27 protein-coding genes, 1 pseudogene and 1 riboswitch (1 of these 29 running past the window's edge) are annotated in these 57,671 nt (G+C 71.8%); of the genes and pseudogenes, 16 read left to right on the top strand and 12 right to left on the bottom strand.

The features are described 5' to 3' along the window. The 4 genes from ACZ6AA_RS35810 to ACZ6AA_RS35795 all read left to right on the top strand — a co-directional run. Positions 1 to 13,723: the 3' portion of a non-ribosomal peptide synthetase gene (locus tag ACZ6AA_RS35810; protein ID WP_471462635.1), read on the top strand. The gene continues 5,072 nt to the left of window position 1, outside the view; the window shows 13,723 of its 18,795 coding nt (coding positions 5,073-18,795); the start codon falls outside the window, past its left edge; it ends in the stop codon at positions 13,721 to 13,723. 14 nt (positions 13,724 to 13,737) lie between these two features. Then, complete coding sequence (locus tag ACZ6AA_RS35805) at positions 13,738 to 33,987, top strand: non-ribosomal peptide synthase/polyketide synthase (RefSeq protein ID WP_471462633.1); 20,250 nt, start codon at positions 13,738 to 13,740, stop codon at positions 33,985 to 33,987. A gap of 134 nt (positions 33,988 to 34,121) precedes the next feature. After that, positions 34,122 to 34,325, top strand: coding sequence for an MbtH family protein (locus tag ACZ6AA_RS35800; protein ID WP_468461459.1), 204 nt, complete (start codon positions 34,122 to 34,124; stop codon positions 34,323 to 34,325). A gap of 42 nt (positions 34,326 to 34,367) precedes the next feature. Next, positions 34,368 to 34,874 carry a GNAT family N-acetyltransferase gene (locus tag ACZ6AA_RS35795; protein ID WP_468461461.1) on the top strand — a complete coding sequence of 169 codons (507 nt, stop codon included), beginning with the start codon at positions 34,368 to 34,370 and terminating at the stop codon, positions 34,872 to 34,874. 558 nt (positions 34,875 to 35,432) lie between these two features. Here ACZ6AA_RS35795 and ACZ6AA_RS35790 read toward each other — a convergent pair. Next, positions 35,433 to 35,582, bottom strand: a complete 150-nt coding sequence (locus ACZ6AA_RS35790; RefSeq protein WP_471462630.1) for a hypothetical protein — start codon at positions 35,580 to 35,582, stop codon at positions 35,433 to 35,435. A 51-nt stretch (positions 35,583 to 35,633) separates the two neighbouring features. On the opposite strand from ACZ6AA_RS35790, the pseudogene ACZ6AA_RS35785 reads away from it, so the two are divergent. Next, a pseudogene (locus ACZ6AA_RS35785) lies at positions 35,634 to 36,078 on the top strand (transposase); the annotation flags it as partial. A gap of 24 nt (positions 36,079 to 36,102) precedes the next feature. On the opposite strand, the gene ACZ6AA_RS35780 reads toward ACZ6AA_RS35785, so the two are convergent. Further along, the gene (locus ACZ6AA_RS35780) at positions 36,103 to 36,432 is read right to left on the bottom strand and encodes a hypothetical protein (protein WP_468461465.1); all 330 of its coding nucleotides are present in this window, start codon (positions 36,430 to 36,432) and stop codon (positions 36,103 to 36,105) included. Positions 36,433 to 38,676: 2,244 nt separating this feature from the next. On the opposite strand from ACZ6AA_RS35780, the gene ACZ6AA_RS35775 reads away from it, so the two are divergent. Continuing rightward, the gene (locus tag ACZ6AA_RS35775; RefSeq protein WP_468462687.1) at positions 38,677 to 39,015 is read left to right on the top strand and encodes a MerR family transcriptional regulator; all 339 of its coding nucleotides are present in this window, start codon (positions 38,677 to 38,679) and stop codon (positions 39,013 to 39,015) included. Positions 39,016 to 39,235: 220 nt separating this feature from the next. Here ACZ6AA_RS35775 and ACZ6AA_RS35770 read toward each other — a convergent pair whose 3' ends face one another. The 3 genes from ACZ6AA_RS35770 to ACZ6AA_RS35760 form a co-directional block, all read right to left on the bottom strand. Continuing rightward, positions 39,236 to 39,679, bottom strand: coding sequence for a DUF2267 domain-containing protein (locus ACZ6AA_RS35770; RefSeq protein WP_468483916.1), 444 nt, complete (start codon positions 39,677 to 39,679; stop codon positions 39,236 to 39,238). 57 nt (positions 39,680 to 39,736) lie between these two features. Then, entirely contained in the window at positions 39,737 to 40,132 is a 396-nt protein-coding gene (locus tag ACZ6AA_RS35765) for a DUF2267 domain-containing protein (protein ID WP_468483915.1), read from the bottom strand. A 101-nt stretch (positions 40,133 to 40,233) separates the two neighbouring features. Beyond that, positions 40,234 to 40,665, bottom strand: a complete 432-nt coding sequence (locus ACZ6AA_RS35760; RefSeq protein WP_468462690.1) for an Hsp20/alpha crystallin family protein — start codon at positions 40,663 to 40,665, stop codon at positions 40,234 to 40,236. Between the two features lie 129 nt (positions 40,666 to 40,794). On the opposite strand from ACZ6AA_RS35760, the gene ACZ6AA_RS35755 reads away from it, so the two are divergent. The 6 genes from ACZ6AA_RS35755 to ACZ6AA_RS35730 all read left to right on the top strand — a co-directional run bounded on the left by ACZ6AA_RS35755 (position 40,795) and on the right by ACZ6AA_RS35730 (position 45,384). Next, on the top strand, positions 40,795 to 41,418 hold the full coding sequence (locus ACZ6AA_RS35755; protein WP_468483914.1) for a type III effector protein: 624 nt from the start codon (positions 40,795 to 40,797) through the stop codon (positions 41,416 to 41,418). Positions 41,419 to 41,781: 363 nt separating this feature from the next. Further along, positions 41,782 to 42,336, top strand: a complete 555-nt coding sequence (locus ACZ6AA_RS35750) for a hypothetical protein (protein ID WP_471462626.1) — start codon at positions 41,782 to 41,784, stop codon at positions 42,334 to 42,336. 167 nt (positions 42,337 to 42,503) lie between these two features. Next, the gene (locus ACZ6AA_RS35745) at positions 42,504 to 42,770 is read left to right on the top strand and encodes a hypothetical protein (RefSeq protein WP_471462625.1); all 267 of its coding nucleotides are present in this window, start codon (positions 42,504 to 42,506) and stop codon (positions 42,768 to 42,770) included. A gap of 479 nt (positions 42,771 to 43,249) precedes the next feature. Then, positions 43,250 to 43,522, top strand: coding sequence for a hypothetical protein (locus tag ACZ6AA_RS35740; RefSeq protein WP_468462694.1), 273 nt, complete (start codon positions 43,250 to 43,252; stop codon positions 43,520 to 43,522). Between the two features lie 256 nt (positions 43,523 to 43,778). Next, positions 43,779 to 44,414: an RNA polymerase sigma factor gene (locus ACZ6AA_RS35735; protein WP_471462623.1), complete on the top strand. Its 636-nt coding sequence runs from the start codon at positions 43,779 to 43,781 to the stop codon at positions 44,412 to 44,414. Beyond that, on the top strand, positions 44,407 to 45,384 hold the full coding sequence (locus tag ACZ6AA_RS35730; RefSeq protein ID WP_471462621.1) for a CU044_5270 family protein: 978 nt from the start codon (positions 44,407 to 44,409) through the stop codon (positions 45,382 to 45,384). Before ACZ6AA_RS35735 ends, ACZ6AA_RS35730 begins: the two co-directional genes overlap by 8 nt. Before the next feature lie 4 nt (positions 45,385 to 45,388). Here the strand turns inward: ACZ6AA_RS35730 and ACZ6AA_RS35725 are convergent, their stop codons facing one another. Together ACZ6AA_RS35725 and ACZ6AA_RS35720 are read right to left on the bottom strand one after the other, a co-directional pair. Continuing rightward, positions 45,389 to 45,526: a hypothetical protein gene (locus ACZ6AA_RS35725; protein ID WP_468462697.1), complete on the bottom strand. Its 138-nt coding sequence runs from the start codon at positions 45,524 to 45,526 to the stop codon at positions 45,389 to 45,391. Positions 45,527 to 46,119: 593 nt separating this feature from the next. Continuing rightward, the gene (locus ACZ6AA_RS35720) at positions 46,120 to 46,584 is read right to left on the bottom strand and encodes a hypothetical protein (protein ID WP_471462619.1); all 465 of its coding nucleotides are present in this window, start codon (positions 46,582 to 46,584) and stop codon (positions 46,120 to 46,122) included. Between the two features lie 947 nt (positions 46,585 to 47,531). On the opposite strand from ACZ6AA_RS35720, the gene ACZ6AA_RS35715 reads away from it, so the two are divergent. Then, the gene (locus tag ACZ6AA_RS35715) at positions 47,532 to 48,368 is read left to right on the top strand and encodes a hypothetical protein (RefSeq protein ID WP_471462617.1); all 837 of its coding nucleotides are present in this window, start codon (positions 47,532 to 47,534) and stop codon (positions 48,366 to 48,368) included. A gap of 431 nt (positions 48,369 to 48,799) precedes the next feature. Here the strand turns inward: ACZ6AA_RS35715 and ACZ6AA_RS35710 are convergent, their stop codons facing one another. Beyond that, positions 48,800 to 49,444, bottom strand: coding sequence for a dihydrofolate reductase family protein (locus ACZ6AA_RS35710; RefSeq protein WP_468462559.1), 645 nt, complete (start codon positions 49,442 to 49,444; stop codon positions 48,800 to 48,802). A gap of 117 nt (positions 49,445 to 49,561) precedes the next feature. Here ACZ6AA_RS35710 and ACZ6AA_RS35705 point away from each other — a divergent pair, with 117 nt between their 5' ends. Together ACZ6AA_RS35705 and ACZ6AA_RS35700 are read left to right on the top strand one after the other, a co-directional pair. After that, entirely contained in the window at positions 49,562 to 50,959 is a 1,398-nt protein-coding gene (locus ACZ6AA_RS35705) for a serine hydrolase domain-containing protein (protein ID WP_471462615.1), read from the top strand. Between the two features lie 327 nt (positions 50,960 to 51,286). After that, positions 51,287 to 51,760 (top strand): GNAT family N-acetyltransferase, encoded by a 474-nt coding sequence (locus tag ACZ6AA_RS35700; protein WP_471462613.1) that lies wholly within the window; start codon positions 51,287 to 51,289, stop codon positions 51,758 to 51,760. 7 nt (positions 51,761 to 51,767) lie between these two features. On the opposite strand, the gene ACZ6AA_RS35695 is transcribed toward ACZ6AA_RS35700, so the two are convergent. From ACZ6AA_RS35695 to ACZ6AA_RS35685, 3 genes are all read right to left on the bottom strand, one after another. Beyond that, positions 51,768 to 52,883: a TolB family protein gene (locus ACZ6AA_RS35695; protein WP_471462611.1), complete on the bottom strand. Its 1,116-nt coding sequence runs from the start codon at positions 52,881 to 52,883 to the stop codon at positions 51,768 to 51,770. Between the two features lie 497 nt (positions 52,884 to 53,380). Further along, positions 53,381 to 54,106: a transglycosylase SLT domain-containing protein gene (locus ACZ6AA_RS35690; protein WP_468484151.1), complete on the bottom strand. Its 726-nt coding sequence runs from the start codon at positions 54,104 to 54,106 to the stop codon at positions 53,381 to 53,383. Between the two features lie 2 nt (positions 54,107 to 54,108). Beyond that, a riboswitch (cyclic di-AMP (ydaO/yuaA leader) is annotated at positions 54,109 to 54,267 on the bottom strand. 815 nt (positions 54,268 to 55,082) lie between these two features. Beyond that, positions 55,083 to 55,679 (bottom strand): HutD/Ves family protein, encoded by a 597-nt coding sequence (locus tag ACZ6AA_RS35685; protein WP_471462609.1) that lies wholly within the window; start codon positions 55,677 to 55,679, stop codon positions 55,083 to 55,085. A gap of 658 nt (positions 55,680 to 56,337) precedes the next feature. On the opposite strand from ACZ6AA_RS35685, the gene ACZ6AA_RS35680 reads away from it, so the two are divergent. Next, a complete protein-coding gene (locus ACZ6AA_RS35680) occupies positions 56,338 to 56,679 on the top strand; it encodes a hypothetical protein (protein ID WP_468462564.1) in 342 nt (113 codons plus the stop codon). 113 nt (positions 56,680 to 56,792) lie between these two features. Here the strand turns inward: ACZ6AA_RS35680 and ACZ6AA_RS35675 are convergent, their stop codons facing one another. Further along, complete coding sequence (locus ACZ6AA_RS35675) at positions 56,793 to 56,924, bottom strand: hypothetical protein (RefSeq protein WP_471462607.1); 132 nt, start codon at positions 56,922 to 56,924, stop codon at positions 56,793 to 56,795. Between the last annotated feature and the right edge of the window lie 747 nt (positions 56,925 to 57,671).

Here is a 57,671-nt window from a genome sequence, read left to right as displayed (position 1 = left end):
GGACGCCTCCGGACCTCGCAGAACCGCGGCCCCGGCCGTCGTGGCCGCCACCGGCACGGCACCGCTGACCCCCATCCAGCGCTGGCTGTTCGACAGCGAGGGCGAACGTGCCGGGTACCTCGCAACCGCGGGCGAGCGGGCGGGCCGCTTCGCGCAGACCCTGTCCACGGAGCTGACCGGCACCGTCGACGCGGCGGCCCTGGAGCACGCACTCAACGACGTCGTCGCCCACCATGACGCGCTGCGCTCCCGCTTCCCGGGCGTCGCCGGAGGGCCGGGCGGCGCCCGGTGGCACATCGACGCAACCATGCCCCGGCTGCGCCTGACCCACCACACCGGCCCCGGCACCGACACACCGCACCTCGGCCCCTTCGACCTCGACCACGGCCCCCTGGTGCGCGCCGTCCTGCACGACCGGGGCGATGGCCTGCCCACCGTCCTGCACCTGGCCGTCCACCACCTCGTGGTCGACGGCGTCTCCTGGCGCGTCCTGCTTGAGGACCTCGACCGGGCCTACCGCGCCCGCCGCGAGGGCCGCGACGGGATCGCGGCGCTGCCCGCCAAGACCTCGCCGCTGCGACACTGGGCCCGACGCCTGGCCGCCCACGCCGCCGAGGGCGGCTTCGACGACGAGGCGGCGTACTGGACCCGGGCCACCGCGGGCGCCGTGGCCGATCTGCCGCGGGACCTGACGGGCGCCGACACCTACGCCTCGGTGCGCTCGGTGACCGTACGCCTGACCGCCGAGGACACCGCCGCGCTGCTGCGTACGCTGCCGGACACCTATCGCACCCGGGTGAACGACGTGCTGCTGAGCGCGCTTGGCAGGGTGCTGTGCGCGTGGACCGGACACGAGCGCGTGCTCGTGGACGTCGAGGGGCACGGCCGCGAGGAGCTCTTCTCCGACGTCGACACCAGCCGTACGGTCGGCTGGTTCACCACCCGCCACCCCGTCGCCCTCGCCGTCGCGCCGGACGCGAGCTGGGACGCCGTGCTCAAGCAGGTGAAGGAACAGCTGCGCGCGGTGCCCCGGCACGGTCTGGGGCACGACGTCCTGCGGTACCTGGACAGGACCGGAGTGCTGCCGCCCGCGCCCGCCGCGCAGGTCAGCTTCAACTACCTCGGGCGGTTCGGTGTCGGTGACGAGTCGGACGGCCTCTACGGCGGTGTGTTCCGTCCGCTGGAGCTGGACGCCGACCCGCTCGCCGCCCGCCCCCACCCGCTGGAGGTCGTGGGCCAACTGGACGGCGAGGAGCTGGAGTTCACCTGGTTCTACTCCGCCGCACTGCTCCAGGAGTCCACTGTCACCGGCCTCGCCGGGCGGTTCGCCGACGCGCTGGCCGACATCGCCCTGCACGCGGCCACCCCCGGCACCGGCGGGCGCACCCCGTCGGACTTCCCGTTGGTGGAGCTCGACCAGGCGGCCGTGGACCGGATCACGGGCGTCGACCCCCGCGCCGTGGAGGACGTCCACCCGCTCACACCCACCCAGGCGGGCATGCTCTTCCACGGTCTGTCGCAGGACGACCGGCGCGTCTACTTCCAGCAGTTGTCGTTCGTCCTGGACGGCGTGTCCGACCCCGAGGCGTTCGCGGCGGCCTGGCAGCAGGTCACGGACCGCACGCCCGTGCTCCGCGGCGACGTCGTGTGGCAGGACGTCCCCGAGCCGCTCTTCGTGGTGCGGCGGCACGCGACCGTCCCCGTCACCCACCTCGACTGGCGCGAGCTGAGCGAGGACGACCGGGAGACAAGGCTCCGGGAGTTCCTCGCCCAGGACCGCGAGCGTGGCGTCGACCTCACCCCGGCCCCGCTCCAGCGCCTGGCCCTCGCCCGGCTCTCCGACACCTCCGTGCGGGTGGTGTGGTCCTTCCACCACCTGATCCTCGACGGCTGGAGCCTCTTTCACGTCCTGTCCGACGTGTTCGCCGGCCACGCCAGGATCACCGGTGCGCCGGGCGCCGACGACTCCCTCACGGCGAGGCCCGACCGGCGTCCGTACCGCGACTACGTGGCCTGGCTGCGCGAGCGCGACACGGCGGAGGCCGAACAGCACTGGCGGGACCGCCTCCTGGGCCTGAGTGAGACCACCCCCCTGCCCTACGACCGCGAGCCGAGCGAGAGCCACCGCGCCGAGTCCACGGACGCGGTCCGCGTCACCGTGCCCGAGGCCACGAGCCGGGCGCTCGAAGACCTCGCGAGGGCGGAAGGGCTGACCGTCAACACCCTTGTCCAGGGCGCGTGGGCGGTGCTCCTGAGTCGGCAGGCGGGCCGGGCCGACGTGGTGTTCGGCACCACCGTCTCCGGGCGGCCGCCCGAGCTGCCCGGCGCCGAGGACATGGCCGGCCTCTTCATATCGACCCTGCCCACCCGGGTCGCCGTGGCGGGCGAGGGCACCCTCCTCGACTGGCTGCGCGACCTCCAGCGCGGCCAGAGCGAGGACCGCCGCTTCGACCACGTCCCGCTCACGCGGATGAAGGCGCTCACCGAACTGCCCGAACGGGCCGCGCTGTTCGACAGCATCGTGGTCTTCGAGAACTATCCGGTCGACGACGACCTCGCCGCCGCCCACGGGCTGCGGCTGAGCGGGCTCGACGGCATCGAGACCACCAACTACCCGCTCAGCCTCGTGGCGTACCCCGGGACGGAACTGGCCTTGAGGGTCGGCTACGACCCCGAGCTGTTCGACGCCGCCACCGTCGCGCGGATGGCCGAGTACCTGACCGTCCTCCTGGACGGCATGACGGCCGGGCCACAGTGCGCGCCCGCGCGGCTGCCCCTGCTGACGCCCGCCCGCCACCACCAGGTGCTCGAGACGTGGAACGACACCGCCGCGCACGCCCCGGACGTCACCGCGGCGGACCTGTTCGCCGCACAGGTGCGCCGCACGCCCGACGCCGTCGCCCTGGAAGCCGGGGACGAACGGCTCACCTACGGAGAGCTGGACGGCCGGGCCGCGGCGCTCGCCACCCGGCTCATCGCGCTCGGCGTCACGCCGGAAGTCCCGGTGGGCGTCCTGATGGACCGTTCGGTCACCCTCGTCGTCGCGCAGCTCGCCCTCGCACGCACCGGCGGCGTGTACGTCCCGCTGGACGGCAGGGCACCGTACGAGCGGCTGAGGCGCATGCTCACCGACGTGGGTGCGGCGCTGCTGCTCACCGACGGCTCGTGGCAGGAGCGCGCGCGGGACGTGCTGCCGGACGGCACGGTGCTGCGTGTCGACGGCGACCTCGACGCGGCCATCGACGGAACTTTCGACGCAGGCTTCGACGGACCGTCCGGCGGTCCGGACATCCCCCTCGTGCACCCTGACAACGTCCAGTACGTGATGTTCACATCGGGCTCCACCGGCCTCCCCAAGGGCGTCGCCGTACGCCACCGGGACGTCGCCGCGCTCGCCCTCGACCGTGCCTTCGCCGGGCACGAGCGGGTCCTCGTGCACTCCCCGCACGCCTTCGACGCCTCGACGTACGAGCTGTGGGTGCCGCTGCTGCACGGCGGAACGGCGGTGCTCGCGCCGCCGGACGACCTGGACGCCGCCGCCGTACGCCACGCGATCACCGAGCAGAGTGTGCGGTGCCTGTGGCTCACCGCCGGACTCTTCCGTCTGCTCGCCCAGGAGGACCCGACCTGTCTGCGCGGTGCCACCGAGGTGTGGACCGGCGGTGAGGCCGTGCCCGGCGCGGTGGTCGCGCGGGTCCTGGAGGCCTGCCCCGGCCTGACCGTCGTCGACGGCTATGGCCCCACCGAGACCACCACGTTCGCCACCCGGCGCCCCTTCCGCGCGGGCGACCCGCTGCCCGCGGTGCTGCCCATCGGACGGCCCTTGGACAACACCCGGGTGTACGTCCTCGACGACGCGCTGCAGCCCCAACCGCCGGGCATTCCAGGTGAGTTGTACGTCGCGGGTGCCGGTCTGGCCCGAGGCTACGCCGGGCTGCCCGGGGACACCGCCGCCCGCTATCTCGCCGACCCGTTCGGCCGGCCCGGCACCCGCATGTACCGCACCGGCGACATCGTGCGCTGGAGCGGGGACGGCGAACTGCACTTCGTGGGGCGCGCGGACGACCAGATCAAGATCCGTGGCTTCCGGGTCGAGCCCGCCGAGATCGAGGCCCGGCTTACGGCACACGCGGCCGTCGCCGAAGCGGTCGTGTCCCTGTACGAGCAGGCCGGACGCAAGCGCCTGGCCGCCCACCTCGTCCTTGCCCCGGGCGCGCCGGATCCGGCCGCGGCCGAACTGCGCGCCCGGTTGGCTGCGGACCTGCCGGACTACATGGTGCCCGCCGCCTTCGTCACCGTGCCGGAACTGCCCCTGACGGCCAACGGCAAGGTGGACCGGCGCAGGCTGCCCGAGCCCGACTGGACCGCGACGGGCGACGCGGCCTACCGGGCGCCGCGTGCCGGTGCTGAGCGGATACTCAGCGAGATCTGGGCGGAACTGCTCGGCGTGGCACGTGTAGGCGCCGACGACAACTTCTTCATGCTGGGCGGCGATTCGATCCTCAGCATCCAGGTCGTCTCGCGTGCCCGCGCCGCCGGTCTCGCCCTCACCCCGCGCGACCTGTTCCGGCACCCCAGCATCGCCGCTCTCGCAGCCGCCGGCGGTACCGCCGCACCCGTCGCCGGTACCGACCCGGTGGCCGGGCAGGTCGCGCTCACGCCCATCCAGCACTGGTTCCTGGACGCGGGGCCACACCGCCCGGAGTTCTTCAACCAGTCCGTCGTCGTGGAGACCGCCGAGGACGTCGACGTCGACGCCCTGCGCCGCGCGCTCGCCGCCCTTTGGACGCACCACGACGCCCTGCGCGCCAGCTTCGGCAGGCAGGACGACGGCGCGTGGCGGCAGACCTGCGCCGACGCCGAAGCCGCAGCACCCGAACTGCTCGAAGTCCATGACTTGAGCGGCCTGGACGCGGCGGCGGCCGAGGACACCGAGTCCCGCCTCACGGCCGAGGCGCACGCCTCCTTCTGCCTCGACACCGGCCCGCTCCTCACCGCCCGCCTGTTCACCGGAGCCCGCCCACGGCTTCTCCTGACGGTGCATCACCTGGTGGTCGACGGCGTCTCCTGGCGCGTACTCCTGGAGGACCTGGACACCGCCTACCGGCAGGCGCGCGCCGGGGAAGGGGTACGACTCGCCGAGCGCACCACCTCCGTCCAGGAGTGGGCGCGCCGCCTGCGCGCGCACACCGCATCCGGAGGCTTCGCCGCACAGCGCGCACACTGGCAGGACGTGTCCCGGCACTGCGCCGCACCGCTGCCCGTCGACCACCCGGACACCGGGGGCCAGGGCAACACCATGGCCGACGTCCGCGAGGTCACCGTACGACTCGACAGGCAGCGCACCGACGCGCTGCTGCGCGAAGTCCCCGGCACCTACCGCACGCGGATCGACGACGCCCTGCTGGCCGCCCTCGGCCGGGTCCTCGCCGGGTGGACCGGACGGGGGACCGTCGCCGTCGGCCTGGAGGGGCACGGCCGTGAGGACCAACTGTTCGACGACGTCGACCTGTCGCGCACGGTCGGCTGGTTCACCTCCCTGTATCCGGTCGCGCTCGACGTGCCGGACGGGGACTGGGGCACCACCCTGAAGGCCGTGAAGGAACAGCTGCGTTCGGTCCCCGACCGGGGCATCGGCTACGGCGCGCTGCGCCACCTGGACACGGACGGGGGGCTCACCGGCGCGCCCGAGGCCGCCGTCAGCTTCAACTACCTGGGTCGGTTCGGCTGGAACGGCGGGGCCCGGGGCGTTGACGACGGCGCGCTCGTGCGCTCCGTGCCCGGCGGGCTCGACGGCGCCGAGGCCCCCGAGTCGGTGCGCCCGCACCTGCTCGACGTGGTTGCCCGCGTCGAGGACGACCGCTTGGAGATCACCTGGTACTACAACCACCGGACGCACCGCGAGGAGACCGTCGCGGGCCTCGCGTCCGGCATGCTCCACGCCCTGGAAGGCATCGTCGCCCACTGCGCCGAGCCCGGCGCCGGAGGCCGCACCCCGTCGGACTATCCCCTGGCACGCCTGGACCAGGCGGCCCTCGACCGGATCGTGGGGGACGGCCGCGCCGTCGCGGACCTCTACCCGCTGACGCCGATGCAGGCGGGCATGCTGTTCCACAGCCTCCTGGACCCGGACGGCCGCACCTATGTCAACCAGGTCCAGCTGGTGCTGCGCGGCGTCACCGACCCGCACGCCCTGGCCGAGGCCTGGCAGCACACGGCGGATGCCAACCCGGTCCTCCGTACCCGCCTGGAGTGGCAGGAGACCGCCGAACCCCTCCAGGTCGTGCAGCGGCACGCCACCGTGCCCGTCACCCACCACGACTGGACGGCATGGTCCGCCGAGCGCCGCGAGCAGGAGATGGACCGGCTGCTCGCCGCGGACCGTGCGGCCGGCGTCGACCTGGGGGCGGCACCGCTGATGCGGCTCACCCTCATCCGGCTGTCGCCGGACCGGGTGCGGATGGTGTGGACGTTCCACCACGTGCTGCTCGACGGGTGGAGCGCGGCCCAGGTCTTCGACGAGGTCTGCGAGCGCTACGCCGCGCTGACCACCGGACGCCGCCCCGAGGTTCCCGACCGGACGGCCTTCGCCGACTACCTGGGCTGGCTGGACGACCAGGACCACGAGCAGGCCGAACAGTACTGGCGCACCGTCCTCGCCGGGTTCACCGCGCCCACGGAGCTGCCCCGTGACCACAGGACCGCCGAGGCGCACCGCGCCTCCTCGTCCGGTTCGGCCCGCGTGACGCTCGACGCCGACGTGTCGGCGCGGCTGCGGGACACCGCCCAGCAGGCCGGTCTTACCGTCAACACCATGCTCCAGGGCGCCTGGTCGCTGCTGCTTTCCCGCTACAGCGGCGGTGACGACGTGGTGTTCGGCACGACTGTCTCCGGGCGCCCGGGCGACCTGCGGGGCGTGACCTCGATGGTCGGCCTGTTCATCAACACGCTGCCGACCCGGGTACGCGTCGACGGACAGCGGCGCCTCCTCGACTGGCTCGGCGACCTCCAGGCCGCCCAGTCGGAGTCCCGGCGCCACGACTTCGTCTCCCTCGCCCAGCTCCAGACCTGGAGCGACATTCCCGGCGGCACCAGCCTGTTCGACAGCATCGTGGTCTTCGAGAACTACCCGTTCGACGCGGACGCCCTGGCCCGGCACGGCCTGGCCATCGACCAGGAACGCGACGTACAGCCGACCAACTATCCGCTCACGGTGGTGATTTCGCCCGGGGAGCGGCTCTCCGTCGAACTCGGTTATGACCCGCGGTACTTCGAGGAGTCGACGGCTCGCTCCCTGGAGGAACAGCTGCTGCACACGTTGCACGCGCTGGCGGATGCGACGGACTCCACGCGTCTGGACGCTGTCGATGTGCTGCCGCCCGCGGAGCGGTCGCGGTTGCTGGCGGGTGCGGCCCGTCCGGAGATCGAGTCGGTCGTGCCGGTGACTCTGCCTGCTCTGGTGGAGGCGGCGGTGGATCGTGCTCCGGACGGTCTGGCGTTGGAGGCGCCGGGTTTGTCGCTGTCGTTCGCGGAGTTGGAGGCGCGGGCGAACGTGCTGGCGCATCGGCTGATCGGGCGGAGTGTGGGGCCCGGTGATCTCGTGGCTCTCACGCTGCCGCGTTCGGCGGAGATGGTCCTGGCCCAGGTGGCGGTCACCAAGGCGGGCGCGGCGTTCGTGCCGGTCGATCCCGGATATCCGGAGGAGCGGATCGCGCTGATGCTGCGGGACGCGGCGCCTGCACTGACCCTCGGCGTTGAAGACCTCAGCGGCCTGCTCACCGGCGATCAGGATCGGGAAGTGCAGCTCCGGCCTACTGACGCCGACCGTGTCCGTCCGTTGAGGCTCGATGATCCTGCGTACGTCATCTACACCTCGGGTTCGACGGGCACGCCCAAGGGCGTGGTCGTGACCCACCGGGGCCTAGCGGGCTTTGCCGCTGCCGAGGCCGCGCACTACCAGGTGAGTCCTGGCGACCGCGTCCTCGTGTTCGCGACGCCGAGCTTCGACGCTTCGGTGCTCGAACTGTGCATGTCCTTGCCGCAGGGGGCGAGCCTCGTAGTTCCGCCGCCGGGTCCGCTGCTGGGTGCCGAGTTGGCGCAGGTGCTGCGCGACGGGCGGATCACACACACGCTGCTGCCGCCTGCCGCGCTGGCCACGCTTCCGTCGGACACGCCCGGCACGCTGCCCGACCTGAAGACCCTGACCGTCGGCGCCGATGCGTGTGGGGCCGAACTGGTCGAGCGATGGGCGCCCCACCACCGCCTCGTCAACTCCTACGGGCCGACCGAGGCCACCGTGGTCGCCACGTGGTCGGCTCCGCTGGAGGCGGACGGCACGGCCCCGCCGATCGGCATGCGGCTGCCGGACACCGGCACCTACGTGCTGGACGCGCGGCTTCGGCCTGTCCCCGATGGCGTGCCGGGTGAACTGTGGCTCAGCGGGCCGTCGTTGGCCCGCGGCTACCTCAACCGGCCCGGTCTGACCGCCTCCCGCTTCACCGCCGACCCGTTCGGTGCGCCCGGTACCCGCATGTACCGCACCGGCGACCTCGTACGCCGCGACGCACACGGCGAACTGCACTACCTCGGCCGCACCGACCACCAGGTGAAGCTGCGCGGCTTCCGCATCGAACTGGGTGAGGTGGAGTCCGCCGTCGCCCGGCACCCACAGGTGTCCGCGGCCGCCGCCCAGGTGGTCGAGCACGACGGCCATCAGCGCCTCGTGGCCTACGCGGTCCCCGACGGCGCCGACGTCCCGGACTCCGCCGAACTGCGCGCCTTCCTCGCACGGACGCTGCCCGACCACCTGGTCCCGTCCGTGGTGGTGCCGCTGGAGCGGCTGCCGCTCGGCGCCACCGGCAAGCTGGACCGCCGGGCGCTGCCCGAACCGGTGTGGCCGGCCGGCGGCAACGACAACGGGGACCACGCGCCGCGCACCGACGCCGAGAAGACGCTCGCCACCATCTGGTCCGAGGTGCTCCGTGTGCCCGATGTGGGCGTGCGCGACAACTACTTCACCCTCGGCGGCGACTCCATCCTCGGCATCCAGATCGTCTCCGCCGCCCGCCGGGCCGGCCTGGCCCTCACTCCCCGGCACCTGTTCCAGCACCAGACGGTCGCGGACCTGGCCGCGGCGGCCGAGGACCTGCCGACCACGGCGATCCGGGCCGAACAGGGCCCGGTCGTGGGCGAGACGCCACTGACCCCCGTACAGCACTATCTGTTCGACACCCTCACCGGCGACCCGGCGCGGCTCACCCAGACGGCCTGCCACCACCTGGCCGCCGACACCGACGCGACACTGCTGCGTGGCGCGCTCACCGCGGTCATCGAACACCACGACGCCCTGCGGCTGCGCTGCGAGAGGGACGGCGGCGGGCAGTGGCACCAGCACATCGCCGCCCCAGGCGCCGCGGCCCACCTGGAGGTGCACGATCTGCCGCGGCGCACCCCCGAAGGCACCGACGCGGTGCTGCACCAGCTGGCCGACCGCCTCAACGGCGGGTTCGACCTGACCGCAGGACCGCTGCTGAAGGCCGCGCTGTGCCGCGCCGACGGCGACAAGCGGCCCGTACTGCTGCTTGCCGCCCACCACCTGGTGGTCGACGCCGTGTCCTGGCACGTGATCCTGGAGGACCTGGACATCGCCTACCGCGCCCTGCGCGACGGGCATCCCGTGGACCTCGGGCCGAAGACCACGTCGTTCCGCGCGTGGGCGCACCGCCTCGTCGACCACACCACCGAGGGCGGCTTCGACGACGAACTCGCCCACTGGGAGCGGGTGTCGGGGAGCGCCCCGCTGCCCGTCGACCTCTCCGGCGCCAACACCGCCGCCTGTGAGGAGACGGTGACGGTCCGGCTGGACCGAGAGGACACCCGCAGGCTGCTCCAGGACGTGCCCGACGCCTACCGCACCCGCGTCAACGACGTCCTGCTGTGCGCCCTGGGCCGGGTCGTGGCGCGCTGGACCGGACGGGACCGGGTGGAGGTCACGCTGGAGGGCCACGGCCGCGAGGAACTGTTCGACGGCGTCGACCTGTCGCGTACGGTCGGCTGGTTCACGAGCGTGTACCCCGTCGCCCTCGACGTGCCCCGTCATGCCGACACCGGCTCCGCCCTGAAGTCCGTCAAGGAATGCCTGCGCGCCGTGCCGCGCGGCGGACTGGGATACGGTGCCCTGCGCCATCTGCACGCCACGGCGGGGGACCGGCTTCCCGGACTGCCGCAGCTCGGCTTCAACTACCTCGGGCAGCAGGACGGCAACACCCCGACGGGCGGTCTGCTGCACGCACCCCACGGCGGACTCATCGGGGGCATGGACCGTGCCGCCGAACGCCCGCACCTCATCGATGTCCTCGGTCATGTCACCGACAAGCGCCTGGAGTTCACCTGGTCGTACTCGCGCGAGGTGTACCGGCGCGACACCGTCGACCGCCTCGCCGCCGAACTGGCCGAGGAGCTGCGTGCCATCGTGCGGCACTGCGCCGAGCCCGGCGCCGGGGGCCGCACCCCGTCGGACTTCCCCCTCGCCCCGCTGGACCAGGAGACCGTGGATCGCCTGGTGGGCACCGGCCACGACATCGTGGACGTCTACCCGCTCACCCCCACCCAGTCCGGCATGGTCGTCCACGGCATGGACGACCCCGGCGGGGGCGTGTACACCGAACAGGTCACATTCGTCATGGACGGCGTGTGCGACACCGGCCGGCTGGCCGCCGCCTGGCAGCACGTCGTCGACCGCACCCCGATGCTGCGCACCGCCGTGGTCCTCAGCGGCGTGCCCGTCCCGCTCCAAGCCGTGCACCGCGCGGCGACCCTGCCCGTCAGCGAGTACGACTGGAGCGCCCTGACGCCCGAGCGGCGCACGGCGGAACTGGAGCGGTTCCTCGCCGAGGACAAGGCCCGCGGCCTGGCCCTCGACGGCGTGCCGCTGCTGCGCGTCGCCCTGATCCGGCTCGCCCCGGACGAGGTACGCGTGGTGTGGACGTTCCACCACGTCCTGCTCGACGGCTGGAGCGTCTTCCACGTCCTGTCGGACGTCGTGGCCTGCCACTCCGCGCTCGCCGCGGGCGACGAGCCGCGCCTGCCGGACCGCCGCCCGTTCGCGGACTACGCGGCCTGGTTCGCCGGCCGCGACGCCGCCCGCGCCGAGGAGCACTGGCGCACCGCCCTCGCCGGACTCACCGCCCCCACCGCCCTGCCCTACGACCGCAGGCCCGCCCTGGGTGCCACGGTCTCCTCCGGCACCTGGCTGTCGCAGCGGCTCGGCGAGGACTCCACCCGACGGCTCCAGGAGTACGCCCGCCTGCACCGGCTGACCCTCAACACCGTGGTCGAGGGCGCCTGGGCGCTGCTCCTCTCCCGATGGAGCGGCGAGCCAGAGGTCTGCTACGGGACCACCGTCTCCGGGCGGCCCTCGGACCTGCCCGGCGCCGACACCATCACCGGCCTGTTCATCACCACGCTGCCCGCTCGGGTCACTGTGGACGGGGGAGAGACGTGCGATGCGTGGCTGCGCCGCACGCAGGCCGCGCGGGCCGAGGACCGCCGCTTCGGCCACGTGGCGCTCACCCGTCTGCACGGCTTCAGTGAAGTGCCCGCAGGGACACCCCTGTTCGACAGTCTGCTCGTCTTCGAGAACTACCCGGTCGACGACAGCACCGCGGGTGCCCACGGAGTGCGGATGCGGGACCTGGAGGCCCGCGAGTCCACCAACTATCCGCTCACGGTGGTGATTTCGCCTGGGGAGCGGCTTTCCGTCGAACTCGGTTACGACCCCCACTATTTCGAGGAGTCGACGGCTCGTTCCCTGGCCGATCAGCTGCTGCATACGTTGCACGCGCTGGCGGATGCGACGGACAGCACCTGCCTGGATGCTGTCGATGTGCTGCCGCCCGCGGAGCGGTCGCGGTTGCTGGCCGGGCCTGCCCGCCCGCAGATCGATTCCGTGGCACCGGCGACCTTGCCTGCCCTGGTCGAGGCGGCGGTGGACCGTGCTCCGGGCGCTGTGGCGTTGGAGGCGCCGGGTTTGTCGTTGTCGTTCGCGGAGTTGGAGGCGCGGGCGAATGTGCTGGCGCATCGGCTGATCGGGCGGAGTGTGGGGCCCGGTGATCTCGTGGCTCTGACACTGCCGCGTTCGGCGGAGATGGTCCTGGCCCAGGTGGCGGTCACCAAGGCGGGCGCGGCGTTCGTGCCGGTCGATCCCGGATATCCGGAGGAACGCGTTGCGTTGATGCTGCGGGACGCTGCTCCCGCACTGACCGTGGGTGCCCAGGAGGTCGCGGACCTGCTCGGCGTGGTACCGGACGGCGAGCTCGGGCATCGGCCCACGGATGCCGACCGGGTCCGTCCGTTGCGGCTCGATGATCCGGCGTACGTCATCTACACGTCGGGGTCGACCGGCACGCCCAAGGGTGTGGTGGTGACGCATCGGGGCCTCGCGGGCTTCGCTGCCGCCGAGGCCGCGCACTACCAGGTGAGCCCCGGGGATCGGGTCCTGGCGTTTGCCACGCCGAGCTTTGACGCTTCGGTGCTCGAACTGTGCATGTCGCTGCCGCAGGGGGCGAGTCTGGTGGTGCCTTCGCCGGGTCCGTTGCTGGGTGTGGAGTTGGCGCAGGTGCTGCGCGACGGGCGGATCACGCACGCGCTGCTGCCGCCTGCCGCGCTGGCCACGCTTCCGTCGGACACGCCCGGCACGCTGCCCGACCTGAAGACCCTGACCGTCGGTGCGGATGCGTGTGGGGCGGAGTTGGTGGCGCGGTGGGCGCCCCACCACCGCCTCGTGAATTCCTATGGGCCGACCGAGGCCACCGTGGTGGCTACGTGGTCGGCTCCGTTGGAGGCGGATGGCACGGCTCCGCCGATCGGCAGGCGGTTGCCGGACACCGGTACGTATGTCTTGGACGCGCGGCTGAGGCCGGTCCCGGACGGGGTTGCCGGTGAACTGTGGCTCAGCGGACCGTCGTTGGCGCGTGGCTACCTGAACCGGGCGGGCCTGACCGCGTCCCGCTTCACCGCCGACCCCTTCGGTGCGCCCGGTACCCGCATGTACCGCACCGGCGACCTGGTACGCCGCGACGCCGACGGCGAACTGCACTACCTCGGCCGCACCGACCACCAGCTCAAGCTGCGCGGCCATCGCATCGAAGCCGGCGAGGTCGAGACGGTTCTCATGCGGCACCCCGCCGTCCTGGACGCCGTGGTGACCGTGCGGGAGGACGAACCGGACCTGCCGCGTCTGGTCGCCCATCTCCTGGTCCCGCCGGGCGCCGAGCCCCCCGCCGCGGCCGAACTGCGCGCCCTCGCCGCGGGCGCCCTGCCAGGGCCGATGGTGCCCTCCGCGTACGTCGTCATGGAGTGCTTCCCGCTCACCGACAACGGCAAGACCGACCGGGCCGCGCTGCCCGCGCCCGCCGCGGACCTGGCGGAGACGGCCGGGCATGTCGCACCCCGTACTCCCACGGAAGAGGTCCTGGCCGACATCTGGGAGGAGGTCATGCAGGTGGCGGTGGGCGTGGAGGACGACTACCTCCTGCTCGGCGGTGACTCCCTGCGCGCCCTGCGCATCGTCTCGCGGGCCAACGACGCCTTCGGCGTGAGCCTCACCCCCCGCGACGTCCTGGTCCACCGCACGGTCGCCGCCCTGGCCGACCTGGTGGAGGAACAGGTGCTGAGCGAACTCGAAGACGCCGCGCGCGGCGACAGCGACCACGACGAACTGTAAGGACCCCCACGACCATGACGTCTTCGAAGCGAGACCGCGCCGAGGCCCTGCCCCAGGACCTTCAGGAGGCGCTGCGCCGCCGCCTTGCGGGACGCGCCGGGGGAGCGGGCGCGGCGGCACGGGCCGGGGCGCCGGACACGGGCGCCCGGCGGGGCATCCCGCGCGCCGACCGCTCCCGGCCGCTGCCGCTGTCCTTCGCGCAGCAGCGGCTGTGGTTCCTCGACCGGCTGAGCCCCGGCGACGCCGGTTACAACAGCGCGGTCGCCCTGCGGCTCACCGGCCGGCTGGACCGCGCCGCCCTCTCCCGCGCCGTCGACACCCTGGTGGCCCGGCACGAGGCGCTGCGCACCGTGTTCGAGGAGAGCGACGGGCGGCCGGCCCAGACCGTGCGCCCGGCGGGCCCGGTGCCCCTGCCGGTCCGGGACCTCACCGCGCCGGACGGGCACGCCCCCACCGCATCGGGCGCCGTTGACAGCGCCGTGCTGGACGCCGCGCTCCTCACGGAGTACGACCGCCCCTTCGACCTCGACGCCGACGCCCTGCTGCGCGCACTCCTGCTGCGGGAGTCGGACACCTCGCACGTCCTCATGCTGACGGCCCATCACATCATCACCGACGGCTGGTCGATGGGCGTACTCCTGGAAGAGCTGTGCATCGCCTACGACGCCTTCGCCAGGGGCGCGGAGCCGGACCTGCCGCCGGTGGCGACGCAGTACCCGGACTTCGCGGTGTGGCAGCGCGAACAGCTGTCCGGGGCGCGCCTCGAACGTCAAATCGCTTACTGGAAGCAGCAGTTGACCGGCTCCGTCACGCCCGCGCTGCCGCTGGACCGGCCGCGCGGCGGGCAGGAGCCCGGGGCGGGCGCGATCCACCAGTTCACCGTGCCCGCCGACATCACGGCCAAGCTGCGTACCCTCGCGACCGAGCAGCACGCCACCCTCTTCACTTCCCTGGTCGCCGGTTGCCAGGCGCTGCTCGCCCGCTGGTCCGGGCAGGACGACATCATCGTGGGCTCCCTGACACCGGGACGCCCCCGCACCGACCTGGAACGCGCCGTCGGCTTCTTCGCCCACACCGTCGTCCTGCGCACCCTCGTGGCGTCCGGCGGCTCCTTCCGCGACCTGCTCACGGCCGCGGCCGACACCGTCAACGAAGCCTTCGCGCACGGCGACACACCCTTCGAGCGCCTGGTGGAGGCCGTCGGCGCGCCCCGTGAGCCCGGCCGCAACCCGCTGTTCGACGCCATGGTCCTGCTGCACCCGGACCCGCCCACGGCGCCCGCCCTGCACGGCCTGTCCGTCGCCCCGGTGACCGTGCCCCGCCAGGCAGCCGCGTTCGACCTGAGCGTGGAGTTCGTACCGGACGGCGAACAGCTCACCGGACTGCTCGAATACCGCACCGACCTGTTCGACACGGCCACCGCCGAGCGGATGGCGGACCAGTTGCTGCGGCTCCTGGACGGCGCCACCACGGAACCGGACCGGCCGCTGGACGCGCTGCCCCTGCTCTCCCCGGACGAGGCACGGCGCGTCACGGACGAGTGGAACGCGACCGCACGCCCCGTCCCCACCACTACCTGCCCCGAATTGTTCGCACGCCAGGCCGCGCGCACCCCGCACGCCACCGCCCTGGTGGCTGGGGGCGAGCGCCTCGACTACGCGACACTCGACGCCCGCGCCACCCGCCTCGCCCACCACCTCGTCGCCCGGGGCGCGGGCCCCGAACGGCTCGTCGCGCTGCGCCTGCCCCGCACCGCCGACATGGTCGTGGCGATCCTCGCCGTGTGGAAGTCCGGCGCCGGCTATCTGCCGCTCGACCTCGCGCTGCCCGAGGAGCGCGTACGGTTCCTGCTCGACGACGCGCGACCGGCCCTCGTCCTCGACGAGGAGATGCTGCGGTCCCTGCCCGACGCGGCCACCCCCGTCCCCCTCACCGCACCCGACCCCGACACCACCGCCTACGTCATCTACACCTCCGGCTCCACCGGCCGCCCCAAGGGCGTCGCCGTGTCCCACCGCTCCGCGGCGAACCTCCTTGCGGGCCACCGCGGGGGATTCGTCGCCGACGCGGGCGGCGGGCCGCTGCGCGTGGCGCTGACCGCGTCGTTCTCCTTCGACACCTCGCTGGAGGGCGTGCTGCTGATGGCCGACGGCCACCCGCTGCACCTGGTCGACGAGACGACCCGGCTCGACGCCGACGCCCTCGTCGAGTACGTCGTCGAACACCGCGTCGACTTTCTCGATCTGACGCCCTCCTACCTGCGCCAGCTGCTGCCCGCCGGGCTGCTCACCGACCCGCGGCACCGCCCCCGGGTGCTAATGCTCGGCGGCGAGGCCATCGGCCCCGGCCTGTGGCGCGAGCTGGCCGCACACCGGGACGTGGCCGCGTACAACTTCTACGGCCCCACCGAGTGCACAGTCGACGCCCTGGCCTGCCGCATCGAGGGCGACGACCGGCCACTGGTGGGCCGGCCGCTGCCCAACGTGCGCGCCTACGTGCTCGACGCGGGCCTGCGGCCCGTGCCGCCCGGTGTCGGCGGTGAGCTGTACCTCGCGGGCGGGCAACTGGCCCGCGGCTACGCGGGACGGCCCGGCCTGACCGCCGCGCGCTTCCTCGCCGACCCCTACGGCGCGCCCGGCACCCGCATGTACCGCACGGGGGACCTGGCCCGCTGGACCGCCGACGGGCGCCTGGACTACCTCGGGCGTGCCGACGACCAGGTGAAGGTGCGCGGCCACCGCATCGAGCCGGGCGAAATCGAGGCGGCGCTGCTCGACCTGCCGGAGATCACCGGCGCCGCGGTCGTCGCGGTGCCCGACACCCACGGCCAGCTGCGCCTCGCCGCCTACTTGGTGCCTGCCGCGGACGCGGTCCGGCCCCAGGCGTCCCAGCTGCGGGCCGCCTGCCGCCTGGTTCTGCCCGACCACATGGTGCCGTCGTCCTTCACCCCGCTCGACGCGCTGCCCCTGACCACCAGCGGCAAGCTCGACCGCCGCGCCCTGCCGGCCCCCGACCTCGACGCCGCCCCACGCGAGCGGGAGTTCGTCGCCCCGCGCACCGCGGACGAGCAGACGCTCGCCGACATCTGGGCCGACGTCCTCGGCATCGCGCAAGTCGGCGTCACGGACAACTTCTTCGAGCTGGGCGGCGACTCCATCCTCAGCATCCAGGCCGTCTCGCGTGCCCGCGCGACCGGACTCCAGCTGACCTCGCAGGACGTCTTCCGCCACCAGACCGTCGCCGACCTGACGGCCGCCGCGTCCCGCAGGACCGCCGCCGCGCCCTCGCCCCGGCCGGCGCGCACCGACGGACCCGCCCCGCTGACCCCCGTACAGGAGTGGTTCTTCGCCACGCACGGCGCGCTGCGGCACTTCAGCATGTCGATGCTCCTCGACCTGCCGCGCGACCTCGACGAGCGGGCCCTGGAGCGGGCACTGACCGCGCTCGCCGCGCACCACCCGGCGCTGCGCGCCCGGTTCGCCCGGAACGGCGACGTCTGGGAACAGCACCCCGGCGCCGTCCCGGCCGCCGGCCTGCTCACCCGCCACGACCTCTCTGCCGCCCCCGATCCCGCGGCGGCCCGCACCGCGGCCGCGGACGCCGCCCGAGCCGCCCTCGACCCGGCCACCGGCACCCTGCTCCGCGCCGCCCTGCTGCTGCCCTCGTCCGGCGAGCGCCCTCAGCTCTTCCTGACCGCCCATCACCTGGCTGTCGACAGCGTCTCCTGGCGCATCCTCCTGCCCGACCTCGAACAGGCCTACCGGCAGGCGGCCGCCGGTGAAGCCATCCAACTGGAGCCCACTGCCGCCGAGTTCACCGACTGGGCCGCCCACCTGTCGGACCGGGTGCGCGCGGGCGACTTCGACGACGACCTGCCGTACTGGACGGCCGAGGCCGCCGAACCCCGTACCCCGCTGCCCGTCGACCGGACCGACACGCCGCTCGCCGGATCCGTGCGCACCGTCCGCACCCGCGTGGACCGCGCCACCACCGAGGCACTCCTGCGCCGGGTGCCCGGCGTCTACCGCACCCAGGTCAACGACGTGCTGCTCAGCGCCCTCGGGCGCGTGCTCTCCGACTGGACGGGTGCCGAGCGGGTGACCGTGGCCCTAGAGGGGCACGGCCGGGAGGACGACACGGTCGACGTGTCCCGCACGGTGGGCTGGTTCACCACCCAGTACCCCGTCACCCTCATCCCCGCGGGACCGGCCGCCGCACCCGATTGGGGCGCGACCCTCAAGGCCGTCAAGGAGCGCCTGCGCGCCGTGCCCCGGCGCGGCCTGAGCCACGAGGCACTGGCCCGCCTCGGTTCACCCGACCCCTCCGCGCGGGCGCTGCGCGAACTGCCCCTGCCTCAGGTGTGCTTCAACTACCACGGCCAGTGGGACACCTCCGGCGGGAGTGAGTTCGCACCCGCCGCCGACGTGCCCGGCCGCGACATGGCGTCCGACGAACCCCTGGACCACCTCCTGGACGTCTCGGCCGTGGTCGCCGACGGCGAACTGGAGATCATCTGGCACTACAGCGAGCGGACGCACGACGCGGACACCGTCCGGAGCCTGGCCGACGGCATGGTCCGGGCGCTCGGCGCGATCACCGAGCACTGCGCGCGGCCCGACGCGGGCGGCCGCACCCCCTCCGACTTCCCCCTCGCCCGCCTGGACCAGGCGGGCGTGGACCGCCTGGCCGGTGACGGGCGCGGCGTGGAGGACCTGCTGCCGCTGACGCCGCTTCAGGAAGGCATGCTCTTCCACCGCCTGGTCGGCGGCCCCGACGACGTGTACGTCGACCAGGCCGACCTGCTCCTGGAGGGAGTCGGCGACCCCGACGCCTTCGCCGCGGCCTGGCAGCGCGTGACCGACCGGACGCCCGCGCTGCGGACCTCGGTGGTCTGGGAGGACGTACCCCTGCCGCTCCAGGTCGTGCACCGCGACGTACGCGTGCCCGTCACCCACCTGGACTGGCGTGAGCTCGACGACGACGAGCAGTCCGCACGCCTCGACCGGTTCCGCACCGACGACCTCGCGCGCGGCATCGACCTCGCCGCCGCCCCGCTGACGCGCCTCGCCCTGATCCGCCTGCCCGACGCACGCCTTCGCCTGCTGTGGACCTCCCACCACCTGATCCTGGACGGCTGGAGCCTCGCCCAGGTGCTCTCCGAGGTGTGCGACGAGTACGCGGCCCGCGCCGCGGGAAGCACCCCGCGGCCGGTGGCACGCCGCCCCTTCGCCGACTATGTGCGGTGGTTGGCCGAGCAGGACACCGACGCCGGGCGCGCCCACTGGAGCGCGGCCCTCGACGGATTCGCCACGCCGACCCCGCTGCCCGTCGACCGCCCCCTGGGCGAGGCCCACCAGGCGCGCTCCGCGGGCGTCCACAAGGGCGGCCTGTCCGCCACGGACTCCGCGACGCTCGCCCGCACCGCCCGGCAGTCCGGACTCACCGTCAACACCGTGGTCCAGGGCGCCTGGGCGCTGCTGCTGTCCCGCTACGGCGCCGAGCAGGACGTGGTGTTCGGCACCACGGTGTCCGGCCGCCCCGACGACCTGCCGGGCGTCGAGTCCATGGTGGGCATGTTCATCAACACCGTGCCCACCCGCGTCCGCGTCGACAGCGGGGCCACCGCGAGCGCGTGGCTGCGCGAACTGCAGGAAAGCCAGGCCGATTCGCGCCGCCACGCCGCCGTCTCCCTTGCCGAGCTGACCTCGCTGAGCGACGTGCCGTCCGGCACCCCGCTGTTCCACAGCATCGTCGCCTTCGAGAACTACCCCTTCGACGAGGCCCGCACGGCCGCGTCCGGCGTACGCCTGGCGGACGTCACCTCGCGCGACGCCACCAACTACCCGCTCGTCCTCCGCGCCCATCAGGGCGACCGCGTCGGCTTCGACCTCGCCTACGACCCCGGCCTGTTCGACATCGGTACGGTACGGGCGCTCGCCGACCGGCTGTGCCTGCTGCTCACCGAGATCGCCGCGGACCCCGACCGTCCGTTGCGGGCCCTTTCCTGGACGACCGCCGAGGAGCGGGAGGCCCTCGTCGGGGGCGACGGCGGCGAACACGCGCGCCCCACGGAGACATTGGTGGACCTCTTCGAGGCGCAGGCCGCCCGCACGCCGGATGCCACCGCCGTCACCTGCGGCGACGACCGCCTCGACTACGCCACGCTCGACGCGGAGGCGGGCCGTCTCGCGCACCGCCTCGCCGAGGCCGGCGCCGGACCCGAGCACTACGTCGCCCTCGCCCTGCCCCGCTCCACCGACCTGGTCGTGGCGGTCCTCGCCGTCCTGAAGTCGGGCGCCGCCTACCTGCCCGTCGACCCCCGGCTCCCCGCCGAACGCGTCGCCCACCTCCTCGGCGACGCGGCACCCGTGACGCTGGTGACGACCACGGGCGCCGGCGTGCGGGCCGAGGGGACCGGTGTGCCCGTGCTGTTCCTCGACGACCCGACCGTGCGCGCCGACCTCGCCGGGCGCCCCGCCGCCCTTCCGGAGCCGGTCCGCCGTCCGCTGCCGGAGAGTCCCGCCTACGCCATCTACACGTCGGGCTCCACCGGTCGGCCCAAGGGCGTGGTCGTCCCGCACGCCAACGTCGTACGCCTGTTCACCCGCACCCGGCAGTGGTTCGGCTTCGACGAGCACGACGTGTGGACCCTGTTCCACTCCTACGCCTTCGATTTCTCCGTGTGGGAGCTGTGGGGGCCGCTGCTGCACGGCGGCCGGCTCGTCGTCGTCCCCGACGACACCGCCCGCTCCCCGGAGGACTTCCTGCGCCTGCTCGTCGACGAGCAGGTCACCGTCCTCAACCAGACACCGTCCGCCTTCTACCCGCTCGCCCGCGCCGACGCCGAACACCCCGGCCTGTCCGCGCGGTTGGCGCTGCGCACGGTGATCTTCGGCGGCGAGGCCCTGGACGTCGACCGGCTCGCCGACTGGTACGCGCGCCACCCCGACACCGCCCCGCGCCTGGTCAACATGTACGGCATCACCGAGACCACCGTGCACGTCACCTACGAGCCCCTGGACCGGGGGACGGCGCGCACGGGCGCCGCGAGCCCCATCGGCACGGGCATCCCCGACCTGCGGGTCCATGTGCTCGACGGCGACCTCGCGCCGGTGCCGCCCGGCGCGATCGGTGAGATGTACGTGGCGGGGGAGGGGCTTGCCCGCGGCTACCTGGGACGGCCGGGGCTGACGGCGACCCGCTTCGTGGCCGACCCGTCCGGTCCGTCCGGCAGCCGCATGTACCGCACCGGTGACCGGGCCCGCCGCAGGGCCGACGGCACGTTGGAGTACCTGGGCCGCGCCGACCAGCAGGTGAAGATCCGCGGCTACCGCATCGAGCCCGGCGAGATCGAGGCCGCCCTGCACCGCCACCCGGGCGTGAGCGCCGCGACGGTCGGAGTGTACGAGGACGCCTCCGGGACGCGGCGCCTGGTCGCCCATGTCGTCGGGGCCGGGAACGGTGCCGGAACCGACCCGGACGGCGCTTCCGGCACCGGCACGCGCGGCAGTGGTCCGGGCGGCGAACCCGGCAGCACGGCGCCCGTCGCCGCGCCCTCCGCCGCCGACCTGCGCGCCCACCTGGAGCGCCTGCTTCCCGCCCACATGGTCCCCGCCGCCTACGTACCGCTGGCGGTCCTGCCGCTCACCGTCAACGGCAAGCTCGACCGGCGCGCGCTGCCCGCCCCGGGCGCGGACGGCTTCGCCACCGGCACCGACCGCACCCCGCCGCGCACCCCCGCGGAACGCGCGGTCGCCGCCGCCTGGGCGGACGTGCTCGACACCGATGCCGTGGGCGCCGACGACGACTTCTTCGCGCTCGGCGGCGACTCCATCCTCGCCGTGCGCGTCACCTCCCGGCTGCGCACGGCCTTCGGTCAGGACGTCTCACCGCGGCTGCTCTTCACCCGCCCCACCCTGTCCGCGCTCGCGGCCGCCCTCGGTGAGCCCGTGGCCGACGGGGGCACCGGAACCGACGTCATTCCGGCCGCGGACGCCGGCACTCCGCCTCCGCTGTCGTACGCCCAGCAGCGCCTGTGGTTCCTCGACCGCTTCGCGCCGGGCAGCACCGAGTACACGACGCTGTCGGTGCTGCGCCTGCGCGGTTCCCTCGACGAGGCCGCCCTGCGCGCGGCCCTCGACGGCCTGGTGGCCCGGCACGAGTCGCTGCGCACCACCTTCGCCGAGGAGGACGGCCGGGCCCGGCAGGTCGTCCATCCGCCGTACGCGGTCGCGCTGCCCCTCGACGTCCTGTCGGGCGCCGACCGGGACGCACAGTTGGACGCCGTCCTCGACCGCGCCGCCGAGACGCCCTTCGACCTGTCCACCGGCCCGTTGCTGCGCGCCCGCCTCGCCCGCCCGGCCGACGACGAGCACGTCCTGGTCCTCGCCGTCCACCACATCGTCACCGACGGCTGGTCCGGCGCCGTCCTCGGCCGAGACCTGAGCGAGCTGTACGCGGCGGCCCTGGAAGGGCGCGCCCCCGAGCTGCCCGCACTGCCCGTGCGGTACACCGACTACGCCGCCTGGCAGCGCGCCCGCACCGACGTCGCCGACGAGCAACTCGCCCACTGGCGCGAGGCATTGGCCGACCTCGAACCGCTGGAACTGCCCACCGACCGGCCGCGCCCCGCAGTGCGCACCCGCGACGGCGCCCTGGTGACCTTCCAACTGCCCGCCGAGCTCACCGAGCGGCTCCGTGCCATGGCCCGAAGCGCCGACGCCACCCTCTACATGACGCTGCTCACGGCCTGCCAGATCCTGCTGGCCCGCTGGGCCGACCAGGAGGACGTCGCGGTCGGCACCGTGACCGCGGGCCGGGAGCGCCGCGAACTCGAGAACCTGGTCGGCATGTTCGTCAACACGCTCGTGCTGCGCGGCCGGGTCCGCCCCGACGCGTCGTTCCGTGAGCTGCTCACCGAGGCGCGCACCACCGTCCTGGCCGCGTTCGCCCACCAGGAGGTGCCCTTCGAGCGCCTGGTGGACGCTCTGGAGCCGGAGCGGGACACCAGCCGTACGCCGCTGTTCCAGGTCATGGTGGCCCTGCACAACCTGGGCGGCGAGGCGCCCCGCCTGCCCGGCCTCGACGTCGAGCCCGTGACACCGCCGGTGCGCAACGCCACCTTCGACCTCGCCTTCGACTTCGTGGAACACGGCGGCGGCGTCACCGGTCACCTGGAGTACAACACCGGCCTGTTCGACGCCGGTACCGCGGAACGCCTCGCCGCCCAGGTGACGTCGCTCCTCGAAGCCGCCGCGGACGACCCGGACGAGAAGGCCGGCGCACTGCCGCTGATGACCACCGCCGAGCGCCGTCAGGTCATCGAGGAATGGCAGGGCGAGCGGCTGCCGGCGGCGGACAGCGCCTTCCCGGCCCTGTTCGAGGCGCAGGCGGCACGCACCCCGCACACCACCGCCCTGACGGCCCGCGACACCACGCTCGACTACGCGGCCCTCAACGCCCGCGCCAACCGCCTCGCCCACCACCTCATCACCCTCGGCGTCGGCCCCGAGGACGTCGTCGCGGTCCGGCTGCCCCGCACCACGGAGCTGTTCGTGACCCTGTTCGCCGTCCTGAAGGCGGGCGGCACCGTGCTCTGCGTCGACCCCGGCCTGCCCGAGGAGCGCGTGACGTTCCTCCTCGCGGACGCGGCCCCGCGCACGCTCCTGACGGCCGGGACGCTGCGCGAGGTGCCGTGGGATCGACTGCCCGCGCACGACCCGACCGACGCCGACCGCCGCGCGCCGCTGCGCCCCGACCACGGCGCCTACATCATCTACACCTCCGGCTCCACAGGGCGGCCCAAGGGCGTCGTCGTGGAACACCGGCACCTGATCAACCTCTGCCACGACCACCGCGAAGGGCTCGTCGCCCCGCACACCGCCGACGGACGGCGCCTGAAGGCCGCGCTCAGCGCCTCCTTCTCCTTCGACACCTCGTGGGAGGGCCCGCTGCTGCTCGCCCTCGGCCAGGAGGTGCACCTCGTCGACGAGGACGTACGCCTGGACCCGGAGGCGTTCTGTGCCCAAGTCGCGGACAGTGAACTGGACGTGGTGAACGTCACCCCGTCCTTCCTGCGGGAGCTCACCGCCGCGGGGCTCCTCGCCCCCGGCCGTCACCACCCGCGCGTGCTCCTGGTGGGCGGCGAGGCCGTCGGCACGGACACCTGGCGCGAGCTGTGCGCTGCGGCCGACCTCGGCGTCACCGCGTACAACATGTACGGCCCCACCGAGTGCACCGTCGACGCCGTCTACGGCCGCTGCGGCGAACAGCCCGGACGCCCGGTCATCGGCCGCCCCGGACGCGGCCTGCGCGCCTACGTCCTGGACGGCGCGCTGCGGCCGGTGCCGCCCGGCGCGCCGGGCGAGTTGTACCTGGCGGGCGCCCAGGTGGCCCGCGGCTATCTGAACCGGACCGGCCTGACCGCCGCCCGCTTCCTGGCCGACCCGTTCGGCGGGCCGGGGGAGCGGATGTACCGCACCGGGGACCGCGCCCGCTGGGACGCCCAGGGCCTCCTCGAATTCCTGGGCCGGGCCGACGAGCAGGTGAAGATCCGCGGCTTCCGGGTCGAGCCCGGCGAGGTGGAGGCCGCGCTCCTCGCCGACCCGGCCGTCGCCGAGGCCGTGGTGACGGTCCGTCATCACGCGGGCCGCGACATGCTCGTGGCCCATCTGGTGCCCGCGGGCGAACACCCCCCGTCGGCCGACGACCTGCGCATACGGCTGCGGCGGACCCTGCCCGACCACATGGTGCCCGCGGCCTTCGTGCCGCTGGCGCGAATCCCGCGGACCAGCAGCGGCAAGACCGACCGGCGCGCGCTGCCCGCCCCGCCCGCACAACCGGACAGCTCCACGCCGTACGTGGCACCCCGGACCGGCGCCGAGGAGCGCCTGGCCGCCATCTGGGCCGAGGTCCTTGGCGTCGAACGGGTGGGCGCGCGCGACGACTTCTTCACGCTCGGCGGCGACTCGATCCTCAGCATCCAGATCGTCTCCCGCGCCCGGCAGGCCGGACTCGCCCTCACCACCAAGGACGTCTTCCGCCACCGCACGGTCGCCGAACTCGCCCTGTGCGCAAGGGAAGCCGCGCCCCGGCCCACGGCGACGGGCGGCGGCGCCGCGCCCACCGAGGCGCCCCTCACTCCCATCCAGCGCTGGTACCTCGACGGCCGCCGCCCCGGCGACCCCCTGCGCTTCACGATGACCCAGCGCCTCGAACTGGCCCCGGACGCTGACCTCTCCGCCCTGGGCGAGGCCGTGGACGCCCTCGTACGCCACCACGCCTCCCTGCGCACCCGATTCCGCCGCACCGGCGACGGCGGCTGGCGTCAGGAAGTCCTGCCGGAACCCCCGGACGGGCTCCTCACACGCCACGACGTGACCGGCCTCGACGACTCGCGTGTGGAGCGCGAGGCGCAGCGGACGGCGGACGCCGCCCAGGCCTCCCTCGATCCCGCCGAGGGCCGGGTCGTCCGCGTCCTGGTCTTCGACCGCGGCCCGTCCCTGCCCGCGCAACTCCTCATCACCGTGCACCACTTGGTGATGGACGGCGTGTCGTGGCGCATCCTGCTCGCCGACCTGGAGAGTGCCCACCGTGCCGCGACGGCGGGGCGGGCCATCGCCCTGCCCCCGGTGGGCGCCACCTACGGACAGTGGGCCGCCCTGCTCGACCGGCACACCCGCTCCGGCGGCCTGGACGCCGACCTGCCGTACTGGACCCGCGCCGCCACCCCAGCCGCCCTGCCCGCGGGCCGGACCGGACCCAACACCCACGGCACCGCGGCCACCGTCGTCGTCACGCTGGCCCCCGAGGACACCGAGGCGCTGCTGCGCCAGGTTCCCGACGTCTACCGCACCCAGGTCAACGACGTGCTGCTCAGCGCCTTCGCCCGAACCCTTGGCCGCTGGTGCGCCCACGACACCGTACTCATAGGCGTGGAGGGGCACGGCCGCGAGGACCTCTTCGACGGCCCCGGGGATCATGTGGACGACCTCGGCGACGTCGATCTGTCGCGGACCGTCGGCTGGTTCACCGCCGAGTACCCGCTCGCCCTGACCGTCGACCCGGACGCGGGCTGGCGCGACACCCTGCGCTCCGTCAAGGAACAGCTGCGCGCCGTCCCGCACCACGGGCTCAGTCACGGCGCCCTGCGCCGACTGCTCCCGGACAGCCCGCTCGCCGACGCCCCGGCTCCGCAGATCGGATTCAACTACCACGGTCAGTGGGACACGGGCACTGGCAGCGGCACAGGCGCACGCACCGGCACCGGCACCGGCCTGTACGGCGCCTCGCTCCCGTCGGCCGGGCGCGACACCGACCCCGACGAACCCCGCCCCTACCTCCTGGACCTCACCGGCGTCGTCCAGGACGGCCGGCTCGAACTCGGTCTGACCTACCCGACCGCCGTGTACGACGAGTCCACGGTCCGCCGCCTCGCCGAGGAGACCTGCGCGGCGCTGCGCGACATCGTGGACCACTGCGCCCGGTCGGACGCGGGCGGCCGCACCCCGTCCGACTTCCCGCTCGCCGACCTGACCCAGGAGCAGCTCGATCGGCTGGTGGGCGACGGCCGGCAGGTGGCCGACGTGCTGCCCCTGACACCCCTGCAGGCCGGGATGCTCTTCCACGGCCTCGTCGACGACGCGGGCGCGTACTTCGACCGGACCGCGGTACGGCTGACCGGGGTGGCCGACCCGCAGGCGTTCGCGCACGCCTGGCAGCAGGTGGCCGACCGCACCCCGGCGCTGCGCACCAGCGTCCACTGGCGGCAACTGCCGCACCCGGTACAGGTGGTGCACCACCACGCGGACCTGCCCGTCACCCACCTCGACTGGCGCGACCTGACGCCCGAGCAGCGCGAGTCGGCCACCGAGCGGCTGCTCGCCGAAGACCGTGAAGCGGGCATGGAGCTGACCGCCGCGCCGCTCACCCGGATCACGCTCGCCGCCCTCCCCGGCGACGAAGTCCTGCTGCTGTGGTCCTCGCACCACCTGATCCTGGACGGGTGGAGCACCGGGCAACTGCTCACCGAGGTGTGCGAGCGCTACGCCGCGTTGACCGGAGGCACGGACGCGGCACCGCCGTTGCGGCGACCGTTCGCGGACTTCGTACGGTGGCTGCGCGCGCAGGACGAGGGCGCGGCCGAACAGTTCTGGACCGACGCGCTCGCCGATTTCCCGGCCGCGACGCCGCTGCCGTACGACCGCGCCCCCGCCGAGGCCCACCGCGCCCGCTCAGGCGACGCCGTCCAGCACGAACTGGACGTGGCCGTGTCACGGCGGCTGCGGGAGACGGCCGCTCACGCCGGGCTGACCGTCAACACCGTGGTGCAGGGCGCCTGGGCCCTGCTGCTCGCCCGCTACAGCGGCCGCCGCGACGTCGTGTTCGGCACGACCGTGTCGGGCCGCCCGGCCGAACTGCCCGGCGTTGAGTCCATGGTGGGCATGTTCATCAACACCGTGCCGACGCGCGTGCGGCTGCCCGGGGACGACGTGCTGTCCTGGCTGCGCGGCCTCCAGGACGAGCAGAGCGACGCCCGGCGGCACGACTTCATGGCGCTGTCCCGCATCCAGGCGCTCAGCGACGTACCGGCGGGCCAGGCCCTGTTCGACAGCATGGTGGTGTTCGAGAACTATCCCGTCGACGAGGCGGCCACCGCCCGGACGGGCGTGGGCGTGGCGGAGGTGCGCGCCGACGACGCCACGACGTTCCCGCTGTGCCTGCGCGCCCACGTGAGCGACCGGCTCGGCTTCGACCTGGCCTACGACGCGGATCTCTTCGACCACGCCACCGTGGCACGCGTGGCGACCCGGTTCGCCGCGCTCCTCACCCGGCTCGCCGACGGGATCTCCGGCACGGTCGACGACCTCGACCTGCTCACCGCCGCCGACCGTGACCTGCTGCGCCGGTGGAACACCACCGCCCGCCGGGTGGCGCCGCGCAGCCCCGTGGACCTGTTCGCCGAGCAGGCCCGCCGTACCCCGGACGCGGCCGCCCTGTACGACGACCAGCGTGAGCTGACGTACTGCCAACTCGACGCCTGGTCGGACCGTGTGGCGTCCCGGCTGCTCGCCGACGGCCTGCAACCCGAGGACCGTGTGGCGCTCCTGATGGACCGCTCCGCCGAACTCGTGGTGGCGCAGCTCGCGGTCCTGAAGGCGGGCGGCGCCTACGTGCCCGTCGACACCCGGGCCCCTGACGAACGCCGCCGCACCCTCCTCGACCGGGCAGGCGTCTCGGCACGACTCACCGCCGCCGACGTCACCGCCGCGTACACCGCGCCCGGCGAGACGTTGACGGCCCCGGCGGCGGATCCCGACCGTCTCGCCTACGTGATGTTCACGTCCGGCTCGACCGGCGAGCCGAAGGCCGTCGCCGTACGCCACCGCGACGTGGCGTCGCTCGCCACCGACGGCCGCTTCGCCGACGGCGTCTGCGACCGCGTCCTGCTGCACTCACCGGTCGCTTTCGACGCCGCCACCTTCGAGGTGTGGGGGCCGCTGCTGACCGGCGGCTGCGTCGTCGTGGCCGCGGGCGAGACGGTGGACGCGGCACTGCTGCGCCGCCTGGCCCGTCCCGACGCCGGTGCCGGTGCCGGTGCCGGTGCCGGTGCCGGTGCTGATGTCGGTGGCGGTGGCCGTCGCGGACTCACCGCGCTGTGGCTGACAGCCGGTGTCTTCCGGCTCCTCGCCCAGGACGCCCCCGACTGCTTCGCGGGGCTGCGCCAGGTGTGGACCGGCGGTGACGTCGTCCCCGCCGCCGCCGTGCGCCGCGTCCTCGCCGCCTGCCCCGGACTGACCGTGGTGGACGGCTACGGCCCGACCGAAACCACGACCTTCGCCACCTCCCACGCCCTGGCGGACGCGAACGGCGTCCCCGACACCGTGCCCGTCGGCCGCCCGCTGGACGACATGCGCGTCCACGTGCTCGACGCCCGCCTGCACCCCGTACCGCCGGGCTGCGCGGGCGAGTTGTTCGTGGCGGGCGAGGGCCTGGCGCGCGGCTACCTGGGCCGCCCGGGCGAGACCGCGGCCCGCTTCCTCGCCGACCCCTACGGGCCGCCCGGCACCCGGATGTACCGCACCGGCGACCTGGCCCGGCGGCAACCCGACGGCACGGTCGAGTTCCTGGGCCGCGCCGACGACCAGGTGAAGATCCGTGGATTCCGGGTCGAGCCCGGCGAGGTGGAGGCCGCCCTGGCCGGCCACCCGGGGGTCGGGGACGTGGCCGTGGTGGCCCGCGAGGACCGGCCGGGCACCCGGCGCCTCGTCGCCTACCTCGTCGGCCCCGCCTGCGAGGACCTGGCCGCGCTGCGGAAGTACGCCGCCCAGGCGCTGCCCGACTACCTCGTCCCCTCCGCGTTCGTGCCCCTGACGGCGCTCCCGCTCAGCGCCAACGGCAAGGTGGACCGGGCGGCGCTCCCGGCCCCGGACACCCAGGTGGAGTCCGGCACGCGGACCGAACCCCGCACCGAGGCCGAACGCCGCACCTCGGAGGTCTTCGCGGAAGTTCTGGGCATCGATCTCCCCGGCATGGAGGACGACTTCTTCCGCCTCGGCGGCGACTCGATCCTCAGCATCCGCCTCGCCTCCCGTCTCGCCGAGGAGCTAGGGACCGAGGTGTCGCCGCGCGAGGTGTTCGCCCACCCGACGCCGGCCGCGCTCGCCGCGCTGCTCGGCGACCACCGGGCACTCGGCGGGGCGCGCCCCGGCGTCGTCCCGGTGGAACGCGACGCGACGGCGCCGATGTCGTACGCACAGCAACGCATGTGGTTCCTGGAGGAGTTCGCACCCGGCGGCGCCGAATACGTCACCGCCCTCGCGCTGCGCCTGCACGGACAACTCGACGTCCGCGCCCTCGCCGCGGCCCTGCGCGCCCTGGTGGTCCGGCACGAGTCGCTGCGCACCACCTTCGACGCGGTGGACGGCCGCGGTGTGCAGGTCGTGCACCCGCCAGGCGTGGTGCCACTGCCGCTTCAGGACCTGACGGGGCTGCCCGGGGAGGAGCGCGCCGCCCGCCTCGAAGACCTGCTGACGGCCGAGCGGGCCCGCCCGTTCGACCTGCGGCGCGGCCCGCTGCTGCGCGCCGGCCTCGTGCGACTCGCGGACGACGAGCACGTCCTGACCCTGACCCTGCACCACATCGTCACCGACGGCTGGTCCACAGCCGTACTCACCGGCGACCTCGCCCACCTCTACCGGGCCGAACTGGACGAGGGCACGGGCGAGTTGCCGCCGCTGCCGGTGCAGTACGCCGACTACACCCACTGGCAGCGCACCGCGCCCGGCGCCGAAGCGCAGCTCGCGTACTGGAAGGAGCACCTGGCCGACACCGAACCCCTGGACCTGCCCACGGACCGGCCACGCCCGGCCGTACGCACCCGCAACGGCGCGAGTGCCCGCCTGGTCCTGCCGTCCGACACGGCCCGGCGCCTCACCCAGGTCGGCAGGGAGCGGGGCGCCACCCTGTTCACGACGCTCGTCGCCGCCACGCAGACATTCCTCGCCAAGGTGTCGGGCGGCCGCGACATCGCCGTCGGCACCGTCACGTCGGGCCGCGACCGCGCCGAGATCCAGAACCTCATCGGGTTCTTCGTCAACACCCTGGTCCTGCGCTCCCACGTCGACCCCGACCAGGCCTTCCCGGCCTTCCTCGACGGTGTACGGCAGACGGTCCTCGACGCCTTCGCCCACCAGGACGTGCCGTTCGAGCAGGTCGTCGACGAGGTGCGTCCTGCCCGCGACACCAGCCGTACCCCGCTGTTCCAGGTGATGGTCGTCTTCCAGAACACCCCGGCCGCCGACCTGGACCTGCCAGGACTGCATGTCGAAGACGTCGAGTCGGAACTCCGGCACGCGGCGTTCGACCTCACCCTGGAGTTCGCCGAGACGGACTCCGGAGGCCTGCACGGCGTCCTCACGTACAACACCGACCTGTTCGACACGGGCACCGCCCGGCGGATGGCCGACCAGCTCGCCACTCTCCTGACAGCCGTCGCGGACGACCCGCACCGCCCGCTCGGCACCCTGCCGCTGGCTGCGGAGGCGGAATTGAAGTCCCTGCTCGACCAGGGCCGGGGCGCGGCCGGATCCGTCCCGGCGGTGACCCTGCCGGAGCTGTTCGAGCGGCAGACGGCACGCACGCCCGACGCGGTGGCCCTCGACGAGGGCGGTCAGCAGTGGACATACGCCGAGGTGGACCGCGCCGCCAACCGTCTCGCCCACCGCCTCATCGGCCAGGGCGTCGGACCCGAGCGGATCGTCGCCCTCGCCCTGCCGCGCGCCCGCGAAAGCGTGATCGCTCAGCTCGCCGTCGCCAAGGCGGGTGGCGCCTTCCTGCCCGTCGACCCCAACTACCCGGAACCACGGCGCGAGTTCATGGTCCGCGACGCGGGCGCGACGCTGGTCCTTGGCGACCCGGCGGACGTGTGGGTCCAGGAGGGCCCCGACACCGCGCCCACGGATGCCGACCGCACGGCCGCCCTGACGCCCGCTCACCCGGCGTACGTCATCTACACATCCGGCTCCACCGGCACGCCCAAGGGCGTCGTCGTCCCGCACCACGGCCTCGCGGGCTTCGCCGCAGCCGCCGCCGCGCAGTACGCCGTCGGCCCCGGCGACCGCGTCCTGCAGTTCGCCTCACCCAGCTTCGACGCCTCCGTCCTCGAACTGTGCTCCTCGCTCCTCAGCGGGGCGACGCTGGTGACGGGCGAGGAAGGTCCGCTTGTCGGCGACCGCCTCGCGGACGCCCTCGCCGAGCAGCGCGTCAGCCACACCCTCATCCCGCCCGCGGCCCTGGCCACCGTCCCGCCCCACACCGCGGGATCCCTGCCGCACCTGCGCACCCTGATCGTCGGAGCCGAGGCCTGCCCGCCCGACCTCGTGGCTGAGTGGGCCCCCGGACGCCGGATGATCAACTCGTACGGGCCGACGGAAGCCACGGTGGTCGCCACCTGGACGGGCCCGCTGAGCCCCGGCGCCGCCGCCCCGCCGATCGGCGGCCCGGCCGGCGCCACGCGCCTCTACGTCCTGGACGCGGCCCTGCGCCCCGTCCCGTCCGGAGTGACCGGGGAGCTGTACGTGGCGGGCCCCGGCCTCGCCCGCGGCTATCTGAACCAGCCGGGTCTGACCGCCCAGCGGTTCCTCGCCGACCCGTTCGGCGGGCCGGGGGAGCGGATGTACCGCACCGGCGACCTGGTCGTGTGGGCCGCCGACGGCCAACTGCGGTTCGCAGGACGGGCCGACGACCAGGTCAAACTGCGCGGCTTCCGCATCGAGCCCGGCGAGATCGAGAGCGCGCTGCGCGGTGCCCCGCAGGTGCGGGACGCGGCGGTCGTCGTCCGCACGGCACCACACCGGGACGACACCGTGGGGGAGGCGGACGAGGAAGCTTCCGACTCCCGGGAGGGCACCGCAGAGCACGGCCGCCTCGTCGCGTACGTCGTCCCCGCCACCGGAGATCCCGAGAACCTGCCGGTCGGTGAACTGCGCGACCACCTCGCCGGACTGCTCCCGGCGCACATGGTCCCGTCGGTGTTCGTGCCGCTGGAGCGCCTGCCGCTCACTCCGAACGGCAAGACGGACCGGCGCGCCCTGCCCGAACCCGGACCCGCCCACACCGGCACGGCGTCGCACACTCCGCCGCGCACCGACACCGAACGCCATGTCGCGCGGATCTGGGGCGACGTCCTCGGCGTCGACGGCATCGGCGCGCACGACAACTTCTTCCACCTCGGCGGCGACTCGATCCTGAGCATGCAGGTGGTGTCGCGGCTGCGTCGCGAGGGCCTGCACCTGGCCACCCGCGACCTGTTCACCCACCAGACCGTGGCCGAGCTCGCCACCGTCGTACGCACCGCGCCCCAGCACTCCGGCGACGGCCCCGTCACCGGCGACGTGCCGCTCACCCCCATCCAGGAGTGGTTCCTGACCACTCCGCGCGCGGGTCACCACCACTTCAACCAGTCGGCGCTCCTGGAACTGCATGCGGCGCCCGACCGGACGGCGCTGTGCGCGGCCCTGGGCGCCCTGCTGGAGCACCACGACGCCCTGCGCATGCGCTTCACCCACGACACCGACGGATGGCGCCAGTTCAACCGGCCCCCGTTCGACGGCGACGAGGCCGAGCGCCTCCTCGACCGACACGACCTCACGGGTCTGTCGGCAGAGGAGGCCGACGCGGCCATGGAGAAGGCCGCCGACGACCTGCACACCGGTTTCGACCTCGGCCACGGACCGCTGCTGCGGGCGGCCCTGTTCACCGGCGGCGCCGACCGCCCTGTCCACCTCCTCCTGGTCGCCCACCACCTGGTCGTCGACGCCGTGTCCTGGCGGATCCTCTCCGACGACCTGGAGGCCGCCTATCACCAGGCCGTCCAGGGGCAGCCGATCGCGCTGGGAGAGCGCACCACCTCCTTCCGGGACTGGTCCCGGCGCCTCGCCGCCCATGTCGCCGAGGGCGGCCTCGACCACGAACTGCCGTACTGGCAGGAGGCGGTGACGGCCGAGCCGCTGCCACCCGCCGACCGGCCGGAACCCGACGCGGGGGAGACCCGCACCCTCTCGGTCGAGCTCGGCGAGGAGGACACCACGGCCCTGCTGCGGTCCGCCCCGACCGCGTACCGCACCCGCGTCAACGACGTCCTGCTGGCCGCACTCGCCCTGGCCCTCGCCCGCTGGACCGGCGGTGACCGGGTCCGCCTCGACCTGGAAGGACACGGCCGCGAGGACGTGTTCGACGACATCGACCTGTCCCGCACGGTCGGCTGGTTCACCACCGTCCACCCGGTCGCCCTGACGGTGCCCGAGCCGGACGACCTCGGCCCGGCCCGCGACTGGCGGGGCCTCGTGAAGTCCGTACGCCGCCAACTGCGCGCCGTTCCCGGCAACGGGCTCGGCTTCGGCGCACTGCGCACGTTCGGCCCGCCCGAGGTCCGCGAACGGCTGGGCTCAGTGGCGCACGGGCAGGTGGTGTTCAACTACCTCGGACAGTGGGACGCCCGCCCGACCGCGTCCGAGGCAGGGCTTGTGCGCACCGAGCACGGCTCGTTCGGCCAGGACCACGACCCCCGGGACAGCGGATCGCACCCCCTGGAGGTGGTGGGCGCGGTGCAGAACGGCCGCCTCGCCTTCACCTGGCACCACCGCCCCGGCCTGCACGACACGGAGACCGTACGCCGCGTGGCCGACGAGTTCGCCACCGCCCTGCGGCACATCGCCGCGCACGCCCGGGGCAGCGCTGCCTCCCCCGCACGGGACCGCCGATGAGTCCGCGCCGCCCCGGCATCCGCGGACCACCGGCCCGCGGCCCTCGCTCCCGAACCCGTTCCGCGGCCCCCACCGCGGACGACGCGGTCCGACCGGAGGACCGCGACCGCCCCACCGACCACGGAGACCCTGAAATGGACGAGAACACCCGCTACCAGGTGCTGCGCAACGATGAGGACCAGTACTCGCTCTGGCCGGTCGACGTCGACGTACCCGCCGGCTGGCACCCCGTGGGAAAGGAAGGCTCGGAGGCCGAGTGCTCCGCCTACGTGGACGAGGTCTGGACCGACATGCGCCCGCGCAGCCTGCGCGAGCGGATGGAGAACGCAGGGTCCTGACGCCGTCACTCTGTTTCCAAGCTCTGTTCGAGGAGTTCGCCGATGACGCCGACACTGCACAGCGAACGGCTGGAGTTCAGGCCGTACCGGTCACAGGACGAGGAAGCCTTCGTCACCCTCCTGCGCGACGAGGAGGTGCGCCGTTGGATGGGCCAGGACGAGGTGCCCGAGGACGACCTGCGCAAGGCGTTCCGCATGATCCTCACCGACATCTACCCGAAGGGCCTGTTCGACGTGTGGGGCCTGTGGCACGAGGGGAGGTACATCGGGCACGCGGAGGCCAAGAAGACCGGCAATGTCGACGGCCATGAACTCATCACCGCCCTGGCCCCCGAGTACTGGGGCAAGGGCCTGGGGAGCGAGGTCATCCGCGTCCTGCTGCGGCACGCCTCCGACAACCTGGGCCTCAAGGAGGTCTACGGCATGGTGGGCGCCGAGAACGCCGCCAGTCTGGCGATGGCCGAACGCCTGGGCTTCCACCACGTACGGGACGTGGTCGGCGACGACGGGTCGGTGACGAAGATGCTCGTGATCTCCACAGCCACCTGACGGCGCTCCTCGCGGGGCGCTCTGGGCCGCACGCGTTCGTCGGCGTCAAAGGACGAGTGCGGCCCGTCCAGCAGGCCCACAGTGCGCGAGAGCGGCCAGGAGCTCCTCCAGGGCCGAGACGCCGACCTCGCGGTAGAGCGCCTTGAAGTGGTCGTTGACCGTGTGGGGGCCACGCCGAGACGGCGGGCGATCTGCTTCGCTGGCAGGCCCTCCAAGGCCTGGCGCAGTACGGCCACTTCGCGGGCCGTGATGCCGTACCAGGCGGCGACCGCGGGCAGCAGCGTGCGGGAGGTGGCGGGCTGGATGGTGATGGCCACCTCGCTCGCGCCGGGATCCGGTTCACCACCGGGCCGCGACGGCAGCGGCCCATGATCGTGACGTGCATGTACGTGATCGGCAGCAGGCTGTCCGGGCCCGTGAAGCCGGGCAGACAGGCGCGCAGCCGTGCGCGGCCCTCCGGAGTCGCGGCCCGGATCCGCTCCGTGCCGTCGACGACGACCACCGCGGGCGGCCGTGCGGAGGGCAGCGGACGGGGTGTTCTGCGCGCGACGAAGTGCCTCAACGCCTGCGCCGGCGGCGCGACCGCGCACTGGGCGCGCGCCACAGCTCCGCGAAGGGATGGCGGTGGCCGGTACGGAACTCGCCGAGCAGGACCTCGCGCAACGAGCGGTAGCTGTAGGTGTGCTGACCGTTGAGGAAGCAGCTCACGCGAGTGAGGGGGGGCGAGGCCGGACAGCATGAAGCCGTCGTGCGGGACGAGGCGGCCCAGCTCCCGCACCAGCTCGCAGCGTGGCCGCCTCCAGCAAGAACTATCGGTACTCGACGAACTTGCAGGTCGTGATCGACGCCAAGAGCCGTTGGTGGTGGCGATCGGCCTACCCCTGCCCGGCAGCCGCAACGACTGCCGGGCGTTCACCGAGTCCGGCGTCGACCGGGCCTGCCGCAGCGCACCGGCCATCGCCGACGGCGGCTACCAAGGCACCGGCCTGCTCATCCCGCACCGCAGACGACGTGGCCAGACGCACCTCAGCCCACGCCAGGAAGTGGAGAATACCGTCCACCGCCGGGCACGAGCCGGGTGGAACACGCCCTGTCCAGGCTGAAGAACTGGAAGATCCTGCGGGACTGCCGACTCAAGGGCAACGGCGTTCACCAGGCCATGCTCGGCATCGCCCGGCTACACAACCTGGCCCTCACCCGATAACTCACACCCCATACGGGACAATCTCTAGCGGCCCAGAAGGCGGGGGTCCTCGTCGCCTTGGCGGATGTTGACTTCCACCACACCGCGGTCCGGGGCTGCTCCGGACCGCCGGAGGGCCTTGCGCGTCACGGCGACCGCGATGTCCGCCGCTTTGCCGGGTGTGTCGGCCGATACCTGCACGGTGGCGCCGACGGAGAAGAAGGCGCCGGTCGGGTTGTTAGACGTGGCGGTCGGCACGATTTCGTACTGCGGTTCCTCCTCCATCGAGTCGACCATCCCTTGTTGAAACCGCTGCCATTCGTCGTTGGTGACGTCCATCAGCAGCTGTACGTCGACTTCCCAGTTACTGGCCATGGCAAAGGCGCCCTTGTTCGTTTCGACTACCTGGGTTTGGCGTCGGCTGTCTTGCTGACAACCTGCGTCTTGGTGCCCACGATGGGCGACATGATCTGTGCGGTGCTCTGACCCCAGAAGCGGGCACTGTACTTCACCTTCTTGCCGTGCGGGACGGGTGCGTAGAACGTCGCCCTATCCCCACCCGTGCGCACGGTCTGCGTCTCCTTCGCGGTCGCGGCGACCAGCGGCCCTCGGAGCGCCCGCCCGCATCAGTTTGGAGGTGACCTTCAACTGCACCGAGGGGATGTTGCCGTAACACTGGGCGCGGGTCTTGTAGATGACGCTCTTGCCCTTCTTGGACCAGTGAGGAGCGTCCGCCGTGATGTTGCAGTACGCGCGAATCGTCCTTCTGTGCCCGTCCGTGCTCGGCACGTTCAGGGGGATCCGTGTAGTGCCCTCCACCTTCGGCTCCGGGGTCTCTGCGGAGTTTGAGGAACCCTTGCTCGCGCCGGTGAGGGTTTGTAATTAGGCAGTTTTCAAGATGAAAAACAGGTGCCGAATCTTTCGCCGAATACTTTCTGGGAATCTGTGGGTGGTGGCAGATTCACCGGCCGCTTGGAATCTTACTCGAAAATCCGCCCCGCTCTATGAGCGGATTGACGATATGGTGATAGGGGATCCCTTGCACTCGTCACCGTGGAATTATCGAGGCAGTGACGAATGGGCGGTTTCGGTAGAGGCTCCGTCGTGGAAGCCGACCTCGGCCGGATCTCGCAGCGGCACCGAACCGCACCCGCCATTTGGTGCGATCACCTTGTTCGTGCGACCGCGGCGCTGACGTTGCCGACCCCACCGCGGCTTGTGTGCGAGAGGAGCAGGGGTTTAAGGATGGTCTCTCAGCGCCTGGACTGCTGCAGCCACGCCAAACGCGCAGCCGCCAAGCGGGGTGGTCTCAGGAGTCGAGGCTTCCGCCTGCTCTCGCTCAAGCGGGTCGATACCGTCACACCGGTTCTGGGTGCGGAGAGAAAGCAGGAGCAGTGCATGGCGGCGCCGCTGAGCGCTGCGGCCTTCCTCGGAAGCCGCTGATGAAGCAGCCATTGCCAAGGGGGGCGAAGGCCGGGTGTGCACGTCCTTGGCGTAGAGGAATTGCGCTGTCCCGGCTCGTTCTGTCCCTTGTTGGGTGAGGGCGGTAGGGCCAGGGCGTTCCGGCCGTGTCGAGCTTGCCCTGCACGGTCGGTGCAGTCCGACCGTGGGTGTCGGTGTCGCGGGAATGCGCCGGCACTCACGGATCGTGGGCGAGGCAGGGGCGTGGACTGGAGCGTGGGTCGGACCAGATCCGGGCTGTCCGGGTGTGGGGTCAGGTCCAGGGTGCCGCCGCCGTGGCGCAGGGCGTTGATGCCGGGCTCCGAGACGCCCAAGGCCCGCGGTGTCGGCCTCGGCTGGGATCGGACCTGCGAGACCCGCGAGGGAGTCCCGGGCGCTGCCTGCGCCAGCCTGTGGTCCGCCCGTCAACCTCCGCGTCATCGCCGTTCGAATGTGAATACCTCATTGTCGAACACCCAAAAATCTATCGTGGCTGGAGTAGACATTGGGTGGTGGTCTGGTTAGGGTTTCTCTCGTAGCCAAGGAAGTCGGCAGGGCCTGGCAGAGATGAACTGCCGGGCAGCAGTACTCGCAGTTGCAGTTCGCAGGACGGTGCGGTGGCGGAGTGTCGAAGCCGGGGTTGTTGCAGGACGGGCGACGGGACTGGCGACCGCACCGGGCGGCCCGCAGTGATCAGGGGTTGCCGTGAGCAGTACCGCAGGTGACGCAGTACCCAGCAGTGAAGTCAGTGAGCAGTACCTCGGTGAAGGCGTCGGCTGCGGACGCGCGCACCGGGAAGTTCGGCAGTGGGGTTCGGAGCCAGAGCAGACGCAGGACGGGCGACGGGGCTGGCTGCCGAAGGTGGCGCTGTCACAGGCCGCCGAGCAGTTCGCAGTACCAGCAGTACGCAGTTGTTCGCCGAGGAAAGAACGGAGGAGCCAGGCGCCATCAGGATCGCCCGGGCGGAAGTCTTGAGCCCGGGTACCGCAGGACATCGATAGTGAGGTGGTCTCCGGTCAAGCAACCGCGATCCCCGCACCCCCGACAGGGTTCCCGTCGGGTCAGCGGAAACGGAACGCCGGCGCAGTACCAGGGCCGGCGGATGGTGTAGCAGTTCCTTCGGGGCCCTGGTGTCGTACGACACCAGGGCCCCTCAACCGTGTTCCACAGAGAGGTGCAATGACAGCAGACGACACCTTCGGCCGTCTCGACGACGACGACTACCCCGCCTACACGATGGGCCGGGCCGCCGAGATGCTCGGCACCACCCAGGGCTTCCTCCGCGCCATCGGCGAAGCCCGCCTGATCACCCCGCTCCGCTCCGCGGGCGGGCACCGTCGCTACTCCCGCTACCAACTGCGCATCGCAGCCCGGGCCCGGGAGCTCGTCGACCGCGGGACCCCGATCGAGGCCGCCTGCCGCATCGTCATCCTGGAAGACCAGCTCGAAGAAGCCCAGCGCATCAACGCCGAATACCGTCGCGCCGCCGAGTCATCCGCTCCGCCGGCCTCGGCCTGAGACAGCGAAGACATGCGACGGCCCAAATGGCTTCGTGGCGGGCGCCCGCACATGCTGCCCGGGACGCTCCAGCGTCCCGGGCAACGTCGTCTTCACCAGGGCTCCGGCCCCGCCCGCAGCCCCGGCTGTCATGCCGGGGCTGCGGCGGCTTCTTCCTGCGGGGTGCGCGGGCCGTGCAACGTGGTCCAACTCTCCCTGGCGGGGGAGGGGTACGGACCGTTTACGCGGAAAGGGTGAGTTCGGCGCGGCCGAACAGTAGCGCGTAGCCGGTGGGGAGCTGGTGCAGGATGCGGGTGATGAGGTCGGGGCCGGCGTGGGCGGCGACGGCTGCGAAGACGGACCCGGTGTCCCACCGGGTCGTGGCCAGGGAGGCGCCGGAGCGGGCGGCGAGGTCCTTGACGAAGGCCCATCCGGTCAGCGGCCGGGTGTCGGGGAGCTGCGCGGTCAGGACACGCGCGGCCTCCAGGGGCAGGCAGGCGGCCAGATCGACGCGTTCGTCGCCGGTGAGCTGGCGTCCCAGCCCCGCAAGGACCAGGCGGACCGCTTCCTCGGCTCGCTCGCGGGTGGGATAGGCGCCTTCGTAGCGGACCTTCTCCAGCATCTGCTCATATGCCGTCCCGTACGGCTGCTGGTGCTCAAGCGGTGCGCGCACGTCGGTGATCACTGCGGTGCATGCCTTTCATGGGAGCAAGGGTGCCGGTGTGGGGCACCGAGGTATGGGTCAGATGGGCTGGGGGCGGCCGAAGAGGAGGTCGTAGCCGGCGGGGAGCTGGAACAGGATCTGCTCCAGCAGGTCATCGCCGACCGTGTCGGCGACCGTCGACAGGACGGCGCCGACGTCCCATGTCGCGGTCTGCTCGGTGGCGCCCTCGATCCAGGCCGCAGTCGCCCGGACGAACCGCTCAGGGGGCAGCGGTTCGGCGCTCTGCAGCGGGTTGAGCAGGATCAGGGCGAAGCCCTCCGGCAGCCGTGCCGCGAGCTGGGCGCGGACCTCGCCGATCAGATGTGCGCCGAGCAGGGCGAGCACCACACGGGCCGCGCGCTCGGCTTCCTCCGCAGTGCCGTACTTGCCGCGTTCCTTCACATGGTCGAGGAACGCTTCGCGTCGCAGAGTCATCTCGGCCGCCACCCCTTCTTGTTCTTCGGACTGCCCACGGGGTGCGGAGGGCGGGGGAGGGGGAGATCAGATGCCCGTCCTCCGCACCTGACCGGCCGGTGTCAGCCGGAGATCTCCTTGTGGCCGGGCCCGACGCCGACGGAGATCTTGCGGGGCTTGGCACGCTCGGCGATCGGGATCCGCAGGGTCAGCACACCCGCGTCGTAGTCGGCCTTGATGTGCTCGGTGTCGAGGGTGTCGGCCAGCACGATCTGGCGGGAGAAGACGCCCAGCGGCCGCTCGGACAGCTCCATCTGCACGTCGTCGGCCTTTGCCACCGGCCTGCGCTCGGCCTTGACCGTCAGCATGTTCCGCTCGACGTCGATGTCGATCGTGTCCGCGGTGACGCCGGGAAGGTCGAAGGCCACCACGTACTCGTCGCCCTCGCGGTAGGCGTCCATCGGCATCGCCGACGGCTTCGACCAGGTGCCCGGGCCCACCAGCTGCTGCGCCAGCCGGTCCAGCTCACGGAAGGGGTCAGTGCGCATCAACATCGTGAAAACACCTCCAGCAGGTTCAGGCAGTTACTGCCAATGCGCCTCACTGACACCGTTGTAACATGTCATCCAATGGATGACAAACATGATGTCGTCTACCTGATGACAACCTTGAGGGAGGTGTCCGTGACCGCGGCAAACCAGCCGTCCTCGCCCAGCACCGACGCCCACAGCCCGGTGTCGTTCCTTGCCGCCGCGGCGGCCCTTGATGCCATAGACGACGCCCTGCGTGAAGCCCAGCACGAGACCCCAACCGCCCCCGCCCCCGGTCCGGAACAGGCCCTGGCCTCCTTGTCGCTGCTGCGGCACGTACGCGAGCAACTCGCCGGATGGGAGACCGGCCTGATCGAAACGGCCCGCGACGCGGGCGCCAGCTGGGCCGACCTCGCCCACCCCCTCGGCGTCGCCAGCCGCCAGGCCGCCGAACGCCGCTACCTGCGCGGCCGCCCCGGCCCCGCCGGGACCACCGGCGAACAGCGCGTACAGGCCACCCGACAGGCCCGCGCCGCCGACCGCACCACCGCCGCCTGGGCCCGCCGCAACGCGGCCGACCTGCGCCGCCTCGCCGGCCAGATCACCGCCCTCACCGACCTGCCCCCCGCGGCCCGCCGCCCGCTCACCGAACTCCACGCGGCCCTCGCCCACGACGACCCCGCCGACCTCATCGCCCCTCTGACCGCCGCCCGCCCCCACCTGACCGCCGCCCACCCCGACCTCGCCGCCCGGCTCGACACCCTCACACCCCCCTGACCGACGCCGCTGGCCTGCGGGTCACCTGGCCCGCTCCCTCACCGAGCAGGGTCTGCTGGACGGCAGGGCCGAGGGCGTGGGGACGCCGATCGGCCCCGGCCTTCCAGGCAGCCGGGCCGAAGTCGGCCACGGCCCGGGGCCTGCTCGCGCAGCGGGGTGAAGTCCACATCCAGCTTCGGGCCGTACGCCTCCGGTTGGAGGCCATGCTCGCCCACGCCTTCCTTGCCGTCACCGCAGCCGCCCAACGACGAGGATCACGATCTGCAGCTGGAGTGTTAACAGGCCGTCTCGTTTGGTTCAGCGTGTGGACCGGGGGACGGTGCCCGCGATGTGGAGTCCGGCTCTGCGAGGGGAGACGAAGCGATGACATTGCGTTCCGATGTGGCTGAGTTGCTGGCGGGGGCCGGCATCGTCGACGTGGATGTCGATGGTGCCCTCGCGGACGAGCACGTCCGGTCGTCTGCGTACCAACGTGTCGTCTCGGTGACGGCTTCCTCGCGGAGCCGTGACCGGGACCGTGCGATCGTCGCCGCCATCCTGCGTGACCCCCACGAGTTGGGGTCCAAGACGGCGGTGGTCGCCTTCGTGGACAAGATCGCGATGCAGGCGACCGGCCCTGCCGAGTTCCGGCAGTGGTCTGCCGGACTGTTGCCGGAGTTCGACCAGCTCAAAGCGGAGGGGTACCGCGAGTTCATCCGCCGCCGCATCCGCGACTGGCTGTTCTACCTGTCCATCGAGGACGGTCACGTGCCGGTACCGGCAGAGTTGGCAGAGGTCACGTACTGGATGCAGCGTGTCCTCGCCGAGCAGTCGACGTCGCCGGAGATACTCGCCCTGCTCGCCGGGTCAGGCTGCAGCAAGAAGATACGAAACATCGCGACAGGCCGGGCCGGAAACCGCAAGCTGAGAACGCACTGAGTCAAAAGTGGCGATGGGCGGGCGCGCAGAGTGCCGCACCCTCAAGAACCGCGTCACGTCCCACAGTCAGGCTGCGTGTATCACCCCCTAGGCCAATCGAGGGAAGGCGGGGCGGTCTCCATCGATAAGGGCCCGCCAGCTGCGGAAGGATGCGTTCCATGCGAACCATGAAACGCGTTCTCCTCGCGGCTGCGGCCGCGTCGCTGCTGGCGGCGAGCCACGGCGCGACCGCTGAGGCCTCGGCGCCCGCACCCATGCCCGTACAGTCCACGCTGGCAGCCGGGCCAGGCTGGCACCACGTGGCGGACTTTCCTCTGTCCGAGGAGAAGCGCTGTCACGAGCGCGGCCGGTGGTACATGGAGAACGGCGTACGCGCCTATGAGTGCCGGGCTGCCGGAGTCTGGGAGTTGTGGGTTCTCACCGAGCCCTCCTGACCAGGGCCGGGGCCGGATCGTTGCCCTCAAGGCGGTGTCTGCCCGGCAGCAATCCCGGGCAGGCACCGCCTCCGTGGTTCAAGGAATATCCTCGCCGTGACGCCCGTCGGTGGGCCGAGTCCCTAGCCCGCGAGCGGGAGCGCCAGGGGGAGCGGCGGCGCGCGGCCGAGCAGCAGCGGGCCGAGCGGGAATCCCGCCGCCCCGGGTGCACCGGCTGCGGTACCCGGTTCACCGACGAACGGTGGGAGGCCATCGAGTCCGCAGGGTGGGACGCTCCGCGGGAGACACACCCGCACCTGTACGGCGACTGCAAGCAGCGAGCTGTCACCGCCGAACGCCCAGCAGAACCCGTCGAGTACGAACCGCTGAAGCACGACCGGGACGGGCCCGTGCAGAAGGCCCGCGGCACCTGGCGCTCCCGCTTCCGCAGGTGACGCAGGCGGGTCGGCATTGTCAGTGGCGGCTGCGAGGCTGAACGGATGGACCGTGATGACGAGGAGCTGCTGTGCCGCCGGGTCTACGGCGCCGACCACGACCGCCCGGGCCCGCGGCCGGACCGGCGCTACGCAGAATTGGTCGGCGGACCGCTGGACGGCCTGCTGCTCGACGTCACCGACTGGACGCAGGACGAAGGCGACACCGGCGTCGTGCTGGCCACCGAGCTGGGGCAGTTCGGCGCTGGCGGCCGGGCCGTGTACGACCCGCGTCCAGGAGATCCGGTCCGCTTCGACTGGGTCGGCGACACGCCCTGACCGCCATGGCCGACTCGCCGCTCGAACCGGCCCGGGGCATGGGGCATGCCGAAGGCGTGACGAGCGTACCGATCATGGGGTACCGGTATGAACCCTGTCACCGATCGCGGTGGCGTATTCCGTGCCCGGCATGTGGGTGTGGCCGCAGGCCGCGGCGTCGCCGAGGGGGTCTGAGGGAACCGCTTCGGAGCGATGGGCGAAGGAGAGGTGAAAGCCCAAGTATTCGAGCATCGTCCCTTGGACGAGAGGAGCCCCGATGACCGTCGGACCAGGCGTCGGCATCGGCATCACGTGTGCCGATGTGGAGGAGAGCGACGCCTCAGTGATCGCGCGGTCCTGGGATGAGCCCGAGGCGTTCGCCGCGCTCTTCGACCGGCACGCCGACGCCGTGCACTGCTATGCGGCCCGCCGCCTCGGCGGCGAGGTCGCCGACGACCTCGTGGCGGAGACCTTCACCACCGCATTCCAGCAGCGGCATCGCTACGACCCGGCCCGCGGCGCGGGCGCCGACGCCCGGCCCTGGCTGTTTGGCATCGCGACCAACTTGGTCGGCCGGCATCGGCGGGCTGAGGCCCGCCGGTTCAAGGCCATGTCCCGGGTCCCGGCCCTCGCCGACCACGACGAGCCGCTGGCCGACCGGGCCGCGGACCGGGTGGTGGCGCGGGCCGTACGCCGCGAGCTGGCGGCGGCACTGGCCGCGCTGCCCGCTCGGCACCGGGACGTGCTGCTGCTGGTGGCCTGGGGGGATCTCAACTACGCAGAGGCGGCCCAGGCCCTCGGTATCCCCGTGGGCACGGTCAGATCACGGCTGCACCGGGCTCGCAGCAAGCTGCGCGAAGCATTGGGCGGATCCAATCCGACGGCACTGCGAGAGGTATCCGACCATGAATGACGAACTCGAACTCCTGAAGGAGTGGGACGCGGACGCCGCCCCGCTCACCGGTCCGGCCCGGGACCGGGCCCGGCACCAGCTGCTCAACGCGATGGCCCACGCGGACCAGCGCACCGGCACCGGCCCCAGCCGCCGCCATGCACTGCGCCTCGCGGCGGCCGCAGCGGTCGCCACGGCGGTTACGGGGACGGCGGTGCTGATCGGCACGGGCGGCTCCGGCGAGGGCGGCGTACCGGGCACGAGCACCCCGCGGGTGAAGAACGCCGCCGCGACGGTGCTGAACGGGGCGGCGGCGTGGGAGCGCGAGCAGGAGAAGGAGCCGGTGGCTCCGCGCGACGACCAGTTCATCTACTCGAAGCGGATCATCAAGGAGACGGAGCAGAAGACCGGCACGGTCAAGACCTACACCGACGAGATGTGGGACTCGGTGGACGTCTCCAAGCCCTCCTTGACCATGGAACTGGGCCGCGAGATGTGGGAGGAGCCCGCGGGGAAGGGCGGCGGGGTGTGGCCACCCCGGAAGTGGAGCGAGCTGAAGAAGCTGCCCCAAGACCCGGAGAAACTCATCTCGGCCATCATCTCCTACGGCTCCCGCGGCGGGTCCGACGACCGGCCGATCAGCGACCTCGGCAAGTCCGAACGGTTCGAGGCCTACTGGCTGCTCGGCGAGCTCCTGAAGAACCCGGTGCTGCCCCAGGGACTGCGCCCCGCGGCGTACGAGGCGCTGGCCCTTGTGCCCGGCGTCAGGACGATCCCGGGAGTGAAGGACTCCGCCGGGCGGACCGGGGTGGGGATCGCCCATACCGAGCGCGGGTCCTACGAAGGCAAGTACCTGATCTTCGACCCGGCGTCGTATGAATTCCTGGGCTTCCGCGACGAGCGGGTCTCGGCTTCCGGGAAGAAGAAGTACGTCCAGCTGTCGCACGTAGTGGACTGGGGGATCGTCGACCGGGTGAAACAGCGCCCGTAGGCCGCTATTCCGCGGCCGGGACCCACAGGGCCGCCGACACCGGCAGATGGTCGCCGGCGGCCCTGCGGTTTGCCTCCAAGAGGTCAGTGGGGATGCCGAAGCCGAAGACCTCGCCGCCCGGCGTCGCGAACGCCCGGTCCATACGGCGGTACGGGGTTGAAACAGCATGCCCTGACGCACCACCGCGCACCATCACCGGCGAACCGGCCGGACGCGGCGTACGGCCTGGGACGACGCCAGAACTCGGACCGTACCTTGGCCACATAGATACGGCCTGTGGCCGTGACAACGCCGCCGTGCAGGCCACGCTCGTCGGCATGGACGTCGACGCCATCACTCGGCAGCCTCACTGAGCAGACGGCCGCCAGGTCCACCCGCCGCCCGCGCAGATCTGTCCCCGCCACTAGCGCCTGCGTGCCTTCCCGCAAGGCCACCGCCCATACGCGCTGGTGTGTCGATGCGCCCTGTCCATGCCGCCCGCCCACAGCATCAGCCCGGCCCTGGGCCGGGATCAGGTCCCGTAGCCGCGGCTCGTCGACCTCGGCGGCGTCCACGGGGTTGTGGGTGAGTTACGCCCGCTTCCTCGCCCAGCACAATGAGGGCCAGGACCACCATGGTGGTGGTGAGAACCTCCGGCAGTGGACCAGAGGCGGCGCAGATGCCTTCGAGAGCACACGCGCCGCCTCACGGCGAGAGCCTGGCCGCGCTCAGCGGGGGCCTTCACCGGTCGGGTTTCTAGGCGGCGTACCAGCCGCGCCAGGCGTTGGACTTGTAGGTGCTGCGCCAGTGGCTGCCGTTGGCGGCCTTGACGACGACAGTGCGGCCTCCGTGGCCCCAGTAGGCGTGGACGGTGTCGACGGCGCGCCCGTTGTTCGGCATCTGCTTCCAGCCACCGGAGTTCTTCCAGATGTGCCAAATCTTGTTGTTCGACGTAACTGCGAAGACTTCGTCGACGGAGCGGTCCTGGTGGGCGTTCCAGTTGACCCTCAGGACATGGCTGCCGCACCTCACGACGGCCCTGTGCCCGAAGTAGGTTCCGCCGTAGCAGCTGCCGCCGCTGCCTACCTCCACGATGTCGGCCAGCTCCTTGGAGGTGTCGACCACAGGAACCTCTTCTGCGGGGGTCGAGGCTCCGGCAGCGGGGGCGAGGGTGGCAAGGACAGCTACCGCCCCGGCCACCGCGATACCGGTCTTGTGCATGTACCGCATATCTCTCCTTCGTTTCACGGGCACGCCCTGTGCCCACAGCCGCGCGTCAGGCGAGCAGGGTGTCTGAGGTCGAGTCCAGGGGTTTGGTGTGTTTTGGGTTTGTTGGGGTGTTCCGGCATGCTTTGGTGTGTCTTGGTGTCGGTGGCTTTCCGTGAGTTGGTCGAGATCTGGGTGGTTTTGCTGCCGCGGTCTTTGTATGTGTCGTTGCGCGTGATGGCATGGAGGCGACGTTGTTCCAGTGCCGAGGGGGGTATCGGGCTTGGGGTTGTGTCCGTGTGGGTGGCGGGCTTGGGGTTGTGTCCGTGGAGTGTGAACGGGCCGTGTACACCCGTGGGTTGTCAGGCGTGCGCCGGGCTCTCCGTCCCTGCCGTAGCGTTCTTGCCCGCGCACGGGTACTGGCCTGGTACCGCTGACGTCTGCGGTACACCTGCGGGTTGGACGGTCTCGGAGAGGGGCTGGGGGGCCGGTGTCTGATGCTGAGACGGCGGCGGCTTCACCGGTCACGTCGTTGAGTTCGGCGTGTGCCGTGGAGGTGTCCGGAGCGGCCTGGACGGGGATGAGGGACAGGCTGGGCAGGGGGCAGGGGGGTGGTGCTGGAGTTCATGCCCCTGGGTGGCGGGGGCGGTTGCCCTGTCGTGGGTTGCCGTGGTTCCGGTCGCCGGCCGGGTTCTCCGGACGGGTTCGTGGGTTTGTGGCTGGATTTGCAGGTGCTCTCTTCCCTGTCTCCCGGTCAGGCGGTATTTCTTCGGTGTTCCTTGCCGTGGTGCAGGGGCGGCCCGGGGCAGGGAAGGGACACTGCGATGACGCATGCGCGGCATTACGGCCAAGGAGACCGGGAGAGTGCCGCACTTGTCGCGCCGTCCGTCCGCGGCCAGAGGGACCAGAGGGACCAGAGGGATCACCAGAGGGACTCGAGGGGTCAGAGGGGTCAGAGGGAGATGACCTCGTTCGACGAGGTGTACGACCAGCCGGACCCCAGGCGTTTCTTCCGTCTCCTGGGTCATTGGGACTATCAGACGCCTGGCCATGCGCAGGGGGTGTTCCGGCGTCTGGCCGCCGCCCGTACGGGATGCGCCCGGGCCGTGGCTCCGGTCACTGTGCTGGATATCTGCTGCTCGTACGGCATCAACGCGGCTCTTCTCAACCACGATCTCACCCTGGAGGATCTGTATGCCCACTACACGTCCCCGCGGGCCGCGGCGCTGAGCACGGCGGAGCTGATCGAGTGGGACCGTGCCTATTACGCGGCTCACCGGCGTCCTGAGGCGTACCGGGTGGTCGGGCTCGACATCGCCGCGAACGCGGTCTCCTACGCTCTCGCTGTCGGTCTGCTGGACGACGGCTTCACCGAGAACCTCGAAACGGCTCCGCCCACCCCCGCGCTCCTGCGCGCCGTGCGGCCAGCCGTTGTGGTCACTGTCACGGGCGGAGCGAGCTTCCTGTCCCCGCGCACGTTCCAGCCGCTTCTCGCCGCTGCTGCCGAACCGGTGTGGGTCGCGGCGTTCGTGCTGCGCACCGGCTCCTACCGCCCTATCGCTGACGGTTTTGCACCGTATGGCCTTGTCACTGAGCGGGCGGCTGCTCCGAGCTATCCGCAACGCCGTTTCACCAGCGCGCGCGAGCAGCGGTATGCCCTCACGGCGGTGATGGCCGCGGGCGAGGATCCCCGGGGCAAGGAGACCGAGGGCTACTTCCACACCGCCCTGTACCTGTCACGGCCCGCGGAAGACGCCGCAGCCTTCCCGCTCACCGTTTTCACGTCTGAGGACGCGTGACTGGCGGTGGGCGAAGATGCGGCGGCTTCCGGCGGCGGCCCTGCAGGTCTGCGATGAGCCCCGCCGTGCGCGTGCTGGTTCGCGGAGAAGTCCGCGACGTCCACACGGCCCGCGCCGCCGCGCGCGGATATAGGTCCGGGGAGTTCTTCTCGGACGCGGAGGGGGAGCTGGGTGTGGTGGGGCCGGAGCCGGTGAGGCGGTTCGACAGGACCGTCGCCCGCTAGGGCTGCGTCGATCTCCTGTGCGCTGACGCGTTCGGATAGATGGGACTGGACCGGTACCGGCTCCTGCCCGGGTCGCCTCGACCCGGGCAGGAGCCGAGGAACCCGCCAGGATCGGCTGACCGCCCCAGGGGTGCGGCTTGGTGGTGTGCTTCCCGGGCAGCCCTGACCGCCAGAGTGGCCGGGCCGGGGGCCGGCCTTGAGATTCGGCTACTTGCGCCAGTACAGGTGGTGTGTCACGCCGCTGGGGCTGGGGACGATGTCCAGGTGGAACCGGTCGAGGAGCTCGTCGGGGGACTCCCAGAGCCGGACGCCGGACCCGAGTTTCATCGGCGAGACGGCCACGTGCAGGGTGTCGACGAGGTCGGCGTCGAGGAACTGCCGGATGGTGGTTGCCCCGCCGCCCAGGCGGACGTCCTTGCCCTGCGCGGCCTCCCGCGCCTGTGCGAGGACCGTGGCCGGGTCGTCGTCGGTGAAGTGGAAGGTGGTGTCGGAGAGCGTGAACGAGGGACGCTTGTGGTGGGTCATGACGAACACCGGGGTGCGGAAGGGGGGCTGGTCGCCCCACCAGCCCTGCCACTGATGGTCGTGCCAGGGACCGCGCTGGGGTCCGAACTTGTTGCGGCCCATGATCTCGGCGCCGATGTTGCGGTCGTAGTCCCGTGTCAGGTAGTCGTCCAGGCCCCGGCTGCCCCCGGGAGCGGTGCGCATGGGCCAGCTCGCTGTGGCGCCGGCCCAGGCGAACAGCTTCTCGGGCTCGACATGGCCGAAGGGCCTCTCCAGGGTCTGGTCTTCACCGGCGGCGATTCCGTCACTTGAGACGTTGAAGTTCTGGACTCTCAGCAGCTGAGCCACGTGTTCCTCCTGTGTTGTCGACAGCGGAGGTGAGACTGGCCGGGCCGGTGAAACTCATCGCGGTATCCGTGGCCGGGCCGTATCCGTGGCCGGCCAGAAACCGGGCTCCCCGGTGGCGTGCTGCGCGTGTCTGCGCCAGCTCGTCGGTGCGATGATGCGGGCGTGAGTCGCGATGTGAGTGCGGGTGTCCGGGCCCGCCTCGACGGCCTCCTGCAGGCACTTGTGGAGTCGGGCGCGGAGAGCGGTCTGCAGGTGGCGGTGTACGTGGACGGGGAGCAGCTCGTCTCGTCCTGTGCGGGGACGTACGATCCGCCCGGGAGCCGGTCACCGGAGCCTGACGCTCCGGCCACGGCGGCCGCTCCGGCCTCGGCCGCTTCGGCTGCGACGGCCGATGCGGCGACGGCCGATGCGGCGACGGCCGCTCCGGCTACGGCGGCCACGGCGTCCGCTTCGGCTTCGTCCGCTGCGGGTACGGCGGCTGTTTCGTCCGCTCCGGTTTCGTCCGCTGCGGCCACGGCGGCTGTGGTGGCTCCGGTGCCGCTTGCGCCCGGCACGCTGATCCACAGCTTTTCCACCGGCAAGGGCTTCATGGCCACGCTCGTGCACGTGCTCGCGGAGCGTGGCCTGATCGACTACGACACCCCGATCGCCCGCTACTGGCCCGAGTTCGCCGCTCATGGCAAGGGCCGGGCGACCGTGCGTGACGCCCTGGCCCACAGGATCGGGATCCCGCAGCTCCCGCCCGGTATCACCCCGGCCGAGCTGTGCGACTGGGACACGATGTGTGCCGTCGTCGCGGACCTTGCTCCGCTGTGGGAGCCGGGCACGGACAGCGGCTACCACGGCTGGACGTTCGGCTGGATCCTCGGCGAGCCGGTACGCCGTATCACCGGCCTTGCTCCGGCCGAGGCCCTTCGCAGGTATGTGACGGAGCCGCTGGGCATCGCGGACGAGCTGTACTTCGGCCTTCCCGAAGCGGAACTTCCCCGTCTCGCACCGCTGGTGGAGGGCAACTGGGCGGCCTGGCTGGAAGACCTTCCCCCGTCCGTGCCCTTCCGCCGTTTCGTCGTGCCGAACCGCGGTGTGTGGACCACCGCGGGCCTGGCCAACCGCCGCGACTACCTGCTCGCGGACATCCCGGCGGGCGGCACCACCACCGCACGGGCGGCCGCACGCATGTACGCGGCGCTCCTGGGTGAGGTCGACGGCGTGCGCCTGATCTCACCGGAGCGCCTGGAGGAGGTCACCGCGGCCGCGGTCCAGGGCAAGGACCGGATGCTCCTGGGCCGGTTCGCCAAGGGGCTCGGCTACTTCCTGGGGCTGCCCGAGATGGGCGGCGAGCGGACGGCTTTCGGTCACCACGGCAGCGGCGGCAGCATCGCCTTCGCCGACCGCGAGCGCGGCCTGGCCTTCGCGCTCACCCGCACCCGGCTGGTCGGCGGCGAGGCGGACCGGGCCGCGCAGCTGGTGGCGGACGAGATCCGCTCCTATGTGCCGAAGACCGCCGCACCGTAGCCCCCAGGGTGGCCCGGCCCGATCGCGGGCCCCGCAGCGCCGCCGCAGGGGGTTCTCTCCGGCACCGGGGCTGCGCAGGCGACACCGAGAGCCGCCCTGGACGGGACAGGGCGGCTCTTGCTGCCGGACCGCACGTGCCGCGCCGAGAACCCGGCGCGCCCGATCTCCCTCCCCCCGGACCGGGCCGGTCATGATCTCTCGCGGACTGGCCGCACACGGCCTGCTCGGCGAAGAGCATCCAGGAGAGGTCACCGTATGAATGCAGTTGTCCGGCGGCCGGCGGACCCGGCTGACAGCGAGTTCTGTCTCCAGCTCCACAAAGCCGCCATGGATGACTACGCCGCGGCGGTCCGGGGCTGGAACCATGAGGACCAACGCACCTGTCACGACTGCGGGTTCGACCCCGGCCGACGGCAGATCATCACCGTCGACGGCGCTGACGCAGGCGTACCGGCCGTCGAGGACCGCGCGCGTGAGATCTACCGGGAACGGATCGAGCTCCACCCCCACTACCAGGGACAGGGCACCGGCGCGCAGCTGCTCCGGTCCCTCCTCGACACCGCGGCCCGGCGGGGCCAGGACCTCCTCCTCGACGTGCTCGCGGTCAACACCCGTGCGTACGCCTTCTACGAGCGGCACGGTTCGCGGGAGGCGGCCCGGCACGGGAGGCGGCCCGGCACGCAGAGAACAACAGAAAGATCCGAATGCGCTGCACCCACCCGCGGACCGGCCAGTGAGACCGTGCGGACCGCCCCAAAGACGCCCCGGGACCACACGCCCTCCCTACGCCCTCCCTCGTGACGAGCGGTCAGGGGAGACGGCGGACGAAGACGTCTGAGGTGTTGTTGGTGTCACCGGGCACGATGTCGTCGGCCGCGGACTGGAAGACCACCTCACGCCCGCCAGCACTGACCGCGTCGGTCCCGGCCGCGGCGGGCTGGTCGGCGACGGTCTCATCGGTGCCCGTGCGCAGATCGCGCAGTACGAGGGAGGGCCCGCTCGTGCCGTGCGGGGCGAACAGCAGGTAGCGGCCCGTGGGATCAATGGCCACACCCCGCACGCCCGCTACGAGCTGGGCGGTGCCCGAGGGCACGTCGTGGACGTAGGTGTCGGTGCCGGAGAGGTAGACGGCCTTGCTGCCGTCGTCGCTGAGCTGGACGAGTGCCGCCGCCTGGGAAGGACCTTCGATCGGGCCGATGGTGGCGCCGGTGCGGTCCCACACGAAGACGTCCTGGGACTTGGCGTCCTGGTAGGCGACATAGCGGCCGTCGCCGCTGAGGGAGGGCCTGGAGGGCTGGGTGTGCTCCAGGCGGGCGACGGTGTGTTTGGCGCCGGTGCTCCCGTCGTGGACCTCGATGCGCTGGCTGGGGGAGGGCTGCCTGAGGTGGACGACGAGGGCGGTGTAGCGGCCGTCCGCGTTCAGCACCGGCTGGTTGCAGCTGTAGGCCGAGCAGTCCGCGGAGACCGTCCTGCCGGTGCTCACCTGGTACTGGCGGATCCGCACGTTGTTCATCCACTGCACCGGATAGGCAACGTACTGCCCGTCACCGCTGATCACCGGGGGCTGGAGCGGGGGCAGGGCACCCATCTGCCGGGGCTGCCGCGTCTGCTGGTCGCGGACGTAGACCCGGCTGTCTCCCGTCGTGCCGTCGGGGGTGAGGTTCTTCGCCGACGAGGAGAAGACGACGTGGCGTGCGTCGGGCGTGATCGAGGCGTGGGAGGAATGGCCATCGGCCTGGGTGCCGTCGGCGGCGACACTGATCCTCTCGACACCGGTCGCGTGGCCGCCCGCGGGCCCGGACGCGGGTGAGGGCTCGGCCGCGGCGCCTTGGGCCAGCAGCACGGTGACCGCACAGACCGCGACCGCCGTGCTCAGCCCGGCCCGGACACGTCTGGTAGCGCTCCGGCTCGTCTTCCCGCTCATTTTCCCCCCAGTCAGAACACGGTTTCTCCCCCGGTTCCTCACCGGAGGACCGCAAGCATGCAACCGCGACGCCGCAGTGGGGTCAAGAGGGCACCGCGACGCCGACACGCTCCACACGGCCCCTCGAGGCGGGCTCGGGCCACATGTGAGCGGCGTACCGTCCGGGGTGCCGGGAGCTCCGCGGCGAGCCCAACGCCCAACCACCACCGCCCGTACGCCCGTTCCGGACCCCGCCGGCCGCCACGACGGACCATGGACCCTTGAAGAAGGCGCCCCACATCCCGTGCCAACACCCCTGCACCACCACCTCATCACCCGATCCCAGAACCCCGCCGACCTGCTCAACACCACCCCCCGCCCCTTCGGCGCCGCGATCACCACCTCACCCCTGAACGAACCGCGCGGCGCAGACCACGAACTGCGCGGCGAGGGAGGACTGCGCCCTGCGCCCCAGCCCAGGAACAGGTACTCACGGCGGGCGAGCCAGGCCGAGGGGTCTAGTACGGACCGTTGACGTTGTCGATCGACCCGTACCGGTCGGCCGCGTAGTTACAGGCAGCGGTGATGTTGGCGACCGGGTCGAAGCTGTCCAACGACGTCCCGGGCAGACGGTAGGCAGCAAAAGTCGGGTCGATGACCTGCAGAAGCCCCTTGGACGGCGTTCCCGCGACAGCGTTGGAGTCCCAATTGTTGGTGGCCAGAGGATCACCAGAGGACTCACGCATGATGTTGCGGTGGATGCCCTCGTAGGAACCAGGGATGCCATGCTGCGCCAAGATGTCGAGCGACTCCTTGATCCAGCCGTCAAGATCGTTGGTGTAGGACTTCTTCGCCGGGGCAACGGCGGGCTCGGCGGCGACCGCGCTGTCACGCTCGGACCGATCCGCCCGCCCGGCCGGACCCTTCGCACCGAGGGTGAGCTTGAGACCGGGTCGGATCATCCCCGGGTCGCCGCCCAGAGTGCCGCGGTTGTCCTGGTAGAGCTTCTCCCAGCCGCCGCTCAGGGAGTGCTCCCGGGCGATCTTGGAGAGAGAGTCACCCGCTTCGACGACGTACGTCCTGGGCGCCGCGGCGGGCCGGGCGACCGTCCCGGACTGCGCCGCGGCAGCGTCGGCCGCGCCGAGCACCGGCAGCGCGAGCACGGCCCCGCCCGTGCCTGCGGCAGCGATGCCCCGGCTGAGCGGGCTGGACTTGGGGCGGCGGTGCTTTCCCTTTGCAGGCATGACGAATTCCTCTCCGTCGCCTACGAGGTGAGCTGTCGGGTTCGGACGGGAGATGTCCGGTCGCACGGCGCGCGACTTCACCCCGAGCCGCTCCGGAATCCGGACCGGCGTCTTACCTGGGTCCCCCGCTCCTGCCGTGCGTAAGTAAGTGGGTAGGAAGGTTTCCGGACAGCGGCAGGATTCGGCGTTCCATCCGGATTGACGGTGACGTTAGGCGAGGAAACCCGGACGGAACAAGAGCAGAATTCAAAGAAGGAATGAACGAGCCCCATTCCTGACGACTGCCGCCCCTCACCTTCTTTGATCAAAAACTCCAACCTTCTTTGCGCAGAACGGAAGCGCGCTCTACAGCCCCCGAAGCCACCGCCTCCCCGTGTGACTCATTTCACCGGACGGCATACGGGCTGGAATACGACCCGACGGCAGATCAGAGCACGCTATTTCGTACCCACTTTCCGCAATGCAGGCGACACTTCCCGTACGCCACCAATGCCCGAAGGAGCAGCTTTTCAGCGCAAAGACGGACATTACGCATGGATGGTTCCCCCGGACCCAGCCAGAAGAAATTGACGAGGCATCGACGACAGAAGACTGCGCAGAACCTAACGGCCCATCAACCCCATCGAATCCACCGAAGAACGAAGAAGACGGAGAATCTGGCGACCCATCAGACCAATAACCAATAGGGAAAACCGGCCAACGGGAAGACTGAGAGCGCGATGCCACAACTACCGGGTGCACCCTGGACGCACCGGCCACCTGTATGCGCAGCTCTCCCCGGACCATCGGCGCTCCACGCGGTCCAACAGCCCTTCGACCCGCAGCGCATGACGCCACATCACGAGCATCCCGGAGACCCATCAGACCAGCACCACCAGCCGAAACCAACGCCGACACACACCACCCAGAAACCCGCACAAGACAACGGGCCGGTCCGTACGGTCAGCACGCCAGCACTGCAGGCGCACCGGGGCCGTCAGCGCGCCGGGGCGATCCTGATCTCGGCCACGATGCCATCGCCGCACAGGGCCAGCGCTCCCGGCCCTTCGTGACGTACGCAGTCGAGACGGCCGAGCACAGCCTCCGGTGCGCCCGGTGCAGTGACACTGATCCCTCCGGTGACCGCCATGACAAAGACGATCTCACCCACAGTGCACGCCACCGTGACCGCCCGCACACCGATGACGGGGAGGATCTGCACATGCGCCGTCGCCCGGCCCCTGCGGGTCATCACGTTCAAGTCGCGGACCGCGCCCGCCTTCAGCTCGCAGCCTGTCGCTGCGTCACCGGAGAAGGAGAACGGGGCCAACAGCGCGACCGGCTGTCGTGTGCCGTCCACGGTGAGGACCATGCCTTCCCCTTCGACCAAGGTGATCACGCGATCGACCCCGGGAAAGGAAGAGAAGGGCCCTTCTGTGCCCACGTCCGCGACGCTCACCCGCCAGTCGAAACCGTCCACGGGCTCCACCGAGGCCAGCGACACTCGCATCGCACCCGATGCGACCTCGCGGGTCACACCACCGCCGTTCTTCCACGGCACGCTCGAGTATCCGCTCCAGTGCAGAACATCCATGCCCATACGCCGCCGCCTCCCGCTTCCCTCGCCCTGCCCCGATTACCCTCACCACCGCCACCCGGACTTTGTGCCCTCAGACCGCAGAAGCACGCCGAGACAAGTGACCACTGATCCCCAGGCCAGCCTACGTGCCAGCCAGATACACAGAGCAGGCTCCACTTCACCGCCGGGCCCAAGACACAGACCCGCCAACCGCGGACACCAGGCCACGAAGGCCCAGACGCTCGCATTCGCCTAGCCGAAAGGCTTAGCACCCATGGGCACTGGCTCCACGCGCACGAGGCCGACTGACTCAGAAACAGATTCCTGTGCCGCCTCTTCTGCGCTACCTACGCCCCGTCGCACCGGGGGCTTGCTCGTGCACGAATCGGCAAACGGGCTGCGCGGATGGGCAATGACCGCTCGGGATGCTCACGACATAGTGGAACCACTGAGGCGACCTGTCGACTTCTCCATACGAGTCTGCTGATGAAGCACCACGGCCAGCGCGCCCCCGAGTCGCGGGCCGATTTCCCTGTTCGAGCTCTCAACTTCGGTCAGGGTTTGCATGAATTCTGTAGCAGACCGAAAGGGCGCGGTCGTGTCAGGAACTCTATTCCCAGAGCTCGGCCATGTATCCGTGCGCCGAGCGCAGAAATCGATATCTGGAGGGAACATGGGACGTTTACGCACCATTATTGCCATCATAGCCGCCGGAATAGCGACTGTGGTAGCCGTCACCGTTCTGGCTGCACCCGCGCAGGCAAGTCCGAAGAGCCGCGAGGCCGCAAAGCAGAGCGAACAGACCAAAGAGCCGGTCAAGGCCCGTGGCATCGGCGAGTGCACGATGTACCTCGAACTGAAGGGGTACGAAATCACTGATGCCCGGTTCTTCGGCTGCTTCTCAGGAAAGGGAATCGGTGGCGCGCAAGGAATTGCAGTCTGCACCGGTACACTCCTGGCTGCTCAGGTACGGCTCCGTCACGCGGCACCTGCCTGCGCCCTCTCCATTTTGTGACAGCTCGTGAAGCAGCGGTGAATCCCCCGGAGGCTGAGAGTGAAGTGGCACCGGGGGATTCACCGTTCGTTGTGTGCCTTGGCCCGGCCAACGACATCACCGAGCTCCAGACCCTACGGTGATGCTTTCCTACTACGGAAATTCCGCCAGACCCAGTCGATGACCTTGGCGACGGGCAGCAGCAGGGCCACACCGATCACCACGGCACCCGCTACGAGGAAGACCCAGCCCAGATCTTGGTCCACGGCTTGCACGATCCATCGCAGCAGTTGAAACACCAGGGCGGCGAGCAGAAGTAGAGGAAGGGAGTACCTTTTTTGCGCAAAAGCGAACATTACATGAGAGAGATTTCCCCCAGATCCTGCCGGCCTTCGGCGCGTGGCAGGCCTGAACAGTGGAATACGGCAGCACGGTGAAGCCGACAAGCCGTGCGCGCTGCATTCACGGGCGAGGGCCGAGAGAGGCGATCTGGCACGAGCTGTGGGGCTGAGAAATAGCGACCCATGGTGCTGGGGAGCTAACCGTTAGCGGGGGAGGGGCGTCCGGGCGGCTGGGCGTGAAAACCGAGGAGGCTATTAAGAACATGCCGCAGGGCACCTAGCCACTGGACGCTACCTTGCAAGAGCGGGATGAGACGGGGAGTCAACTGACCGTACGCTGTTTAGAATTCCTTGCAGAAGAAATTGACAGGATATCAATAACGGGGGACTGTAGAGAATCTGATGGCCTTTCAATTCCAACAGCCCAAGAACAGAACCCGCATGACTGACCGTCAGGTTGATTGAGAAAGCCGAAAACCGACAGCGTTCATCCCGCAGCCAGCCCCAGGAATTCGCGGAGCGAATTCCTGGACCGAATCGCGGAGCGATTCGGTTGCCGGGCAACGGAGTTGACCGGCTTCGGCCCCGGAGGGGCCGACCGGGCGGCGCGGAGCGGCGCCCGGTTCCGCCGCGTAGCGGCGGCGCGTCGTGTCCGCGGAGCGGACCGCGCGC

It is taken from the genome of Streptomyces sp. NPDC040610 (assembly GCF_055594065.1).
Note: the sequence above shows the minus strand (reverse complement) of the source record. Positions and strands in the feature narration are given on the sequence as shown.

Bases quoted from the DNA above. Each gene is read 5' to 3' on its own strand.
- ACZ6AA_RS35715 (WP_471462617.1), top strand. From the start codon at position 47,532: ATGACCTCGTTCGACGAGGTGTACGACCAGCCGGACCCCAGGCGTTTC.
- ACZ6AA_RS35805 (WP_471462633.1), top strand. From the start codon at position 13,738: ATGACGTCTTCGAAGCGAGACCGCGCCGAGGCCCTGCCCCAGGACCTT.
- ACZ6AA_RS35735 (WP_471462623.1), top strand. From the start codon at position 43,779: ATGACCGTCGGACCAGGCGTCGGCATCGGCATCACGTGTGCCGATGTG.
- ACZ6AA_RS35725 (WP_468462697.1), bottom strand. From the start codon at position 45,526: ATGGACCGGGCGTTCGCGACGCCGGGCGGCGAGGTCTTCGGCTTCGGC.
- ACZ6AA_RS35775 (WP_468462687.1), top strand. From the start codon at position 38,677: ATGACAGCAGACGACACCTTCGGCCGTCTCGACGACGACGACTACCCC.
- ACZ6AA_RS35740 (WP_468462694.1), top strand. From the start codon at position 43,250: ATGGACCGTGATGACGAGGAGCTGCTGTGCCGCCGGGTCTACGGCGCC.
- ACZ6AA_RS35750 (WP_471462626.1), top strand. From the start codon at position 41,782: ATGACATTGCGTTCCGATGTGGCTGAGTTGCTGGCGGGGGCCGGCATC.
- ACZ6AA_RS35730 (WP_471462621.1), top strand. From the start codon at position 44,407: ATGAATGACGAACTCGAACTCCTGAAGGAGTGGGACGCGGACGCCGCC.
- ACZ6AA_RS35795 (WP_468461461.1), top strand. From the start codon at position 34,368: ATGACGCCGACACTGCACAGCGAACGGCTGGAGTTCAGGCCGTACCGG.
- ACZ6AA_RS35700 (WP_471462613.1), top strand. From the start codon at position 51,287: ATGGATGACTACGCCGCGGCGGTCCGGGGCTGGAACCATGAGGACCAA.
- ACZ6AA_RS35760 (WP_468462690.1), bottom strand. From the start codon at position 40,665: ATGTTGATGCGCACTGACCCCTTCCGTGAGCTGGACCGGCTGGCGCAG.
- ACZ6AA_RS35780 (WP_468461465.1), bottom strand. From the start codon at position 36,432: ATGGCCAGTAACTGGGAAGTCGACGTACAGCTGCTGATGGACGTCACC.
- ACZ6AA_RS35800 (WP_468461459.1), top strand. From the start codon at position 34,122: ATGGACGAGAACACCCGCTACCAGGTGCTGCGCAACGATGAGGACCAG.
- ACZ6AA_RS35745 (WP_471462625.1), top strand. From the start codon at position 42,504: ATGAAACGCGTTCTCCTCGCGGCTGCGGCCGCGTCGCTGCTGGCGGCG.
- ACZ6AA_RS35690 (WP_468484151.1), bottom strand. From the start codon at position 54,106: ATGCCTGCAAAGGGAAAGCACCGCCGCCCCAAGTCCAGCCCGCTCAGC.
- ACZ6AA_RS35685 (WP_471462609.1), bottom strand. From the start codon at position 55,679: ATGGATGTTCTGCACTGGAGCGGATACTCGAGCGTGCCGTGGAAGAAC.
- ACZ6AA_RS35680 (WP_468462564.1), top strand. From the start codon at position 56,338: ATGGGACGTTTACGCACCATTATTGCCATCATAGCCGCCGGAATAGCG.
- ACZ6AA_RS35695 (WP_471462611.1), bottom strand. From the start codon at position 52,883: ATGAGCGGGAAGACGAGCCGGAGCGCTACCAGACGTGTCCGGGCCGGG.
- ACZ6AA_RS35765 (WP_468483915.1), bottom strand. From the start codon at position 40,132: ATGACTCTGCGACGCGAAGCGTTCCTCGACCATGTGAAGGAACGCGGC.
- ACZ6AA_RS35720 (WP_471462619.1), bottom strand. From the start codon at position 46,584: ATGCACAAGACCGGTATCGCGGTGGCCGGGGCGGTAGCTGTCCTTGCC.